This window comes from Bradyrhizobium sp. USDA 4473, assembly GCF_054063335.1.
The window spans coordinates 57,111-114,084 of sequence record NZ_JBSSGE010000001.1 but is presented as its reverse complement, the minus strand read 5'-3'; the positions used below and the strand labels follow the sequence as shown (position 1 = coordinate 114,084).

General features: G+C 65.9%; 49 protein-coding genes (1 of these 49 running past the window's edge). 23 read left to right on the top strand and 26 right to left on the bottom strand.

The window, feature by feature from the left end; translation table 11 throughout:
• Positions 1-44 precede the first annotated feature (44 nt).
• Complete coding sequence (locus tag ACVW17_RS00500; RefSeq protein ID WP_456749971.1) at positions 45-494, top strand: cupin domain-containing protein; 450 nt, start codon at positions 45-47, stop codon at positions 492-494.
• A 198-nt stretch (positions 495-692) separates the two neighbouring features.
• The gene (locus tag ACVW17_RS00495) at positions 693-2,186 is read left to right on the top strand and encodes a flavin-containing monooxygenase (RefSeq protein ID WP_456796670.1); all 1,494 of its coding nucleotides are present in this window, start codon (positions 693-695) and stop codon (positions 2,184-2,186) included.
• A 13-nt stretch (positions 2,187-2,199) separates the two neighbouring features.
• On the opposite strand, the gene ACVW17_RS00490 is transcribed toward ACVW17_RS00495, so the two are convergent.
• Positions 2,200-2,925: an alpha/beta hydrolase gene (locus ACVW17_RS00490; protein WP_456749970.1), complete on the bottom strand. Its 726-nt coding sequence runs from the start codon at positions 2,923-2,925 to the stop codon at positions 2,200-2,202.
• Between the two features lie 159 nt (positions 2,926-3,084).
• Here ACVW17_RS00490 and ACVW17_RS00485 point away from each other — a divergent pair, with 159 nt between their 5' ends.
• On the top strand, positions 3,085-4,062 hold the full coding sequence (locus tag ACVW17_RS00485) for a helix-turn-helix domain-containing protein (protein ID WP_456749969.1): 978 nt from the start codon (positions 3,085-3,087) through the stop codon (positions 4,060-4,062).
• A 22-nt stretch (positions 4,063-4,084) separates the two neighbouring features.
• A complete protein-coding gene (locus ACVW17_RS00480) occupies positions 4,085-5,152 on the top strand; it encodes a maleylacetate reductase (protein WP_456749968.1) in 1,068 nt (355 codons plus the stop codon).
• On the opposite strand, the gene ACVW17_RS00475 is transcribed toward ACVW17_RS00480, so the two are convergent.
• Complete coding sequence (locus ACVW17_RS00475; protein WP_456749967.1) at positions 5,153-6,607, bottom strand: GH1 family beta-glucosidase; 1,455 nt, start codon at positions 6,605-6,607, stop codon at positions 5,153-5,155.
• 243 nt (positions 6,608-6,850) lie between these two features.
• Here ACVW17_RS00475 and ACVW17_RS00470 point away from each other — a divergent pair, with 243 nt between their 5' ends.
• The 6 genes from ACVW17_RS00470 to ACVW17_RS00445 all read left to right on the top strand — a co-directional run bounded on the left by ACVW17_RS00470 (position 6,851) and on the right by ACVW17_RS00445 (position 17,419).
• Complete coding sequence (locus ACVW17_RS00470; protein WP_456796669.1) at positions 6,851-9,517, top strand: M1 family metallopeptidase; 2,667 nt, start codon at positions 6,851-6,853, stop codon at positions 9,515-9,517.
• 78 nt (positions 9,518-9,595) lie between these two features.
• Complete coding sequence (locus tag ACVW17_RS00465; RefSeq protein ID WP_456749965.1) at positions 9,596-11,248, top strand: acetolactate synthase large subunit; 1,653 nt, start codon at positions 9,596-9,598, stop codon at positions 11,246-11,248.
• A 124-nt stretch (positions 11,249-11,372) separates the two neighbouring features.
• Entirely contained in the window at positions 11,373-13,013 is a 1,641-nt protein-coding gene (gene pgm, locus ACVW17_RS00460; protein ID WP_456749964.1) for a phosphoglucomutase (alpha-D-glucose-1,6-bisphosphate-dependent), read from the top strand.
• Positions 13,014-13,036: 23 nt separating this feature from the next.
• A complete protein-coding gene (locus tag ACVW17_RS00455) occupies positions 13,037-13,993 on the top strand; it encodes an NAD-dependent epimerase/dehydratase family protein (protein ID WP_456749963.1) in 957 nt (318 codons plus the stop codon).
• Positions 13,986-14,861 (top strand): dihydrodipicolinate synthase family protein, encoded by an 876-nt coding sequence (locus tag ACVW17_RS00450; RefSeq protein ID WP_456749962.1) that lies wholly within the window; start codon positions 13,986-13,988, stop codon positions 14,859-14,861. The genes ACVW17_RS00455 and ACVW17_RS00450 overlap by 8 nt, the downstream gene beginning before the upstream one ends.
• A 230-nt stretch (positions 14,862-15,091) precedes the next feature.
• Entirely contained in the window at positions 15,092-17,419 is a 2,328-nt protein-coding gene (locus ACVW17_RS00445; RefSeq protein WP_456796668.1) for a xanthine dehydrogenase family protein molybdopterin-binding subunit, read from the top strand.
• Between the two features lie 133 nt (positions 17,420-17,552).
• Here the strand turns inward: ACVW17_RS00445 and ACVW17_RS00440 are convergent, their stop codons facing one another.
• The 3 genes from ACVW17_RS00440 to ACVW17_RS00430 are packed head-to-tail and all read right to left on the bottom strand — an operon-like array spanning position 17,553 to position 20,770.
• Positions 17,553-18,749 carry an acyl-CoA dehydrogenase family protein gene (locus ACVW17_RS00440; protein WP_456749960.1) on the bottom strand — a complete coding sequence of 399 codons (1,197 nt, stop codon included), beginning with the start codon at positions 18,747-18,749 and terminating at the stop codon, positions 17,553-17,555.
• Between the two features lie 12 nt (positions 18,750-18,761).
• Entirely contained in the window at positions 18,762-19,907 is a 1,146-nt protein-coding gene (locus ACVW17_RS00435) for an acyl-CoA dehydrogenase family protein (protein ID WP_456749959.1), read from the bottom strand.
• 8 nt (positions 19,908-19,915) lie between these two features.
• Positions 19,916-20,770 carry an enoyl-CoA hydratase gene (locus tag ACVW17_RS00430; protein WP_456749958.1) on the bottom strand — a complete coding sequence of 285 codons (855 nt, stop codon included), beginning with the start codon at positions 20,768-20,770 and terminating at the stop codon, positions 19,916-19,918.
• Between the two features lie 159 nt (positions 20,771-20,929).
• On the opposite strand from ACVW17_RS00430, the gene ACVW17_RS00425 reads away from it, so the two are divergent.
• From ACVW17_RS00425 to ACVW17_RS00415, 3 genes are read left to right on the top strand one after another with little or no spacing between them, the layout of a single operon-like run.
• The gene (locus ACVW17_RS00425) at positions 20,930-21,550 is read left to right on the top strand and encodes a LemA family protein (protein WP_456749957.1); all 621 of its coding nucleotides are present in this window, start codon (positions 20,930-20,932) and stop codon (positions 21,548-21,550) included.
• A gap of 20 nt (positions 21,551-21,570) precedes the next feature.
• Positions 21,571-22,467 carry a TPM domain-containing protein gene (locus tag ACVW17_RS00420; protein WP_456749956.1) on the top strand — a complete coding sequence of 299 codons (897 nt, stop codon included), beginning with the start codon at positions 21,571-21,573 and terminating at the stop codon, positions 22,465-22,467.
• Positions 22,468-22,471: 4 nt separating this feature from the next.
• Entirely contained in the window at positions 22,472-22,969 is a 498-nt protein-coding gene (locus ACVW17_RS00415; protein WP_456749955.1) for a TPM domain-containing protein, read from the top strand.
• A 224-nt stretch (positions 22,970-23,193) separates the two neighbouring features.
• Here the strand turns inward: ACVW17_RS00415 and ACVW17_RS00410 are convergent, their stop codons facing one another.
• The 3 genes from ACVW17_RS00410 to ACVW17_RS00400 form a co-directional block, all read right to left on the bottom strand.
• Positions 23,194-23,808, bottom strand: coding sequence for a glutathione S-transferase family protein (locus ACVW17_RS00410; RefSeq protein ID WP_456749954.1), 615 nt, complete (start codon positions 23,806-23,808; stop codon positions 23,194-23,196).
• Positions 23,809-23,896: 88 nt separating this feature from the next.
• Complete coding sequence (locus ACVW17_RS00405) at positions 23,897-24,706, bottom strand: MBL fold metallo-hydrolase (protein ID WP_456796667.1); 810 nt, start codon at positions 24,704-24,706, stop codon at positions 23,897-23,899.
• A complete protein-coding gene (locus ACVW17_RS00400) occupies positions 24,703-25,077 on the bottom strand; it encodes a Crp/Fnr family transcriptional regulator (RefSeq protein ID WP_456749952.1) in 375 nt (124 codons plus the stop codon). Before ACVW17_RS00400 ends, ACVW17_RS00405 begins: the two co-directional genes overlap by 4 nt.
• Positions 25,078-25,281: 204 nt before the next feature.
• Here ACVW17_RS00400 and ACVW17_RS00395 point away from each other — a divergent pair, with 204 nt between their 5' ends.
• From ACVW17_RS00395 to ACVW17_RS00385, 3 genes are all read left to right on the top strand, one after another.
• A complete protein-coding gene (locus ACVW17_RS00395) occupies positions 25,282-26,337 on the top strand; it encodes a hypothetical protein (RefSeq protein ID WP_456749951.1) in 1,056 nt (351 codons plus the stop codon).
• Positions 26,338-26,428: 91 nt separating this feature from the next.
• The gene (locus ACVW17_RS00390) at positions 26,429-27,976 is read left to right on the top strand and encodes a hypothetical protein (protein ID WP_456749950.1); all 1,548 of its coding nucleotides are present in this window, start codon (positions 26,429-26,431) and stop codon (positions 27,974-27,976) included.
• Between the two features lie 90 nt (positions 27,977-28,066).
• Complete coding sequence (locus ACVW17_RS00385) at positions 28,067-28,231, top strand: hypothetical protein (protein WP_456749949.1); 165 nt, start codon at positions 28,067-28,069, stop codon at positions 28,229-28,231.
• 144 nt (positions 28,232-28,375) lie between these two features.
• Here the strand turns inward: ACVW17_RS00385 and ACVW17_RS00380 are convergent, their stop codons facing one another.
• The gene (locus ACVW17_RS00380; RefSeq protein WP_456749948.1) at positions 28,376-29,581 is read right to left on the bottom strand and encodes a CaiB/BaiF CoA transferase family protein; all 1,206 of its coding nucleotides are present in this window, start codon (positions 29,579-29,581) and stop codon (positions 28,376-28,378) included.
• 213 nt (positions 29,582-29,794) lie between these two features.
• Positions 29,795-32,806, bottom strand: a complete 3,012-nt coding sequence (gene putA / locus ACVW17_RS00375; RefSeq protein ID WP_456749947.1) for a bifunctional proline dehydrogenase/L-glutamate gamma-semialdehyde dehydrogenase PutA — start codon at positions 32,804-32,806, stop codon at positions 29,795-29,797.
• A gap of 117 nt (positions 32,807-32,923) precedes the next feature.
• On the opposite strand from putA, the gene ACVW17_RS00370 reads away from it, so the two are divergent.
• From ACVW17_RS00370 to ACVW17_RS00360, 3 genes are all read left to right on the top strand, one after another.
• The gene (locus ACVW17_RS00370; RefSeq protein ID WP_024583796.1) at positions 32,924-33,388 is read left to right on the top strand and encodes an Lrp/AsnC ligand binding domain-containing protein; all 465 of its coding nucleotides are present in this window, start codon (positions 32,924-32,926) and stop codon (positions 33,386-33,388) included.
• 94 nt (positions 33,389-33,482) lie between these two features.
• Complete coding sequence (locus ACVW17_RS00365) at positions 33,483-34,133, top strand: hypothetical protein (protein WP_456749946.1); 651 nt, start codon at positions 33,483-33,485, stop codon at positions 34,131-34,133.
• Positions 34,134-34,203: 70 nt separating this feature from the next.
• On the top strand, positions 34,204-36,378 hold the full coding sequence (locus ACVW17_RS00360; RefSeq protein ID WP_456796666.1) for a tetratricopeptide repeat protein: 2,175 nt from the start codon (positions 34,204-34,206) through the stop codon (positions 36,376-36,378).
• A 193-nt stretch (positions 36,379-36,571) separates the two neighbouring features.
• On the opposite strand, the gene ACVW17_RS00355 is transcribed toward ACVW17_RS00360, so the two are convergent.
• The 5 genes from ACVW17_RS00355 to ACVW17_RS00335 all read right to left on the bottom strand — a co-directional run bounded on the left by ACVW17_RS00355 (position 36,572) and on the right by ACVW17_RS00335 (position 40,937).
• Positions 36,572-36,772, bottom strand: a complete 201-nt coding sequence (locus ACVW17_RS00355; RefSeq protein WP_163149424.1) for a cold-shock protein — start codon at positions 36,770-36,772, stop codon at positions 36,572-36,574.
• A gap of 286 nt (positions 36,773-37,058) precedes the next feature.
• On the bottom strand, positions 37,059-37,370 hold the full coding sequence (gene sorB / locus ACVW17_RS00350; RefSeq protein ID WP_456749944.1) for a SorB family sulfite dehydrogenase c-type cytochrome subunit: 312 nt from the start codon (positions 37,368-37,370) through the stop codon (positions 37,059-37,061).
• Between the two features lie 11 nt (positions 37,371-37,381).
• Positions 37,382-38,581, bottom strand: a complete 1,200-nt coding sequence (gene sorA, locus ACVW17_RS00345) for a SorA family sulfite dehydrogenase catalytic subunit (RefSeq protein WP_456749943.1) — start codon at positions 38,579-38,581, stop codon at positions 37,382-37,384.
• Between the two features lie 221 nt (positions 38,582-38,802).
• Positions 38,803-39,030: a hypothetical protein gene (locus ACVW17_RS00340; protein ID WP_194459279.1), complete on the bottom strand. Its 228-nt coding sequence runs from the start codon at positions 39,028-39,030 to the stop codon at positions 38,803-38,805.
• A gap of 161 nt (positions 39,031-39,191) precedes the next feature.
• Positions 39,192-40,937: an adenylate/guanylate cyclase domain-containing protein gene (locus ACVW17_RS00335; RefSeq protein ID WP_456749942.1), complete on the bottom strand. Its 1,746-nt coding sequence runs from the start codon at positions 40,935-40,937 to the stop codon at positions 39,192-39,194.
• 216 nt (positions 40,938-41,153) lie between these two features.
• Here ACVW17_RS00335 and ACVW17_RS00330 point away from each other — a divergent pair, with 216 nt between their 5' ends.
• The gene (locus ACVW17_RS00330) at positions 41,154-42,704 is read left to right on the top strand and encodes a glycosyltransferase family 39 protein (protein ID WP_456756282.1); all 1,551 of its coding nucleotides are present in this window, start codon (positions 41,154-41,156) and stop codon (positions 42,702-42,704) included.
• Positions 42,705-42,923: 219 nt separating this feature from the next.
• Here ACVW17_RS00330 and ACVW17_RS00325 read toward each other — a convergent pair whose 3' ends face one another.
• Positions 42,924-43,955, bottom strand: a complete 1,032-nt coding sequence (locus tag ACVW17_RS00325; RefSeq protein WP_456749941.1) for a YcjF family protein — start codon at positions 43,953-43,955, stop codon at positions 42,924-42,926.
• Positions 43,952-45,415 (bottom strand): YcjX family protein, encoded by a 1,464-nt coding sequence (locus ACVW17_RS00320; protein WP_456749940.1) that lies wholly within the window; start codon positions 45,413-45,415, stop codon positions 43,952-43,954. The genes ACVW17_RS00325 and ACVW17_RS00320 overlap by 4 nt, the downstream gene beginning before the upstream one ends.
• A gap of 183 nt (positions 45,416-45,598) precedes the next feature.
• On the opposite strand from ACVW17_RS00320, the gene trhA reads away from it, so the two are divergent.
• Entirely contained in the window at positions 45,599-46,294 is a 696-nt protein-coding gene (gene trhA, locus ACVW17_RS00315) for a PAQR family membrane homeostasis protein TrhA (protein ID WP_456749939.1), read from the top strand.
• 221 nt (positions 46,295-46,515) lie between these two features.
• A complete protein-coding gene (locus ACVW17_RS00310) occupies positions 46,516-47,310 on the top strand; it encodes an SDR family oxidoreductase (protein WP_456749938.1) in 795 nt (264 codons plus the stop codon).
• 282 nt (positions 47,311-47,592) lie between these two features.
• Here the strand turns inward: ACVW17_RS00310 and ACVW17_RS00305 are convergent, their stop codons facing one another.
• Both ACVW17_RS00305 and ACVW17_RS00300 read right to left on the bottom strand, forming a co-directional pair.
• Positions 47,593-47,928: a hypothetical protein gene (locus tag ACVW17_RS00305; protein WP_456796665.1), complete on the bottom strand. Its 336-nt coding sequence runs from the start codon at positions 47,926-47,928 to the stop codon at positions 47,593-47,595.
• A complete protein-coding gene (locus tag ACVW17_RS00300) occupies positions 47,903-48,208 on the bottom strand; it encodes a TetR family transcriptional regulator (RefSeq protein ID WP_456798919.1) in 306 nt (101 codons plus the stop codon). The genes ACVW17_RS00305 and ACVW17_RS00300 overlap by 26 nt, the downstream gene beginning before the upstream one ends.
• 91 nt (positions 48,209-48,299) lie before the next feature.
• Between ACVW17_RS00300 and ACVW17_RS00295 the strand changes: the two genes are divergently transcribed.
• On the top strand, positions 48,300-49,841 hold the full coding sequence (locus ACVW17_RS00295) for a 4-hydroxyphenylacetate 3-hydroxylase family protein (protein ID WP_456749936.1): 1,542 nt from the start codon (positions 48,300-48,302) through the stop codon (positions 49,839-49,841).
• Between the two features lie 302 nt (positions 49,842-50,143).
• Here ACVW17_RS00295 and mdlC read toward each other — a convergent pair whose 3' ends face one another.
• From mdlC to ACVW17_RS00260, 7 genes are all read right to left on the bottom strand, one after another.
• Complete coding sequence (gene mdlC, locus ACVW17_RS00290) at positions 50,144-51,769, bottom strand: benzoylformate decarboxylase (RefSeq protein ID WP_456749935.1); 1,626 nt, start codon at positions 51,767-51,769, stop codon at positions 50,144-50,146.
• Between the two features lie 286 nt (positions 51,770-52,055).
• A complete protein-coding gene (blaBJP, locus tag ACVW17_RS00285) occupies positions 52,056-52,943 on the bottom strand; it encodes a BJP family subclass B3 metallo-beta-lactamase (protein WP_456749934.1) in 888 nt (295 codons plus the stop codon).
• A gap of 376 nt (positions 52,944-53,319) precedes the next feature.
• The gene (locus ACVW17_RS00280; protein ID WP_456749933.1) at positions 53,320-53,511 is read right to left on the bottom strand and encodes a hypothetical protein; all 192 of its coding nucleotides are present in this window, start codon (positions 53,509-53,511) and stop codon (positions 53,320-53,322) included.
• A 68-nt stretch (positions 53,512-53,579) separates the two neighbouring features.
• Positions 53,580-54,632, bottom strand: coding sequence for a histidinol-phosphate transaminase (gene hisC, locus ACVW17_RS00275; protein WP_456749932.1), 1,053 nt, complete (start codon positions 54,630-54,632; stop codon positions 53,580-53,582).
• A 90-nt stretch (positions 54,633-54,722) separates the two neighbouring features.
• Complete coding sequence (locus ACVW17_RS00270; protein WP_456749931.1) at positions 54,723-55,574, bottom strand: FAS1-like dehydratase domain-containing protein; 852 nt, start codon at positions 55,572-55,574, stop codon at positions 54,723-54,725.
• A 27-nt stretch (positions 55,575-55,601) separates the two neighbouring features.
• Complete coding sequence (locus ACVW17_RS00265; protein ID WP_456749930.1) at positions 55,602-56,702, bottom strand: CaiB/BaiF CoA transferase family protein; 1,101 nt, start codon at positions 56,700-56,702, stop codon at positions 55,602-55,604.
• Between the two features lie 11 nt (positions 56,703-56,713).
• Positions 56,714-56,974: the 3' end of an acyl-CoA dehydrogenase family protein gene (locus ACVW17_RS00260; protein WP_456749929.1), read on the bottom strand. The gene runs 909 nt beyond the window's last position; only the last 261 of its 1,170 coding nucleotides appear in the window; its start codon lies beyond the right edge, outside the window — the gene reads right to left on this strand; its stop codon occupies positions 56,714-56,716.

The following is a 56,974-nucleotide window of genomic DNA, read 5'->3' as shown; positions in this document are numbered from 1 at the left end:
CAGGCTCCGTGTCCGCAAGACGCATCAACACTGGAGAGGCTGACATGGGCACGCTCGAAAAAGGCATTACCCGCACCGGCACCGGCTACGGCGGCAAGACCTGGAATATCCTGGGCCAGGTCTATTACCCGAAGGCGGTCACCGACTCGACCTTCGCGTTCGAGACCAACAGCGATCCCGGCCAGTTCGTGCCGGTGCACATCCACCCGACCCAGGACGAGTTCATCCTGGTGCAGGAAGGCGTGCTCGATCTCAAGCTCGACGGCGTCTGGGTGCAGGCCAAGGCCGGCGACCTCGTGCGCATGCCGCGCGGCATTCCGCACGGCTATTTCAACAAGTCCGACAAGCCGGCGCGAGCGCTGTTCTGGGTGTCGCCGATGCAGAAGCTCGAGGCGCTGTTCGAGAAGCTCGACAATCTGACGGACCCTGCCGAAGTGGTTCGGATCTCCGCCGAGCACGAGGTGGATTTCCTGCCGCCGGACGCCAACGACTAGAGCATGATCCGGACCCGGAGGGCAGCGTTAGTGCAAAGTGCGAAGTGGCTTTCCGAAAAGATCATGCTCAAACAAGAGAGCTAAAGCGAGCTGACACTACGCATGCGAGGCGGCAATCGCCGGAGGAGGCTCCGGCGATGACGGGGAGGCGTGCGCCTTAGCGAAATTGGATCTGTTCATTCATCGCGGAGACGTTTCATGGTCAAGCAGAAGCATGTGTGCGTCATCGGCGCCGGCATTTCAGGGCTCGCCGCCGGCAAGGCCTTTGCCGGTCGTGGCCACCGGGTGACGATCATCGAGCGCAGCGGCGATCTCGGCGGGGTCTGGGAGCCGGCGCGTTCCTATCCCGATGTGCAGACCCAGAGCCCGAAGGAGCTCTATCGCTACACCGATAAGGCGATGCCGGAATCCTATCCGGAATGGCCGAAGGGCCCGCAGGTCCATGCTTACTTGCGCGACTATGCGCGCAGCCATGGGCTCGAGGGCGCGATGCGGTTCAATACAAAGGTCGAGGGCATGACGCGCCGGGCCGACGGCAAGCCGGGCTGGACACTGGCGCTACGCTCGACCGATGGTGCCACCGGCCACGAGGATTTCGACTTCGTCGCGGTCTGCACCGGGCAATTCAACGAGCCGCAGTCGCTGCCGCTTCCCGGCGAGGATAGTTTCAAGGCGCAGGGCGGCCAGATTCTGCACTCGTCGCAATATGGTGACCCCGATCTTGCCAAGGGCCGCAAGGTCGTGGTGCTCGGCGGCTCCAAATCGGCGACCGATATCGCGGTGAACGCGGTCAATTCCGGCGCCAGCGAAGTCACCATCGTGTTTCGCGAGCCGGTGTGGCGGATTCCCTATTTCATCGGCGGCCTCGTCAACTTCAAACGCATCCTCTACATCCGCGCCCAGGAGCAGATGTTCGCGAGCTGGGGCATCGGGCCGATGGCGCGCCTCGCGCATGCCGTCGCTAAGCCGTTCGTCTGGGCGAACTGGCGCGGGCTCGAGAGCATGCTGAAGGTGCAGCTCAAGCTGAAGCAGTGCGGCATGGTGCCGAAGGAGCGGATCGAGGACGGCGTCAATTGCTCGGTGCCGATCGCAACCCCCGGCTTCTATCCGATGGTGGCCGATGGCCGGATCAAGGCGGTGCTCGGCACCTTCGATCATTATGACGGCAACACCATCGTGATGCGCGGCGGTCAGCGTGTCGCGGCCGACATCGCGGTGCTCGCGATCGGCTACAAGCTCGGTGTGCCGTTCCTGCCCGCGGAGTATCAGAACAAGCTGGTCGAGCCCGACGGGCAGTACCGGCTCTACCGGCTGATCGCCAATCCCGATCTGCCCGACATGGGCTTTGTCGGCTTCAATTCGAGCTTCTGCACCGTGCTGTGCGCGGATCTCGCCGCGAACTGGCTGGTGCGCTATGCCGACGGCCAGCTCGCGCGGCAGCCGAGCGCGGCCGAGATGCAGGACAACATCGCGCTGATGCTCAACTTCAGGCGGGTCGAACGTCCGGCGGCGGGCGTCTATGGCGGGCTGTGCGTCGCGCCCTACCACTTCAAGCATTTCGACGAGCTGCTGGCCGACATCGGCACCACGGCGTCGCGCCGCAACCCGCTCGTCGAGAAGTTCACGCCGCCCGACGCGGACGCCTATGCACGCTTTCTCGCGACCGCGCCCGCGTACAAGGCGGTCGCATAGAGCATGATGTCGTTCAGTCCCGGCCGGCGTCGAGGAAGGCCTGCGCCAGGCGCTCCGGGTTGGAGAAGCACAGCTCGTGGCTGCCCGGCACCTGGATCAGGCGGAACAGGCCGAGCTTCTCCGACAACCGCGGATGCCAGGGCAGGCCGTGCGGCAGCGCGGTGTCCTCGGTGCAGTTGACGTAGGATTTTGCGATCGGCATCTCGGCCGGATTGGTCCGCAGCACGATCTTGTCCTGAAACGTCTTCAGCGGGTGCGGATTGAGCACGTCATAGGCGCGCTGCGCGGTATCGAGATCGGCGTCGTTGATGAAGGCCTCCCGCCAGATCGGGAACGGCAGCACCACCGAGCCGTCGCCGCGCTCGGCATGGATGGCGTCGAACAGGCCGACATAGTGCGGCGGCACCATGTCGTTCAGGGACTCGCCATTGTTCGGCACGAACGCGTTCCAGTAGACGAGGCGGCGGATGCGATTTGCGGCGGCATCGGCAACGCCGGTGATGACCATGCCGCCATAGCTGTGACCGACCAGCACGACGTCCTTCAGATCGTGCTCGCTCAGATAATCCACGATCGACTGGATCGCCTCGGCAAGGCCTGAGTCCTTGCGATCGCCGGGCCGGTTGCCCTTGATCGTCGGGGTGTGGACGACATGGCCAGCCTTGCGGATCGCAGCCGCAACCGGTTCGAACTCGGCGCCGGTATGCCAGGCGCCATGGACGAGAACATAGGTCGACATGCTGTGCTTCTCCAATTGTGCTTCGTCAAGCGGTTTGGTTAGATCGACGCTCGCTTCCTGTGATGGCGCGACGTTCGTGCGGCGGTTTGTCGGATATTGCGGTAGCCGGACCGGGCGCGCTTGGCTGAGACTGCACTGGACTAGGCTCGGAGTGCACTGATGCAACAAATTGCTCGCCCTGACCGCGCGCCGAGTCTCGCCTGGAATACCGAGGATGTGCGGCCTGCCGAGCAGTTCGCCTACTACCGGGAGGCGATCTGCCAGGTGTTCATGAAGCTGACGCCCGAGCCGACGGACAGGTCCAGCTTTCCGGCACGGATCGAACGCATCGGACTGGGCGCGGGCGCCATCAATCGCGTCACGTTTCCCGGTCACCTGGTGCGCCGTTCGGCGAGCGATATCGCGGCCTCGAGCAGCAGCTGCTTCTACCTCAATCTGAAGCTTGCCGGACGCTGCCGGATCGACCAGGACGGACGCGCCGTCGAACTGTCGCCGGGACAGGTCGGCATCTTCGACAGCGCGCGGCTGTTCGCGCTGCATCACAGCCAGGGCCCTGCGCTGCAGGTCGCATCGTTCTGGGTCCCGACGCAATTGCTGCGCGATCGTCTGCCGCCATCGTTCGAATTCGGGCCGGCGCGGGTGTCCGACGATCCCCTGGTCGGTCATCTCATCGTGGAGACCGCGCAGGCGCTCAACTCGGCGGCGTCCGGCATGCCGGAAGCGGAAAGCGCACGGCTGTTCGGCGTGCTGCTCGACCTCGTGGCGCTGAGCCTGTCGCGCGACGGCCGGCGCGGCGCGGACCCGATGAGCCTGGTGGAGGCAACCTGGATCGCGCTGCGCCGAGCGGTGGATAGCCGGCTGCGCGAGCCCGGGCTCGGCGTTGCCGCCATCGCGGCCGCGATCGGCATCAGTGAGCGCTATGTCCACAAGCTGTTCGAGCGCGCCGGCACCACATTCGCCAGCTACGTGATGGACCGTCGGCTCGACGGCGCGGCGCGCGATTTGAAGGATCCGGCGATCGCCGGGCGCGCGATCGGCGAGATCGCATTCGACTGGGGCTTCTCCGATCTGTCGCATTTCACCCGGCGCTTCCGGCATCGTTTCGGCTGCACGCCGCGTGACTGGCGCCGCGGGTAAAACAACGGTTTCGGACATCGCCATGCCGCAGTCGTTCACCTATCAGGTCAGCCCGATGCGCGTCGTGTTCGGCGTCGGCACGGTCGCGCAGCTGGCGGACGAGCTCGACCGGCTCGGCATCGGCCGCGCGCTGGTGCTGGCGAGCCGGCGGCAGCAGGCCGAGCTCGGCGATCTCGCAGCCTTGACCGGTGGCCGCATGGCCGGCGTGTTCGATGGCGCGGTGGTGCATACGCCGGTCGCGGTGACCGAGCGTGCGATGGCGGTGGTCGGTGAGCTGAAGCCCGACGGCGTGGTCGCGATCGGCGCCGGCGCTGCGACCGGCCTGAGCAAGGCGATCGCGCTGCGCACCGACCTGCCGCAGCTGATCGTGCCGACCAGCTATGCCGGCTCCGAGATGACGCCGGTGCTCGGCGAGACCGTGGACGCGGTCAAGACCACGCAGTCGTCGCCGAAGATATTGCCCGAGGCCGTGATCTACGATGTCAACCTGACGCTCTCGATGCCGGTGAAATTCTCCGCGATATCGGGCCTCAACGCGATCGCGCATGCGGCCGAGGCGCTGTATGCCCGCGACGGCAACCCGATCACCTCGTTGATGGCGGAGGAGGCGATCGCAAAGCTCGCGTTGTCGCTGCAGGAGGTGATCGCGCGGCCGCGCGACCTCGACGCGCGGTCCGATGCGCTCTATGGCGCCTGGCTATGCGCGGTCTGCCTCGGCACCGTCGGCATGGCGCTGCATCACAAGCTCTGCCACACCGTCGGCGCGCTGTTCGATCTGCCGCACGCCGAGACCCACGCGGTGCTGCTGCCGCACACCATCGCCTACAACATGCCGGCGGCGCGCGATGCCATCGGCCGCGCCGCGCGGGCGCTCGGCACATCCGACGCAGCCGACGGCCTGTTCGATCTATCGGCCAAGCTCGGCGCGCCGCGCTCGCTCGCCGAGATCGGCATGCCCGAGGACGGCATCGCAAAGGCGGCGGCGCTCGCGACCAGGAATCCTTACTGGAATCCACGGCCGATCGAGGAGAGCGGCATCAGCGACCTGCTCCGGCGCGCCTGGTCCGGCGCGCGGCCGCAGCCCGGATAACTACACCCCGATCGCGTTGCGCGCGATTACGTCGCGATAGAACGCCGCGCTCAGTTTCGGCACGCGGGCCTGGGTCTCGAAGTCGACGCGGTACAGACCAAAACGCTTCTCATAGCCGAAGATCCATTCGAAATTGTCCATCAGGCTCCAGAGGAAATAGCCGTGGACCGGGACACCGTCGGCAGTCGCGCGCTGCAGTTGCGCGAGGTAGTTGCGCAGGAACATGATGCGGTCGAGGTCGTAGATCTGGCCGTCCGGCTGCAGCTTGTCCTCGCCGGACGTGCCGTTCTCGCTGATATAGATGCTCTTGATGTTCCAGAGCTTGGCGGCGATCCGTGGCGCCCAGTAGATCGTCTCCGGCGCGATCCGCAGCCAATCCGAATTCATGTGCGGGAACGAGGCCGGCATCGGCAGCGGCTTCCAGCCGGGCGCGCTGTCGGTGGCGACGACATAGCAGTGCGGCGCGTAGATGTTCAGCCCGACGAAATCGTTGGGCTGGGCGATGATCTTCAGCTCCTCGGCGGTGAATTTGGGCGCGTCGGCGCCGGCATATTGCAGGAAGCCCTCGGTGTACCGGCCTTCGAGCAGAACGCCGAGAAAGCCCGCGTTGAGCTCGCGCGTCGCGATCTCGGTGGCGCGGATGTGCTCCGGCGTGTTGATCGCTGGCACGCAGGCGGTGATGTTTTCGGCCGGGCCGACCCGCGTGCCGGGGCGGGCCTTGGCGCGGATCGCCTGCACCGCAAGGCCGTGCGCCAGAGCGACATGGTGGCGCGCCTGGTTGACCTCGCCCGGCGGCAGTTTCAGCCCCGGCGCGTCGACGCCGAGCGCATAGCCGAACGGCAGGAAACGGCCGACTTCGTTGAGGGTGAAGATATTCTTGACCCGGTCGGTCAACCGCTGCGCCACATAGCCGGCATAGTCGCCGAACGCCTTTGACGTGTCGCGCGAGCGCCAGCCGCCGACCCGGTCCTGCAGCGCCTGCGGCAGGTCCCAGTGATAGAGCGTGGCGTAGGGCTCGATGCCATTCGCCAGCAACTCGTCGACCAGGCGGTTGTAGAAGTCGAGGCCCTTCGGGTTCGGCGTGCCGGTGCCGTCGGGAAACACCCGCGGCCATGCGATCGAGAAACGATAGGCCCTGGCGCCGAGATCCTTGATGAGGCGGACATCCTCCTTGTAGCGGTGATAATGCTCGTTGGCGCGGTCGCCGGTCGAGCCGTCCTCGATCTTGCCCGAGGTGTGGGTGAAGGTGTCCCAGATCGACGGGCCACGGCCGTCTTCATTGACGGCGCCCTCGACCTGGTAGGACGAGGTCGCGGTGCCCCAGACGAAGCCGGCGGGGAAGTTCGCGCCATCCGGCCGCGGGGCTCGGTTCGCGGCCTCGGCGGGAGCCGAGAGGCCAAGCGCCGAGAGGCCCGCAAGGCCCGCAAATTGCCGGCGCGAGAATTTTCCGTACATTGCTATCTCCCGTCGCCGGTCGTTGCGGCTGGAATGCCGGCCGCAGGTTAGCCTTGCACCGCGCCGTTGAGCAACAAGGGGGCCGGCGGACCGCGTGGCGCGTGCGTGTCAATCGCCGCAAGCCGCTGCGACGTCAATGTCGCGGAGTTGTCAGTTTTGTGGCGACATTTTCTCTACTAGATTGCCTGCCAGGTGTTTCCTGAATGCCCTCCGAAAATCTCATCGATCCCCGTGAGCCGCGCGATGAACAAGCCTGCAACTCATGTCCGACCCGCGCTGCTGCATCGTCTTGCCACGGCGATCGGGATGCTGTTGGTGACGGCCGCTGCCGCGCAGGCCGAGCAGACATTCTCATTTAACAGCACGCCGGGAAAGCTGCCGAAGACGGTCATCCCGCTGCGCTACGCGATCGAGCTGACGCCCGATTTCACCAGCCTTGCGTTGCCTGGTGTGGAGACCATCGACATCGAGGTGCGCGAGGCCACCGCGCAGCTAACGCTGAACGCGATCAACACCACCTTCACTGAAACCACGATCGATGACGGCGCACAGCGCGCGGAGGTCGTGACCGACGCTGCTGCGCAGACCGCGACGCTGACCTTCGCCAAGCCGCTTGCGGTCGGGCTGCACAGGCTGCGAGTTGGCTTTACGGCACAGATCAACAAATTCGGTACCGGCCTGTTCTCGGTGGACTATCCGACCCCGACTGGAATCAAGCGGCTGATCTCCAGCAAGCTGGAGCCGGCCGACGCGAGGCGGATCTTTCCGTGCTGGGACGAGCCGTCGTTCAAGGCGAGCTTCGCGCTGACGGTGGTAATCCCGCGCAATCTGCTCGCGGTCGGCAACATGCCGGTCACGAGCGAGCAGCCGATCGGTGGCGATCTCAAGAAGGTCGTGTTCGCCCCGACGCCGAAGATGTCGAGCTATCTGTTCGTGCTCACGGTCGGCGAGCTTGAGCGGATCACGGCGGATGCCGGCGGCGTCACGGTCGGCGTGGTGACGACTGAGGGCAAGAGCGGGCAGGGCCGCTTTGCGCTCGACAGCGCAGTGAAGCTGCTCGGCTATTACAACGACTATTTCGGCGTGACATATCCGCTGCCGAAGCTCGACCTGATCGCGGTTCCCGGCGGGTTCGGCGGGGCGATGGAGAACTGGGGCGGTATCACTTTCTTCGAGAGCCGGCTGCTGTTCGATCCCGCGACCAATGCGGAGACCGCGCGGCGCGGCATCTTCGCCATCATCGCGCACGAGATGGCGCATATGTGGTTCGGCGATCTCGTCACCATGGCGTGGTGGGACAATCTCTGGCTCAACGAGGGCTTTGCCAGCTGGATGGCGACCAAGGCCTCGGAGCAGTTCTACCCGCAATGGCAGAACTGGCTGAACGGCTACGGTGCCAAGCAGTTCGCCATGGCGCTCGATGCGCGCCGCACCTCGCATCCGGTGCAGCAGCCGATCGCCGATCACAGCGAGGCGGTGACGGCGTTCGACGCCATCACCTACAACAAGGGACAGGCGCTGATCCGGATGCTCGAGACCTATCTCGGCGAACGGCCGTTCCGCGACGGAATCCGCAAATACATGGCCGCGCATGCCTACAGCAATTCCACCACGGCCGATCTCTGGCAGGCGCTGGAAAGCGCCGGCGGCAAGCCGATCACCGGCATCGCCGCCTCCTTCACCGAGCAGAATGGCGTGCCGCTGATCCTGGCCGAGACGGCCTGCGATGGCGCGGCACAGCGCCTGATCTTGCAGCAGGATCGTTTCGTGATCGCCCCGGCCAACGATCCGCCGCTGCCGGCACACAGCTGGCAGATTCCGGTTGCGGTGGGCCCGGCCCACGGCAAGCCGTTCGACGAGATATTGCTGAAGGGCAGCGCCGAGATTCCGGCCGGTGCCTGTGGCGATGCGATCAAGGTCAACCTCGGCGACGTCGGCTATTTCAGGGTTGAATACGGCCCGAAGAACCGTGCGGCGTTGCTCAACGCCTTTCCGCAGATGCAGGTCGCCGACCGGCTCAATGTCGTCACCGACAGCTGGGCGCTGGTGCAGGCCGGCCGCGCCGAGGCGCCGTCCTATCTCGCGCTGCTCGACGCGCTTGATGTCGGTGACCATCGCGCGGTGTGGGACCAGGTGATCTCGACATTCGCCACGCTCAACCGCCTGTCGCGCGACCGCGCCGAGCGGCCGGTGATCGAGGCCTATGCCCGCGCCAAGCTGCGCCCGGTGTTCGATCGGATCGGATGGGACGGGCGCGGTCCCGCTGACGACGACACCGCACTGTTGCGTGCAAGCCTGATTTCGACGCTTGGCGATCTCGGTGACGCGGATATTGTGGCCGAGGCGAAGCGGCGCTTTGCGGCGTTCCTCGACGATCCCGAATCGCTGCCGACCACGCTGCGCGATGCCGTCACCCACGTCGTCGGCATCACCGCCGATCGGAAAACCTATGATCGGCTGCTGGCGCTCGCGCGCAAGAGCGCGGCGACCAATGAGCGGCTGCGCTACTATTTCGCCGCGGCGAGCGCCCGTGATGCCGAGCTGGCCCGCGCGACGCTGGCCCTGACGCTGACCGGCGAACTGCCCGACACGATCGTCGCCGGGATGATCAACGCGGTGGCGGGCGCCGGCGAGCAGCCGCAGCTCGCCTGGGACTTCGTACGGACCAATTTCGATGCGTTGCTGGCAAGGCAGGGACCGAACTTCCGCGACCAGTTCGTTCCCAGTTTCATGACCAATTTTACCGATCAGGCCCACGCCGCGGAGCTCGCCGCGTTCGCTCCGTCGCAGTCCACCAGCGGCGGGCGGGTGATGGTGGCGCGCGCCTTGCAGGCCATCGCGATCTCGGCCGACCTCTCCGCGCGCGTGCTGCCCGCCGCCGACGCCTGGATCAGGGCGCACAAGCCGTGAGCTCGCGAAGGAGTTTCCGGCGGCGCGCGATGCGGCTATGCTCGGCGCGCGGCATGCAATCAACGAGGCGAGGCTGATATGGTCAAAGGTTCCGATTTGCTGGTCGCGGCCCTCGAGAATGAGGGCGTGGAACGGGTGTTCGGCGTTCCCGGCGAGGAGAATCTCGACGTCGTCGAGAGCCTGCGCAAATCCTCGATCAAGCTGATCGTGACCCGCCACGAGCAGGCCGCGGCCTTCATGGCGGCGACCTATGGCCGCCTGACCGGCAAGCCTGGCGTCTGCATCACGACGCTCGGCCCGGGCGCGCTCAATCTGACCACCGGTGCCGCTTATGCGCTGCTCGGCGCGATGCCGATGGTGATGCTGACGGGCCAGAAGGGCATCCTGAGCAGCCGGCAGGCCAAGTTCCAGATCGTCGACATCGTCAACACGTTCCGGCCGCTGACCAAGCTGTCGTTGCAGATCGTCAGCGGCGCGACCATCCCGACGCTGGTCCGCGACGCGTTCCGGATCGCAACCCAGGAACGGCCGGGCCCGGTGCTGCTCGAACTGCCGGAAGACATCGCGGGCGAGGAGACCGCACCGGTCGAGCTGGTGCATCCGCATCCGATCGAGATTCCGATCGCGCATGCCGCGGCCCTCGACCGCGCCGCCGACATGATCCTGAAGGCGCAGCGTCCGCTGATCATGCTGGGTGCTGCGGCGTCGCGCCCGCGTTCGACCGCCGGGATCGGCGACTTCGTGCGGCGCACGAAAATTCCGTTCTTCACCACGCAGATGGGCAAGGGCACGGTCTCCGGCGGCACCAACCAGTACATGGGGACCGCCGCGCTCAGCGAGCGCGACTATGTGCACGAGGCGATCGACCGCGCCGATCTGATCATCGCGATCGGCCACGACACGATCGAGAAGCCGCCCTTCATCATGGGCCCGAAGGGGCCGCAGGTGATCCATGTCAGCTACACGCCGGCCAATGTCGAGCAGGTCTACTTCCCGCAAGTCGAGGTGATCGGCGATGTCGGGCCGAGCCTCGAACTGCTCGCTGACCGGGTCGAGGGCAAGCTGCCGCATGCCAGCGCGCTGCTCAGCCTGCGCGCGGGCATTTTGGCCAGGATCACCGATCGCGCCACCGAAGGCCGCTGGCCGCCGACGCCGCAGCGCATCGTGCACGATGTGCGGCAGGTCATTCCCGAGGACGGCATCGTCGCGCTCGACAACGGCATGTACAAGATCTGGTTCGCGCGCAACTACCGCACGTTGCTGGCGAACTCGCTGCTGCTCGACAATGCGCTCGCCACCATGGGCGCCGGCCTGCCGTCGGCGATGATGGCGGCGATGCTGTATCCGAAGAGCCGCGTGCTCGCGGTGTGCGGCGACGGCGGCTTCATGATGAACTCGCAGGAGATGGAGACCGCGGTCCGGCTCAAGCTCAATCTGGTGATCCTGATTTTGGAAGACTCCGCCTACGGCATGATCCGCTGGAAGCAGGCAGTCGACAATTTCCCGGATTTCGGCCTGACCTTCGGCAATCCGGATTTCGTCAAATATGCCGAAAGCTATGGCGCCAAGGGCTCGCGGATCGAGAGCACGGAGGCGATCGTCCCAACGCTGGAGCGGGCGTTCTCCGGTGGCGGCGTGCATCTCGTCGTGGTGCCGATCGACTATACCGAGAACAAGCGCGTGCTGGTCGACGAACTGCGCGAGAGGGTGCAGCAGATCGACGTCGAATAGCGGATTGCCACCGGCCGCACGGAACGAAAAGCCCCCGGCTTGATTGAACGTAAGCCGCCATGGTAGCACGCCGCATCATCACCCGTTGTGCTGATGGTCGGCGATACCAGATCTGAGAGGTCACGTGACTGCACCAAATCCCGCCGCCGGCAAACCCGTCGATCCGTCCCAGCTCGCCAATGTGCCGCGGCTGGTCACGGCCTATTTCGCCGGCAAGCCCGACCCCGGCGATCCCGGCCAGCGAGTTGCGTTCGGCACCTCGGGCCATCGCGGCTCGTCGCTGAAGAATTCCTTCAACGAGGACCACATCCTCGCCACCACGCAGGCGATCTGCGATTACCGGCGCGAGAAGGACCTCACCGGTCCGCTGTTCATCGGCATCGATACCCATGCGCTGGCCGAGCCGGCGCTGGCCAGCGCGGTCGAGGTGTTCGCGGCCAACGGCGTCGAGATCATGATCGACGCGCAGGGCGGTTACACCCCGACGCCTGTGATCTCGCACGCGATCCTGAGCTACAACAAGGGCCGCAGCACCGGCCTTGCCGACGGCGTCGTCATCACGCCGTCACACAATCCGCCGGAGGACGGCGGCTACAAATACAATCCGCCGCATGGCGGCCCGGCCGACACCGACGTCACCGCCGTGGTCGAGAAGAACGCCAATCGCACTATCGAGGCCGGCCTCAAGGGCGTCGCGCGGATGCCGTATGACCGCGCGCGCAAGGCCGCGACCACGCATCTGCACGACTACGTCACGCCCTACGTCGCCGATCTCGGCAACACCGTCGATCTCGCGCTGATCAAATCGGCCGGCGTCAGGATTGGCATCGATCCGCTCGGCGGCGCGGCGGTGCATTACTGGCAGCCGATCATCGCGCGCTACGGCATCAACGCGTCAATCGTCAACACTGCGGTCGATCCGACCTTCCGCTTCATGACCGCGGATTGGGACGGCAAGATCCGGATGGACTGCTCGTCGCCCTACGCGATGGCAAGCCTGATCGGGATGCGCGACCGCTTCGACGTCGCCTTTGCCAACGATACCGACGCCGACCGCCACGGCATCGTGACGCGTTCGAAGGGCTTGATGAACCCGAACCATTTCCTCGCCACCGCGATCGCCTACCTGTTCACGCACCGGCCGCAATGGAGCGGGGATGCCGCGATCGGCAAGACCATCGTGTCGAGCTCGATCATCGATCGCGTGGCCAAGAAGCTTAACCGCAGACTGGTCGAGACGCCGGTCGGCTTCAAATGGTTCGTCGACGGGCTCGGCAGCGGCGGCTTCGGCTTTGCCGGCGAGGAAAGCGCCGGCGCGTCGTTCCTCAAGCGCGACGGCTCGGCCTGGACCACGGACAAGGACGGCATCATCCTCGGCCTGCTGGCGGCGGAGATCATCGCCAGGACCGGCCGCGATCCGAGTGAACTGTTCAACGAGTTGACTGCCGAGCTCGGCGTGCCCTCTTACGAGCGCATCGACGTCGCGGCGACGCCGAAGCAGAAGAGCGCTTTGAAAGCACTCGGGCCCGAGCAGCTCAACATGACCCAGCTCGCCGGCGACCCGGTGCGTGCGGTCCGGACCAAGGCACCGGGCAACGATCAGCCGTTCGGCGGCATCAAGGTCGAGAGCGAGGCGGGCTGGTTTGCCGCGCGTCCCTCCGGCACGGAAGACGTCTACAAGATCTACGCCGAAAGCTTCCGCGGACCGGATCATCTGAAAAGAATCCAGGGCGACGCGCAGGCCGCGATCGCCAAGGTGTTCTGAAGGCGCGGGGCGGGGCGGAATTCATGCGTGTCTTGTTGACCGGCTCCTCCGGCTGGCTCGGCCGGTTCCTCGCGCCACGGCTGCGCCAGGCCGGCCATGACGTGACGGGCCTCGACATCGTCCCGGGCGAGGCGACCGATGTGGTCGGCTCGGTGGCCGACCGGTCGGCGATCGATCGTGTGTTCGGCGATCACGGCATCGAGGCCGTGATCCATGGCGGCGCGCTGCACAAGCCCGATATCGCGCGGTTCGCGCCGCAGGCTTTTGTCGACGTCAATATCACGGGCACGCACAATCTGCTGCAGGCGGCTGTTGCCGCCGGGCACAAGCAGTTCGTCTTCACCTCGACCACGTCATTGATGATCTCGCAGGCGATCCGCGACGAGGAAGGCCATGCGGCGGTCTGGCTCGACGAGACGACGGGGCCGCTGGAGCCGCGCAACATCTACGGCGTGACAAAACTCGCCGCCGAAGGCCTGTGCCGGCTCTACAGCCGCGAGCATGGCCTGAATTGCGCGGTCCTGCGCACCAGCCGTTTCTTCCCCGAGGACGACGACACGATCGTCGACATCCACGGCGAGAACCTGAAGGCGACCGAGCTCCTGTATCGCCGGCTCACGGTCGAGGACGCCGCTGAGGCCCACGTCGTGGCGCTGGAGAGGATCCGAGGCTTCGAAGTCTTTGTGATCAGCGCGCCGACACCGTTTGCGCGCAGCGACGTCGCTGAGCTGAAGGCGGATGCGGCAGGCCTCATCGCACGAACTTTCCCCGATGCGCCGGCGCTGTTCGCCCGGCGCGGCTGGCACCTGCCGACATCGATCGGCCGAATCTACGATGCCGGTAAGGCCGAACGGCTGCTCGGTTTCCGCGCGGTAACCGACTTTGCCGCGGTGCTCGGGGCGCTCCGCCGCGGCGAACCGCTTCCCTTTGCGCACGATCCCGATTATGTCTCGCCGTCGACGAGGCTCGCAAATGGCTGATTTCCACGGCGTCTTCCCGTATCTGGTGTCCCCGGTCGATCCGGCCGGCCATGTCCGCACCGAGGTGCTGGGCCGGCTCTGTGACGATCTGGTCAAGGCCGGTGTGCATGGGCTGACGCCGCTCGGCTCGACCGGCGAGTTCGCCTATCTCAACAATGCGCAGCGCATGCAGGTGGTGGCGACCACGATCGAGGCCGCGCAGGGCCGTGTGCCCGTGGTGGCCGGCGTCGCCTCGACCTCGACGGCCGACGCGGTGGCCCAGGCCAAGGCCTGTCAGAAGCGCGGTGCCGCCGGCATTCTCGCGATCCTGGAGGCGTATTTTCCGCTCAGTGACGCCCAGGTGGAATCCTATTTCCGCGCGATCGCCGACGCCGTCGATATTCCGGTCGTGATCTACACCAACCCGAATTTCCAGCGCTCCGACCTGACGCTCGACGTCATCGCGCGGCTCGCCGAGCATCCGCGCATCGGCTACATCAAGGACGCCTCGACCAACACCGGGCGGCTGCTGTCGATCATGAACCGCTGCGGCGACAGCCTCAAAGTGTTTTCGGCATCAGCCCATATTCCAGCCGCGGTGATGCTGATCGGCGGCCATGGCTGGATGGCGGGGCCCGCCTGCATCATTCCACGGCAGAGCGTCGAGCTCTACGATCTCTGCCGCCGTGCCCGCTGGGACGAGGCGATGGTGCTGCAGCGCAAGCTCTGGCGCATCAACGAGGCGTTCGCCCGCTTCAATCTCGCCGCCTGCATCAAGGCCGGGCTTGCGAGCCAGGGCTATGATGTCGGCGACCCCGTGCCGCCGCAGGCGCCGCTGACGGCCGAGCAGCGCAAGGTGGTCGAGGCCGCGTTGCGCGATCTGGCCTGAACCTGGCTTGTGGGTTGCAGGCGTTTTCACCACCTCGTCATTCCGGGGCGAGGCGAAGCCTCGAGCCCGGAATCCATCTATGCGCATACTCCGTGGCGAAATGGATTCCGGGCTCGCGACTACGTCGCGCCCTCAGATGCGCAATTGCGCATCGGGGAATGACGGTCAGTTGTCTAAAATCCAAAATCCGCTAAAACCCGCCGAAATTTCTGAACTCAAGGACTCTTCTGATGAACATTCTTCCCGGCAATATGCGTTTTGGTGCGGGCCAGCCGGTCAAGCGTCTGGAAGACCAGCGGCTGGTCACCGGGAAGGGGCATTTCATCGACGACAAGCCGCAGGACGGTGCGCTCTGGCTGCACGTGCTGCGCTCGCCGCATGCCCACGCCAACATCAGGTCGATCGACGCCAAAGCGGCGCTGGCGATGGCGGGCGTCAAGGCGGTCTATACCGGCGCCGACCTCGTCAAGGACGATATCGGCACGCTGCCGACGCTTGCGATCTTCAAGCGGCCTGACGGCTCGCCGATGACGGTGCCGCCGCGGCGCCTGCTGGCGCATGAGGTGGTGCGCTACGCCGGCGAGGGTGTCGCGGCCGTGGTCGCGACCTCGCGCGAGCTGGCACAGACTGCTGCCGAAGCGATCGAGATCGATTACGAGGTGCTGCCCTCGGTGGTCGATCCGGTCGAGGCGGTCAAGCCCGATGCACCCGCGGTCTGGCCGGAGGCGCCCGACAACATCGTCGCCGCGATGAGCTATGGCGATGCCGCCAAGGTCGAAGAAGCTTTCGCCAATGCTGCGCATAAAGTGTCGCTCGACCTCGTCAGCCAGCGCCTGGTGCCGTCGGCGATGGAGCCGCGCTCGACCATTGCCGAGATCGAGAAGAAGACCGGGCGGCTGATCCTCCACGTGCAGTCGCAAACCCCGGGCTCGACCCGCGACCTCTTGGCAGAATCGATCCTGAAGCGGCCGAAGGACAGCGTGCGCGTGCTGGTCGGCGACATCGGCGGCGGCTTCGGGCAGAAGACCAGCCTCTATCCGGAAGACGGCATCGTCGCCTATGCCGCGACCAAGCTGAACGAGAAAATCCGCTGGCGCGGCGACCGCACCGACGAGTTCGTCGGCGGCACCCACGGCCGCGACCTGACCTCGACCGGCGAGTTCGCGCTCGACGCCAAGGGCCGCGTGCTGGCCTATCGGGTGCGCTCGATCGGCGGCACCGGCGCCTATTCGTCGGGCACCGCCAACATCATCCCGCTGGTGCTCGGCCCGTTCGTGCAGACCGGCGTCTACGATCTGCCGCTGGTGCATTTCGAGGTGAAGTCGGTGATGACCCACACCGCGCCGGTCGGCGCCTATCGCGGCGCCGGCAGGCCCGAGGCGGTGTTCATCGTCGAGCGGCTGTTCGATGCCGCCGCGCGCCAGATCGGCATGGACCCGCGCAGCATTCGCAAGGTCAACTACATCAAGCCGGCGCAGCTGCCTTACACCAACGCGGTCGGGCAGGTGTACGATTCCGGCGCCTTCGCCCACATGCTGGAGCGCGCCTCCGATCTCGCCGACTGGAACGGCTTTGCCGCGCGCAAGAAGGCGGCGAAGAAGAAGGGCCTGCTCTACGGCCGCGGCCTCACCAGCTACATCGAATGGACCGGCGGCCGCGCCCACACCGAGAACGTCTCGCTGCATGCGACCGCTGAAGGCCGCGTCATCCTGCATTCCGGCACCATGGCGATGGGCCAGGGTCTCGCCACCACCTACACCCAGATGATATCGGATACGCTCGGCATTGCGATGGACAAGATCGACGTGATCCAGGGCGACACCGATCTCGCCACCGGCTTCGGCAGCGTCGGCTCGCGCTCGCTGTTCGTCGGCGGCACCGCGGTTGCGGTCTCCAGCAACGACATGATCAACAAGGCGCGCAACAAGGCCTCCAATCTGCTGGAAGCCTCGGTCGAAGACATCGAGTATCGCGACGGCTTCCTCACCGTGGTCGGCACCGACAAGCGCATCAGCCTGTTCGAGATCGCGGCCAAGGAAAAAGGCGCAAAGCTCTCGGTCGAAAGCGAGGGCAATGTCGACGGGCCGAGCTGGCCGAACGGCACCCATATCTGCGAGGTCGAGATCGATCCCGAGACCGGCGTCACCCGCGTGGTGCGCTACACCACGGTCGACGACGTCGGCGTCGCGGTCAATCCGATGCTGGTGACCGGGCAGGTGCATGGCGGCGTCGTCCAGGGTATCGGCCAGGCGCTGTACGAAGGCGTGGCCTACAGCGAGGAAGGCCAGCTCTTGACCGCGAGCTATCAGGATTATTGCATCCCGCGCGCCTCGGATATTCCGCCGATCACGGTGACGCTCGATCCCTCCGCGCCCTGCAAGACCAATCCGCTCGGCGCCAAGGGCTGCGGCGAGTCCGGTGCGATCGGCGGTCCACCCTGCATCACCAACGGCGTGATGGATGCGCTGAGCGAGATCGGCATCACCCAGCTCAACACGCCGCTGACGCCGGTGAAGATCTGGCAGGCGATCCGCGACGCGAAGGCTGGGGCTGCGTGAGGCCGCGCTCTCTCCACCGTCATTCCGGGGCATCGCGAAGCGATGGGCCCGGAATCCATTGGGCCTCAGAACATGCGGCCTGATGGATTCCGGGCTCGGGCTGCGCGCGCCCCGGAATGACGGGGAGAGAGCGTTACAACCCCAGCACCATCTTCGCGATGATATCCCGCTGGATCTCCGACGATCCGCCGAAGATCGTATACGCCCGCCCGTTGAGATATTCCGGCACCACCGGCAATAGCTGCTCCGGGATCGCCGGCTCGTGATTGAGCCGGTAGAACGGCCGCGCCGGCTCCACGGCCAGGCCGTCCTGGCCGATCACGTCGACGCCAAGCCGCGTCACCGCCTGGCGAATCTCGCTGACCCTGAGCTTGATCAGCGACGACACCGCGCCGGGATTTTGGCCGGTCTGCAACGCCGACAGCACGCGCAGTTCGGTCATCTCGAGCGCGTCGATATCGACCTCGGCTTCCGACATCCGGATCGCGATGTCGGGATCGTCGATGGCGCGGCCGGTGACATCGGACGCCGCGAGATCGGAGATCGTCTTCAGCGCCTCGCGCAGTTTTGCCGATGCGATGCCGGAGCCGCGCTCGAATTCAAGCAGATACTTGCCGTAGGTCCAGCCCTTGCCCTCCTCGCCGACGCGGTTGGCGACGGGCACGCGAACGTCGTCGAAGAACACCTGGTTGACCTCATGGTCGCCGCCGATGGTCAGGATTGGCCTCGTGGTGATGCCTGGCGTCTTCATGTCGATGAGAATAAAGCTGATGCCGTCCTGCTGCCGCTCGCCGTCGCTGGTGCGCACCAGCGCGAACATCCGGTTGGCGTGGTGCGCATGCGTGGTCCAGATCTTGGTGCCGTTGATGACGTAGTCGTCGCCGTCGCGCACCGCGCGGGTCTTCAGTGACGACAGATCGGAGCCCGAACCCGGCTCGGAATAACCCTGGCACCAATAGTCTTCACCCGAGAGGATTCGCGGCAGGTAAAAGTTCTGCTGCTCGGGCGAGCCGAAGCCGATGATGACCGGGCCGACCATCTTCACGCCCATCACATTGACATTGGGCACGCCGGCGCGGGCGCATTCGGCCTCGAAGATCCAGCGCTGCGCCGGTGTCCAGTCCGGCCCGCCATGCTCGACCGGCCAGCCCGGCGCACCCCAACCCTTCCGGTGCAGCGCGCGCTGCCAGGCCATGCCGATATCGGGGTCGGAGAACACCGACGGCGTCAGCGCGGTGGCGCGCTTCATCTCCGGCGTCAAATTCTCGGCGATGAAGTCGCGGACTTCCTGTTCGAAGGCGCGTTCCTCGGCATTGAAGGTGAGATCCATCTGCGCTCTCCGTCAGGCGTGGACGCGGCCGCTCAACGCGGCGTGGCGGCGATAATGATGGGCGCTGCCGCCGAACAGCGTGTCGAAGGCGAGCAGCCGCTTGAAATAGGCACCGATGTCGAGCTCCTCGGTGACGCCCATGGCGCCATGCAGCTGCACCGCCTGCTCGGCGACAAAGCGCGCGCATTTGCCGATTTTTGCCTTGGCGCCGGACGCCGCGCGGCCGCGGGCCACTGGCTCGGCATTCGCCATCAGCGCGGCGCGCAGCGCCATCGAGCGCGCCTCGTCGACCTGCATCGCGACATCGGCGAGGCGATGGCGGATCACCTGATTGGCCGACAGCGGCCGTCCGAACTGTTTTCGAATCTTGGTGTATGCGAGCGTGGTGTCGAGCAGCGTCTGCATGATGCCGACCGCCTCGGCGCCGAGCGCAGCCATCGCGCGGTCGACCACGGTCTCGATCGCCGGCAGGGCATCGCGGCCGTCGCCGAGCAAAGCGTCGGCGGGCACTTGTACATCCCTGAGATCGAGATTGCAGCCGCGCCCGCCGCCGAGCCGCGCGTAGTCGCGAAGCGTGAGGCCCGCCGTTGCAGCCGGCACCAGGAACAGCGCCACCCTGCCGGATGCACCATTGGCGTTGGCGATGCGGGCGGAGACGATGATCTGGTTGGCGGCGGCGCCGTCGAGCACCGCGATCTTGCTGCCGTTCAGCCGCCAGCCATCGGCAGTTTTGGTGGCGGTCGTGTCGACATGCGCGACGTCGAAGCGCGCGGCGCGCTCCGAATGCGCGAAGGCGAGCGTCAGCGCTCCCTCCGCCACCTTGGGCAGGATTGCCTGCCGCTGTGCCTCGGTGCCGCATTCGGCGACCAGCGCGGCGCCGATCACGACGGTGGAGAGGAATGGTTCCGACACGAGGCCACGGCCGAATGCCTCCATCAACAGCCCGATCTCGATCGCGCCGCCGCCGAGCCCGCCATGGGCTTCGGCGATCGGCAGCGCCAGCCAGCCGAGCTCGGCGAATTGTTTCCAGATCGCCGGCGAATAGCCCAGCGGATCGTTCGCCGCCTTCTTGCGATGCTCCGATGTGAAGGTCTCCGCCACGAAGCGGTCGGCACTTTCGCGCAGCAGGCGCTGCTCGTCGCTGAGGGTGAGGTCCATCTGGCTTTCTACACGTTGGCGGTTTTCTTGACGGAGGGATGCAGGCCCGCGGGGTCCACCACCATGCCGAATTCCTGCAGATTGTGGGCGTGGCAGAGCTGGTGCAGCGCGAAAGCCTGATCGATCGCAGCCGGCTGCCCCATGATGTCGATCGAGCGGTTCACCGCCTCCTTGCTGAGCTTCAGCGCAAAGGCGGGCTTGGCCGCGATCCGCCGCGCCAGCGCCAGCGCGAAGGAGGTGAGATCGCCGCGCGGCACCACGTGGTTGACCATGCCGAGGCGATGCGCCTCGTCGGCGCTCCAGACGTCGGCAGTGAACAGCATCTCCTTGGCCTTGCGCGCGCCGAGCTCCCAGGGATGCACGAACCACTCGACGCCGCAGACCCCCATCGTCACCACGGGATCGCAGAACTCGGCATCACTGCTCGCGACGATCAGGTCGCAGGCCCAGGCCAGCATCAACCCGCCGGCGATGCACTTGCCGTGCACCTCGGCGATCGTCGGCTTTGCCAGATTGCGCCAGCGCCGTGTGATCTGCAGGTAGATCTCTTGCTCGCGCGCGAAGCGGCCATGGGCATTGGGTTCGGCAAAGCCGCCCCAATTTCCGAGTGGCGGGAAATCGACGCCGGCCTGATTCTTGGCCCCTGGCCTGAGATCGTGACCGGCCGAGAAATGCGGGCCGTTGCCGGCGAGGATGATGACCTTGACCGCGTCGTCCTGCACCGCCTGGTCGAAGGCGCCGTTGAGGTCGTAGGTCATTTGCAGGTTCTGGGCGTTGCGAGCCTCCGGGCGGTTCATCACGATCCGCGCGATCGCGGGCTCGGGCCGCTCGACAACAATCGTCTCGAATTGTTCAGACGCCATGGATCCCTCCCAGGATCGATTTTTTCGCCATGATGAACGGCGCGGGGAGGGAGTGGCAAGGGCTATCGCCTGCAAAAGCGAGCGCGAAATCCGCCGTGCGGGATTATCGCGCCGAAATCTGTTAACCTGACGAGAGAATCCACCGGGAGGACCATCTTTATGCGCAAGCTTTGGACCGTGCTGGCAGCGCTGGCGACCTTGAGCCTGACCAACTGCGGCTACAACGCGATCCAGACCAATGACGAGCAGGTCAAGTCGAACTGGTCGGAGGTGGTGAACCAGTACCAGCGGCGCGCCGATCTGGTGCCGAACCTGGTCAACTCGGTGAAGGGTTTTGCGCAGCAGGAGAAGGACGTGCTGCTCGGCGTCACCAACGCGCGCGCCAAGGTCGGCAGCATCCAGGCAACGCCCGAGGTGCTCAACGATCCCGCCGCGTTCCAGAAGTTCACGCAGGCGCAGGGCGAATTGACCAGCGCGCTGTCGCGGCTCCTGGTCGTCACCGAAAATTATCCGCAGCTGAAATCCGATGCGCTGTTCCGTGATCTGATGGCCCAGCTCGAGGGCACCGAGAACCGCATCACGGTGGCGCGCAACCGCTACATCAAGTCGGTGCAGGACTATAACGTCGGCATCCGCACCTTCCCGAACAGTCTGACGGCGATGGTGTTCGGCTACAAGGAGAAGCCCAACTTCACGGTCGACAATGAGAAGGAGATCTCGACCGCGCCGAAGGTCGATTTCAATCCGGCGCCGTCGCCATCACCCGCGCCGTCGAAGTAACGCCGGCTGCGCCTGTCGCGATGACCGCCGCACGCGTCATCCTGCTCGCCTTCCTGCTGGGCTTCATGTGCCCGGCGTGGGCCGAGGTCGCAGTGCCTCCGCTCACCGGCCGCGTCGTCGACCAGACCGGGACGCTGTCGGCTGGCGACGTCGCATCGCTCTCCGACCGGCTGCAGGATCTTCAGACCCGCAAGGGCAGCCAGATCGCCGTCCTGATCGTGCCGACCACGGGCGAGGAGACCATCGAGCAATTCTCGATCCGCGTCGCCGAGGCCTGGAAGATCGGGCGTAAGAAAGTCGACGACGGCGCGCTGCTGGTGGTCGCCAAGAACGACCGGCATCTGCGCATCGAGGTCGGCTACGGCCTCGAAGGCGTGCTGAGCGATGTCGTCACCCACCGCATCATCGACGAGGACATCACGCCAAAATTCAAGGCCGGCGATTTCGCCGGCGGCATTTCGGCCGGCGTCGACCGGATGATCCGGCTGATCAATGGCGAGCAATTGCCGGCGCCGGAGCCCGAGCATTGGCAGGCGCCCAATCTCGTCGACTTCGCCAATCCGGTGGTGATCTTCGGCGTCATCATCGTGGCGGGATTCCTGCGCGGCCTGCTCGGACGGCTGTTGGGCTCTGCCGCGACCGGCGGCATCGTCGGCGTCTTCACCTGGATGCTGGCCGGCTCGCTCGCCACCGCGCTGGTGGTCGGGTTGTTCGCCGGTGTTGCGGCGTTGATCTTCGGCGGTTTGAATTTTGGCGGTCCGGCGGCTGGCTCCGGACCGTACCGGCGCGGCGGCGGTTATTCCGGGGGCTGGTCCGGCGGCGGGGGCTGGAGCAGCGGCTCGAGCTCGGGCGACAGCGGCGGCTTCAGCGGCGGAGGCGGCAGCTTCGGCGGCGGCGGCGCCTCGGGGAGCTGGTAGGCACATGAGCATCAAGCGCATCGGCAAGCATCTGCTCGAACACCGCTGGCGGGTGCGGCGTGAATTTCCGCCGCGCGTGCTCGACGCCATCGAGCAGGCGATCAAGGCCGGCGAGGCGACGCATTCGGGCCAGATCCGCTTCGTCGTCGAGGGCGCGCTCGACGGCGTGCCGCTGTTCCGCAACCAGCCGGCGCGGGAGCGGGCGCTCGACGTGTTCTCGCATCTGCGGATTTGGGACACCCATCACAACAATGGTGTTCTGATCTATCTGTTGCTCGCCGACCGCGACGTCGAGATCGTCGCCGACCGCGGCATCGACGCCAAAGTCGGCCACGAGGGCTGGGAGGCGATCTGCCGTGCGATGGAAACGGATTTCCGGGCAGGCCGGTTCGAGCAGGGCGTGATCAACGGCATCGCGGCGGTGTCGCGCGAGCTGGCGAAATATTTCCCGCGTGCCGACGGTGGCCCGAACGAGCTGCCGGACAAGCCGGTGGTGATGTAGCTTGAGGCTCTTCACCCCGTCCCGGAGCGACAGCGCAATTTCCGAATAATAGAATTATCCTGCTGATTTGCCCGACGTGTCAAGCTGCCGCGTCGAATGTGTCGCCCCGGTCGAAGGTCCCTAGCTACCGCCGGCTCCTTTGCATGGGGTTGTTTTCCATGTTTTGGCAGGGCGCCCCTGCGGAGGCAGGCGATAGCCCTGCCCCCAGGACGGTGAAACTTGACCTACGCCTTCACCGATGGCCGCTCGGCGACACGGTTGAACCAGGCGACGATGTTGGCGTTCGAGGGGTCCAGCGGCTGGCCGACCTGGTTGCCGAAATCGATCCAGCAATACAGCAGCATGTCGGCGAGGGTGAAGCGCTGGCCGCAGATGTAGTCGCGGCCGTCGGCCATCTGGTCGTTGAGCCATTTGATGCGATTGGCGGCGATCATCTTCAAGCCTGGCGAGGCCTCCGGCGCGACCGGAATGCGCTTCTCGAAGAACTTCAGCGCCTCGCCGAAGCGGTAGCCATTGGCGAGCGGCTCGGCGATGTTGAGGTCGACGCGGCGGGTCCACATCCGGCATTCCGCGCGTTCTTCCGGCGTGCTGCCGATCATCGCGGGCGAGGGGTGCTTCTCCTCGAGATATTCGCAGATCGCGGTGATTTCCGAGAGGTAGTTGCCGCAGTCGAGTTCGAGCGCCGGCATCTGGCCGTGCGGATTGCGCTTCAGATGGTCCGCCTCGCGGTTTTCGCCCTTGCGCAGGTCGACGGTCTGTTTGGGGATCTCGATGCCCTTCTCGGCCATGAACATCCGCACAATGCGCGGATTGGGGCCGATCGAGTCGTAAAGCTTCATGGTCCTCGCTCCCTGTTGTTTTAAGCGTTGTTTTGCCGCTGTTGAACAGGCCGCGTACGGATTTGTCAAATGCGACGGCGAGCGAAGCTCAATCGTCGAGCTTGTTGAGGTCGCGCACCGACTGCATGATCGGCTCGAAATTCGAGCGCGCGTCGAGCGCATCGAACAGCTGCGCGGTGTCCTCGAGCAGGCCATGCGAGCGTTGCAGCGCGATCCGCACATCGTCCTGCGGCGTGTCGGAAAGCCGGCCATGGCCGGACAGCAGGATCTTCGAATTGCGCCCCTTGATCCGCTCCAGCGACTGGATGTAGTCGGCAATCGAGCCGGAGCCGAACACGCCGCCCATCACGCCGCCGGGCATCAGCGTGTCGGCGGCGAACAACAGGCCCTTGTCCTGGTCGAACAGCGAGATGCAGGCCGAGGTATGGCCCGGCGTGTACATCACGTTGAGACGGAAATTGCCGAGGTCGATCAGGTTGCCCTCCTCGAGCCAGATGTCGATGTCGATCGGCACGTTCGGCTCGTTGAACATCTTGCGCAGCATCGAGAAGTCGTCGCGCAGCATGATCTTGTTGGCGGCGAGCCGGTGCGCGGCGATATAGGCCGAGCCGTGGAAATGATAGGCCGCGCCGATGTGATCGAGATGCTCGTGGCTCAACACCACCATGTCGATCATCTCGGGCGTTACGCCAAGATGATCGAGGCAGGCGACCAGCGACGGATAGTTGCTCGACAGCCCGACGTCGATCATGATCGTGCGCTTGCTGCCGCGCACCAGATAGGCGTTGGCGGCGCGGTTCTTGAAGCGGATCTGGTAGACGTCGTCGGCGGCCTGGATCAGCGTCGCGACGTCGGCGTCGAACAGCGTCTTGAACGGGCTCGGCTTGCGGTCGCTCATGGTGCGCCTGCGGTTCGGTAAGTGACGGCGTTGGAGGCGCGCAGGCGTTTCGAGAGCGCATCCATCACCATCAGCGCGAAGGCCGGCTGCTGGCTGACCAGATAGACGAAGCGGGCGTGGTTGATCCGCATCACCCGCGTCGCCGGCGCCGAGGCGATCGCAGTTGCCGAGCGCGCCGAGCCGTCGATCACGGCCATCTCGCCGAAGAACTCGCCCTTGCCGAGGCGGACGATGACGGTCTTGTTTCGGCCATCGATCTTGGCGATGTCGACCTTGCCGTCGAGCACGACGAACAGCTCACGGCCGGTCGAGCCTTCCTCAAAAATGACGTCATCGACACCAAATTCATTGATGCATTTCTCGATCGTCATAGCACTCCCCTGCCTTCTGGCTGGAAGATGGCGGTATGTTAATCGGGAAAGCGCCGCGCGCAAACGGAGCTGACGCAGATTGCCGCAGCGCCGCATCGCCCAAATCCGGCCCGGAAAACTCCCTAAAATTTAGGTAATGGCGGAGCGGGGTAACCATTTCGCAAGCAATAAAAGTTACCGAATTCTCAACCCAGTCTGGAGACTTTGAACGTGAGTGAGCAGCAGAGCGAGCCGGTCAGCGGTCAAACCGGCGCCGAAATGGCGGCGAAAGGCGAGCCCGCGATGGCCGCGGCCGGTGTCGAGGCTCCGCGGCTCGCGCCCGAGCAGGAAGAGACCTCGCCAAAGGCCGATGCGCCCAGGATCGACGCGCCGAAGGTTGATGCCCCGAAGGTCGAGCCGTCCCGCCTTGATCCCGCGATCGAGGCCAGGATTGATGCCAAGATCGACGGCAAGATCGACCCGACCAAGATGGACGTGCCTGAGGTCGAGACCGGCAAGCGCGAAGAGCCGCGTTTCCCGGGCAAGCTGATGATCATGGCGCCCGGTGAGCGGACCTGGGACCACGAGGCGACCGCATCCAAGCCCGGTGCCGAGCAGACCGCCAAACCGGCCGGCACGCGCCGGCTCGGGGCGATGGCCGCGGTGATCGCGCTGGCGACCGTGGCTGGCGCCATCGGCGGTGCGCTTGCGACCGCAGGCCTTGGCCATCTCGCCGCCCCCGCGGCTGCTTCCGTCAGGGACGTGGCTGCCAACGACGCTGCCGCCAAGGAAGCGGCCGATGCCGCGATCGCCCGGATCGACTCCGAGATCGCCGCCCTGAAGGCCAGTGTCGAGCAGACCGCAAAGGCCGGCCAGGCCCAGTTCAGCAAGGCGACCGACCGGATCGAGAAGGTCGAGAAGGCCCAGGCCGAGCCGATCGCCAAGCTCAACAAGCTCAGCGAGACCGTCGAGAAGCTGCGCGCCCCGCAGACGACCGTCGCCGCTGTGACGCCCGCCCGCGAGGTCACGGGTTCGGTCCCGCCGGCAACCACGGCGGCTGCACCGGTTGCCCCCAAGCCCGAAATCGGCCGCCTGCCGGTGATCGACGGCTGGGCGCTGCGCGACGTCGGCAATGGCGGCGCGCTGATCGAGGGCCGCGGCGGCATCTACGAGGTCTATGCCGGCGATCCCGTCCCCGGCCTCGGCCGCGTCGACGCCATCCGCAAGCAGGACGGCCGCTGGGTCGTCGTCACCAGCAAGGGCCTGATCGTCTCGCGCTGATCCACGAAACCTGACAACAGCAAGGCGCTTCACCGCGATGTGAAGCGCCATTTTTCTTGAATAGCGTTTGCCGCGCGGTGTTAGTGGGGGCATGGGCCGCGTACTGAAATGCCTCCTGCTGATGTCCGTCCTGCTTGGCGGTGCCGTGCCGGCACATGCCGCCGAGGATCGCGCGCTCGAGCGCGGCACGGCGGTGATCGATCCCGCGATCCTGCGCGAACTCGATCACAGCAGGTTCAGTCTCGGCCGGATGCTCGCGCCGGAACGCTCCGCCCATACGCCGCTGTCCAACCGCGACCTGTTCGCCTTGTCTGCATTGGTGCCGGTGCGCGAGGCGCTCGACCGTGAATTCGATCGCTATGTCGCAAGGCACAGAGCAAGCCTGCCGAACGAGAGCATCGGCGTCGGCGACGGCTTTGCGTTTCAGCTGTTCGATCGCGCGCTGTTCGAATCCCCTGACGTTCGCTTCGTACTGGCCGGCATCGTCAATCGCATGGACCGCGCCTATGTGGCGCCGAACGACTGCGGCGAGATCCGGCTGATCTATCGATTGACCCGCACCGACGTGGCGCTGATCGGCGAGAACGCGGTGTCGCAGCGGCTGCCGATGACGCTGAACCTGGTGTTGAAGGCGAAGGGCGACGGCAACGACGCATCACTGTCCTGTCGCGAGATCGCGCGGCGCTGGCTGGCGACCGGCGGCACTCAGCTTGCGCTGGAGAAATTGTTCGGCCAGGACGGCCCGCTCGAACTGATCGATGCCCGCAATATCGACCGGATCGAGACCAATCTGCAGATCGCCCACGCGCCGAAATCCGCGGCGCGCGATTTCCGTACCGACTATCTGCTGAAGGTGTTCGACTATGATGGCGCGGCGAAACGCTTTGCCGAAGCACCGCTGGAGAACCAGATCGATCGCGATCGCATCCTCGCCGACGAGGCGCTGAAGCGCGACTTCAAGGCGTGGCTGCTCGATCCCGAGCATTTCGCCGCGCTCGATCGCGGCACCTTGCTGATCCCCGATCGCTTCCTCGCGACCTCAGCGGTCGCGCCGACGCCGGCCGGCTTTGATGTCAGCGAGCTGGAGCCCGAATTCGGCATGGTGCAGGGCGAGGGGACGGCCGGCACTGCGGTGTTCTCGGATGACGATATCGTCGGAGCCTTGAAGAAGGCCGCCGCTGACGGGACCAAGCTGCAGAACATCCAGTCGCTGGCCGGCTTCGAGCGGCGGCTCAACGACGTCACCTGCGTCGGCTGCCACCAGACCCGCGGCATCGGCGGCTTCCATTTCCCCGGTGTCGACTGGATGGCGGCAAGGCCGTCGAACTCCACTGTCGTGCCGGCCTCGCCGCATTTCTTCGGCGACCAGCCGCGCCGCCGCGACATCCTGACAAGCTTCCGCGACGGCAAGGCGCCGGATTTCTCGCGCGGCTTCTCCAACCGGCCGCAGGCGCGCGGCAGCATCGAGCTTGCCGGCACCGAATACAGCGACGGCTGGGGCGCGCATTGCTATCTGCCCGGCACGAGGCCGGCCGCGACCGACCGCAGTTTCCGCGGCTGGACCTGCGCCGAGGGGCTCGCCTGCCAGGTTGCCGGGAAGACCTCCCGCATGGGCATGTGCTTCGTGAAGGGGCGGTGATCGGCCGGAACCGAAGCGTCTCCGCGTCATTAATTGATGCTACAGTCGAGCTTGCCCAGGATCTGACAGCTCTTGACCGGAGACGGCCCGATGAGTGCTTCCGAGGACAACAAGCAGCGTGACCGCGAGATCGCGGCCAACGAGGCCGAACGTCAGGCGGTGAGTGCCGTCCGCGTCTCTAGCTGGGCGATCGGGCTCGCGGTCATCATCGGCATCATCGTGGTGGCCATCGTCTGGGCCTGGATGAAACGTTGAGCTTCCTTTGTAGCCCGGATGGAGCGAAGCGAAATCCGGGAACGGAGGCATTCGCGGACGCAGCCGCCCCGGATTGCGCGGAGCCTGTCATCGGGCGCGCATTCGCGCGACCCGTTGGCTCCATCGGGGCTACGTGTAGCGTGACTACGCCACCGCGCCGGATGCGCGCAGCTTCCGGATCGTGGCCTCGTCATAGCCGGCCTGGCGCAGGATCTCGTCGGAGTGCTCGCCGACCTCGGGCGGCTTACGCGGCTGCACCTTCTTGGTGCCGTCGATGAAGATCGGGCTGTTGACCGTCAGCATGGTGTCGTTCTCGAAACGCACTAGCACCTCGTTCTCGATCATCTGCTTGTCGTTCGGAATGTCGTCGAGGATGCCGACGACGCCGAACACCAGGCCGTTGCCGTCGAGGATCTTGCGCCATTCGGCGAGATCCTTGCTGGCGAACACCTCGTCAAAAATCTTGATCAGCTCGACCGAGCGCGCATGGCGGTCCGCCTTGGTGGCGAAGCGGGCGTCGGCGACGAGGTCCTCACGGTCCATGCAGCGCGCCAAGGTCGGCCATTGCCGGTCTTCATTGAGCAGCGACAGGATCAGCCAGCGGCCGTCTCTGCACTTGTAGTGGTTGGTGACGGCGTTGAGCGCCTCTTCGCGCGGCTTGCGCTTCTTGAACTTGGCGCCGGCAAGCTTGGCCTGCGCCAGCACGCCATTGGCCCAGACGCCGTTGGCCATCAGATTGGTCGAGACGTGCGAGCCCTTGCCGGTCTTCTCGCGCTGGAACAGCGCGGTGACGATCGCGCCGTAGAATGCCATCGCGCAGGGATGGTCACCCATGCCGGCGACCGAACGGGCCGGCGTGGTGTCCTCGTCGGCACGCACCAGGTCCATCAGGCCGGAGCGGGCCCAATAGGCGTTGGAATCGAAGCCGGGCTTGTTGGCCTCCTCGCCCTTCTCGCCATAGCCGGTGAACGACGCGTAGATCAGCCGGTCGTTGAGATGGGCGAGATGATCATGGGTGATGCCGAGCTTTTCGCGCACCTGCGGCGGCATGTTGGTGATGAACACGTCGGCCTCGGCGACCAGCTTGTAGAGCACCTCGCGGGCCTCGGGCTTGGTGAGATCGAGCGCCAGGCTCTTCTTGTTGCGCGCCTCCAGCATCCACGCGAAATTGTGCTCGCTCGCGGGATAGCCGGGCAGATTGGGCAGGTTGCGGTAGGGGTCGCCGGCGCCGGGCGGCTCGATCTTGATGACGTCGGCGCCGAAGTCGGACAGCACGGTGGCGGCCGCGGGCGCTGCGATGAAGCTCGCGCAGTCCAGGACCTTGAGCCCGTCAAAAATGCCTTTTTCCATCGTGCCGTCGCTCCCGTGGCGCTTGTTGGTGTTTTTCCGGTAGCTGGAATTATCGCGTGCGATGATCCCGATCGGAGTGCCATTTGAACCATCTCGGGGGCACGATGCAACGGGTTGTTGGCCGTCATTGCGAGGAGCGTAGCGACGAAGCAATCCATGCCTCAACAAGTGGAGGTGTGGATTGCTTCGCTTCGCTCGCAATGACGGTGCCTGTTACTCCACCCCCGCCATCAGTGCCGCGTTGCCGCCCGCAGCCGCCGTGTTGATCGTGATCGTCTGCTCGGTGGCGAAGCGTGTGAGGTAATGCGGGCCGCCCGCCTTGGGGCCGGTGCCGGAGAGGCCGCTGCCGCCGAACGGCTGCACGCCGACCACGGCGCCGATCATGTTGCGGTTGACATAGATGTTGCCAACCTGGAGGCGGTCGATCACATGCTCGATGGTGTCGTCGATGCGGGAATGGATGCCGAGCGTCAGGCCGAAGCCGGTGGCCTCGATCGCGGCCAGCACGTCGCCGAGCCGCTCCGCACGGTAGCGCACGACATGCAGGATCGGGCCGAACACCTCCTCGGTGAGCTGGCTCGCCGCCGACAGTTCGAAGATATGCGGCGCGACGAAATTGCCTGATGGCGCCTCGCCGGCGAGATGCACCCGCCCTTGCTGTTTCATCCGCGCGATATGGGCATCCAGCCGCTGCTTCGCCTCGGCATCGATCACCGGACCGATATGCGTCGACGGCTCGGAGGGATCGCCGATCTTCAATTGGCGCGCGGCGCCGGCGATCATCTCGATCATGCGATCGGCGACATCATCCTGCACGAACAACAGCCGCAGCGCCGAGCAGCGCTGGCCGGCGGAGCGGAACGCCGAGGTCACGACATCGTCGGCGACCTGCTCGGGCAGCGCGGTGGCATCGACGATCATCGCATTGATGCCGCCGGTCTCGGCGATCAGCGGCACGATCGGGCCATCCTTGGCGGCAAGCGTGCGGTTGATCGACCGCGCCACTTCCGTCGAGCCGGTGAAGACGACACCGGCGATCGCAGGATGCGCCACCAACGCGGCGCCGACCGCTCCGTCGCCCTGGACCAGATGCAGCGCCGAGGTCGGCACGCCGGCCTGATGCAGCAGGGTGATCGCCTCGGCCGCGATGCGCGGGGTCTGCTCGGCCGGCTTTGCGATCACCGCATTGCCGGCCATCAGCGCCGCCGTCACCTGGCCGAGGAAGATCGCGAGCGGGAAATTCCATGGCGAGATCGCGACGAACGCGCCGCGACCGTGCAGCTCCAGCACGTTGCTCTCGCCGGTCGGCCCCGGCATCGTCTCGCCACTGCCGAACAGTTTTTGGCCGAGCGCGGCATAGTAGCGGCAGAAGTCGATCGCCTCGCGCACTTCGGAGAGCGCATCGTCGAGGGTCTTGCCGCCTTCGCTTTGCAGCAGGGCGAGGAAATGTGCGCGACGCTGCTCGAGCAGGTCGGCGGCCTTGTCGAGGATCGCTGCACGTTGTGTGGCCGGCGTGGCATTCCAGGCCTTGAAGCCACGGCGTGCCGTGGCGACCGCTGCATTCGCCTGCTCGGTCGTCGACGTCGCGACTGGGTTGGGCGCAGCCTTGCGCTCGGCTGCGATCGCCGAGGTCAGCGCGTCCAGCGCCTTTCGTTCCCCGAACTCGATGCCGTGCGAATTCGAACGCTGCGGCCGATAGAGATCGGCCGGCAACGGAATTCCGGAATGCGTGGCCTTGTTGTCAGCGCCGATGATGTCGGCAGGGCGGCGCAGCAGGTCGACGATCGACACGCGATTGTCCGCGGCCAGCGCCACAAAAGACGAGTTGGCGCCGTTCTCGAGCAAGCGCCGCACCAGATAGGCAAGCAGGTCGCGGTGGCTGCCGACCGGCGCATAGGTGCGGTGGGCGATCTCGGGTCTGTCTTCGCCGAGCTGCGCGTAGAGCGCCTCGCCCATGCCGTGCAGCCGCTGGAATTCGAAGCTGTTGGGATCGTCCGATAGTTCGAGGATAGTCGCGACCGTCAGCGCGTTGTGGGTGGCGAATTGCGGAAACAGCCGCGGCCGCAATGCCAGCAGCTTGCGCGCGCAGGCGACGTAGTTCAGGTCGGTCATCGCCTTGCGGGTGAACACCGGATAGCCGTCGAGCCCGCGCTCCTGCGCGCGCTTGATCTCAGTGTCCCAATAGGCGCCCTTGACCAGCCGCACCATCATCCGGCGGTCGAGCGCGCGTGTCAGTGCATCGATATAGTCGATCACGTCTGCGGCGCGCTTCTGATAGGCCTGGATGGCGAGGCCAAAGCCGCTCCATCCGGCGAGCGACGGGTCGGCGAAGGCCGCTGCGATGACGTCAAGCGACAGCTCCAGCCGATCGGCTTCCTCCGCATCGACGGTGAAGTTGAGGTCGAACGCTTTGGCGCGACGCGCCAGATCGATCAGCTGAGGCACCAGCTCGCTCATCACCCGCATATGGCTGACCGCCTCGAAGCGCGGATGCAGCGCGGAGAGTTTCACCGAGATGCCGGGCCGGTCGGGCAGGGGCTGATCGCCGGCCGCCTTGCCGATCGCGTCGATCGCGCGGGCGTAGGATTCGAAATAGCGGTGGGCGTCGTCGGCGGTGCGCGCGCCTTCGCCGAGCATGTCGAAGGAATAGCGCGAGCCGCGGGCGGTGTGCGATTGTGCCCGCGCCAGCGCCGCCTCGATGGTCTCGCCGAGCACGAAATGGCTGCCCATCAGCCGCATCGCCTGCCGCGTCGCGGCGCGCACCGCCGGTGCGCCGAGCCGCTTGGTCAGCCGGCCGATCGTTCCCTGCGGTGTCTCGCCGGGCTGGATCACGCGCGCCGACATGCCGAGGGCCCAGGCTGAGGCGTTGACCAGGAACGCGCTGGATTTGGTCTCGTGGTTGACGAAGTCGCCCTGGCCGAGCTTGTCCTCGATGAACTGGTCGGCGGTGCGCGCGTCAGGCACCCGCAGCAGCGCCTCCGCCAGCACCATCAGTGCCAGCCCCTCTTTGGTCGACAGCGCGAACTCCCGCAGCATGTCCTCGACCCCGCCGAGCGGATCGTCGTTCGCCCTGATCGCCTCGATCAGGCGGGTCGCGGTGCGGTCGATGCGGGCCTCTGCCTCCGCACCGAGCCTGGAGTCCCGGCGCAGGCGGCCGGCGATGGCGCCGTCGTCGGGGGCATAGGGCGGGCTGAACGGCGGCGGGAGCGGGGACGGGTCTGGCATGGTGGTGGTTCCCTGGGGTTGCACGGGAACACCTACGCGCCCGTGGACCGTAGTTCGATAGACAAATTAGCAGATTTACCTTAGAAAATCAGGACAGACTATCTTGTTGCCGTAGATATGACAGAGATTGACAAGACAGACCGCAAAATCCTCTCGATCCTGCAAGGGGATGGGAGGATTGCCAATGTGGAGCTGGCCGAACGGATCGGCCTGTCGCCGACCTCGGTCGGCGAACGGCTGAAGCGGTTGCAGCGCGACGGCTTTGTCGAGGGCTATGGCGCAAGGCTCAACCCGCACCGGCTCGGGCTCGGCCTGCTGGTGTTTGTCGAGGTGCTGCTCGACAAGACCACGCCGGATGTATTCGAGAAGTTTGCGAAGGCGGTCCAGACCGCGCCGGAGGTGCTGGAGTGTCACATGGTGGCCGGCGGCTTCGATTATCTGGTCAAGGCCCGCGTCGCCAACATGACCGCCTATCGCCGTTTCCTCGGCGAGACCCTGCTGGCGCTGCCGGGCGTGCGCGAGACGCGAACCTACGCGGTGATGGAGGAAGTCAAGCGCGATGCGCCGCTGCCGGTCGGTTGACGGCCGTTCGATGTGATCCACAGCCATGCGCCGGATGTATTGGCATCGTGACGCGCCCGCGATAATCCTGTCGTGCAGGGTAGGGCAGTGGTTCATGGAAGACGCCGATCAGCCGATACGGATCAAGCGAGCCGGGTTTGCCGGTGCGCTTGCCGCGCTCATGCTTGCGCTGCCCTCAGCGGCGCCGGTCCGCGCGGCCGAGCTCAGCTCCGGCATTATGCAACTCTATACCTCGGTCTCGATCTATCCGCCGTCGGCCTCGACGATGACCGTGTGCTACGGCTTCGTCTGCCGGCGCCGCGAGATGCTCGACTTCAACGCAGCCGACAGGGCGGCGCTGAGCAGAATCATGGCCACCGGCCGCGCCAACGCGGCCGCCGAACGCGCGGCCGTGCAAAAGGCGGTGATCTGGTTCGACCGCCGCATGGGGCCGATCCTCGGCACCGACAAGCGCGTGGCGAAGGCGGACTTCCGCGCCAACGACGACAAGCACAATTACGATTGCTGGGACACGACGCGCAACACGACCAGCCTGATGCTGGTGATGCAGTCATGGAATCTGTTCAAGTTCCACGACGTCGGCGATCCCCACTACCGCGGGTTCTCGCTGGGGCAGACGCCGCACAATACCGCCGTTCTGCTCGAACGCGCCACCAAGGTGGAATGGGCCGTCGATCTGTGGCCCCGCGGCTATCTGCAGCCGCCAGACGTCATGACCGTCGCCGAATGGGTGACGGAAGATTGAACGGCCGAGTGTTGCCGCCGCGTGTTCCGTGGTGTTCCACTCCCGTTGATTTTAGGAGTCTGCGTCATCGGTGCTGGAACCGAACCCCAAAGTTCGACACGACGTTCTGCGCCCATCACTTTTCGAGCCAAGTGGCGCGGTAAGATTAGCAGCATTCGGTCAAACCCGAGGCTACGATATGCGTCTGCGTCCGACTAGCACCGATGCCGCGACCCGTGGTGTTCGTTTCCAATTGTTGCTGGGGCTTGTGCTGCTGTGGCCGGTGCTTGCCGGCCCGGCTCGCGCCGGCGACGTCGAGGACTGCAACGGGCCGCCGACCGACAAGGCCGAGGCGGCCTGCTCGGCCATCATCGACGATGCCGCGCGCTCCACGGAGGATCGCACCAAGGCTTTCGCGGGCCGCGCGCGGGTCTATATCGGCCGCAACAAGTTCGATCAGGCCTTGAGCGATACCGAGGCTGCGCTGCAGCTGAACCCGCAATTCGTTTCGGCGCTGATCGCGCATGGCTATGTGCAGCAGCGCAAAGGCAAGGCGGATCAGGCCCGCGCCGATTTCGATCGTGCGATCGAGCTCGAGCCGAAGAACCCGTTCGGCTTCCTCGCGCGTGGTAATCTGCGCGCCGATCAGCACGCCTGGAGCGATGCGATCTCGGACTACGACCAGGCGATCACGCTGCGACAGGATCTGCCCGCGGCCCATGTCGGACGGGCGCGGGCCTATGTCGAATCCGGGCTGCCCGATGCGGCGCTGGCCGACGCCAACACCGCGATTGCCGTCAATGCGAACACGCCGAACGCGTTCTACTGGCGCGGCCAGGCCTACCGGCGCAAGGGCGACATCGATCACGCGATCGAGGATTTCTCCCGCGCGATCGCGCAGGCACCGCAGACCGAGCGCAACGCCTATTTCGCCCGCGCCCAGCTCTACAGCGCCAAGGGCGACTACGTCCGCGCCATTGGCGACTTCGATTGGCTGTTGAAGGTTCTTCCCGACAACAAGGAGATCCAGCAGCAGCGCCAGCAGGCGCTCGCGATGCAGGCCGAGCTGGCGAAGGCCGGTGCGGCTCCGCAATCGCCGGCGGCGTCGGCTCCGGCGGCGCGGCCGTCCGCTCCAGCCGCGGCCGCGAGCAATCAGCAGATCGAGCAGGCAAAGCAGTTCATCGCGCAGGGCAATTTCGCCGGTGCCATCGGCAGTCTCAGCCAGGTGCTCAGCGGTGAACCGCGCAACGAGACGGCGCTGCGGCTGCGCGCAATGGCCTATTCACGGCTCAGCCGGCTGGCGGAGGCGCGCAACGACTTCAACGATCTGCTCAAGCTCAAGCCGAACGATCCCCAGTTGCTCGCCTTCCGCGCGCTCAATGCCGCAGGCTTGCGGCAGTTCGACGAAGCCACCGCCGACGCCAGCCGCGCCATCACGCTCGACCAGAACAACTCGCTGGCTTACCTGGCGCGGGGCCTCGTCAAGGCGAGCACCGGCAAGGTGCAGGATGCGCTCGCCGATTACGATCATTCGATCTCGCTCAATCCCAAGGAGACGCTCGCCTACACCGAACGCGGCCTCGCTTATTTCGGCCTCAACCAGCTCGACAAGGCGCTGTTGGATTTCGATCAGGCCCTGGCGCTGGTGCCGACCAATCTGGTCGCCAAATCGTGGCGCGGACTTGCGCTGATGCTCAAGGGCCGCGCCGACGAAGGACTGGTCGACATCAACGGGGTACTGGAGCGAAGTCCCAACAATCCGACGGCGCAGCTCGGCCGCGCGCTCGCGATGCTGACCTCGGCGCAATATGACCGCGCCGTCGCCGCCTTCGACCAGATCGTTGCCAGGGCGCCCAACGATCCCTTCGCGCATGTGCTGCGCGCGCGGGCCTATCTCGGGCTGAAGAAGCCGGATGATGCGATGAAGGATCTCAATCTGATCCTGAGCACGCGGCCCGATTATCTGGCCGCGCTGACGCTGCGCGGCATCACCTGGTCGGCGCTGCGCAACTACGACAAGGCGGTCGAGGATCTCGATCGGGCGATTGCGCAGAAGGAGACCGTTGAGGGCCTGTTCGCACGCGCCAAGGCGCACGAGGCGCTCAACCATGCCGACAAGGCGACCGAGGATTTCCGCAAGGCCACCCAGCTCGCGCCGTCGAGCGTGTTCGACGTGCTTGCGCAGGCCGAGTCGAAGCGGAAAATCCAGGAGCTGTCGAAGCGGGTGCCGTGCGGCAGCAGCGGCCAGGGTGGCACCTGCCTGTGACGCGGCGGCCCGGTAGCCGCGACGTCCGCAACGGGAAACAGCAAAGCGCGCGATCGATCGCGGCCGAAAAGTTCAACGTCGTGGCGCGCGGGCATCGTGCCCGCCCCGCCGAACGTCACGTTGTGTAATGTTGGATCGGCCCCCACTCCCGGATGGCGTCCGAGAGTGCGCCGCCGGATCTGGCGCTGACGCGCTAGACCTTCAGGTTTTCGGCGGACGTCTTGCCGCGATTTGCAATTTCTTCGTATTCAACCGACTGGCCTTCATTGAGGCTCTGAAGGCCGGCCTTCTGAACTGCTGAAATATGCACGAAAATGTCCTTGCCGCCCGATGCGGGCTGGATGAATCCGTAGCCTTTGGTCGGGTTGAACCACTTCACTGTACCTTTGGGCATTCCAGTCGTCTCCGCGGAATCAATCGAAAACAGACCAGCCGGTCCCCGCACAAACCGGCTTGTCCGTACCGCACAGGATAGCAGTTTGAAAAAAGCTGGGTAGATCAAACCACGGTGTGTTTTTGCCCGGAAACAACCCGCTTTGCGGGGGTTTGGTGCCGGATTGCCTGTTTCGTGGTCAATTGATGCGCTGCAAAATGGTCGGTTCCGCCGAACCCGAATTGACCAAGCGGCCCCGCGCGCGGGCCGTTCAGCTGCCGCGCGCGGGGGATCGATCGACCGCCTCTCAATAGGTCGCGGAGAGATACTCGACGATCTTGCCGACGTCCGCCTGATCGATCGGCGCACCGTAGACCTTGATCATCTTGGTCACCTCGGCCTGCCAGAAGTCCTTCTTGAACTTCTCGCCCTGCGGCTGGGTCTTGATGTAGTCGGCCGAGTGGCAGCCGGTGCAATTGCTCTGCACCACGTCGAGGTTGGGCCCTGGCTTGAGCGCCGCAGTCTCCTCGGGAAGCGTGTAGTTGACGGGCGCGGCCATCGCAGCTCCGATCGACAGCACGGCGATCGCGGCGAAGGTGAGAAGCAGCTTGCTGGTCATGATGCTTCTCCTCACGCCGCGGTGACGCGCACGGTTTCGACGACGTTGCGCAGATAGCCGGCCGGATTCCACAACGGATCCATCGGCTGGGTATCGCCGGCATTGTTGGTGGCGCGCACTTTCAGTTCCGAGGGTCCGGCCGCGAGTTTCGCCGGCAGCTTCCATTCACGGAACGCGTATTTGCCGAGGTCCTTGCCGAGCTTGGCCGGTGTCCAGCTGTTGCCGCCGTCGGTCGAGACCGTGACCTCCTTGATGCCCTTGCCGCCGTCGAAGGCGATGCCGCGCAGCATGGTGCGGCCTGCTTTGACCTTGGCGCCGTCGGCAACGCTGGTGATGAACGAGCGCACCGTGAAGCGGTTGATCGGAATTGTCGCCTTCGGCGCGGTGCCGGGCTCGACCGCGTTGTTCGGCGTGTCCGGTATCCGGTAGGCGGACTTCATCCAGAAGCCGTCGAACACGCTGTCGATCACGGTGATCTCGTTGAGGTGCTTGACCCAATAGGTGCCGTAATAGCCGGGCACCACGAGGCGGAGCGGGAAGCCGTTGAGGAACGGCAGGTCCTCGCCGTTCATGCCCCAGGCCAGCATCACCTCGCCGTCGCGCGCGTGGTCAATTTCGAGCGCCTTCACGAAGTCCGGCGTCGTCTCCATCACAGGTCCATCCATGCCGTTGAAGGTGACCTGCCTGGCGCCGGCCTGCACGCCGGCCATGTCGAGCACGGTCTTCAGCGGCACGCCGTGCCAGCGCGCGCAGCCCATCGCGCCGTTGCCGAGCTGGCCGCCGGCAACGCGCGGATTGAAGAAGCCGCGGCTGTTGCCCGAGCACTGGTTGACGGCGACGAGTTCAGTGGCCTTCAGCTTGCGGATATCCTTCAGCGACAGCTTCAGCGGCTTGTCGACCTTGCCCTTGATCTCGAGCGTGAACTTGTCCGGATCGAGGTCATAGGGGATGCCGGCGAGGTGATAGCGCACGAAGAACGCATTGTTCGGCGTCAGCGGGCCGTCATTGAAGATCGCAAACGGCGTTTCCAGCTGCGGCGGCCGGCTGGTCAGACCGATCATCGGGCGCTTCTGCGGGTAGCGCACCAGCGGCCGTTCGCCATTGCCGAACGGCAGCGTCACGGTGTCGAGGGCGAAGGCGCCCCTTGATCCCAGCCCCGCCGCCAGCGCGCCCAATCCGGCGCGCTTCATCAAGTCTCGTCGATCGAGCATTCCGCTTCCTCCGAAGCTGTTCTGTCCCGGGCTGGTCATCACCAGGCCCGGATTGCCTTGCGCGCCGTCGCATCATCGACTGCGCGCGGTCACAAATGTCGCACCTGACAACTGCAAGTCAATTGAGCTTTCGCAGCGCTTACCGGCGTTGCATTGCAGTAACGAAAAGCCCCGATCGCATCAGGCGACCGGGGCATTTCGATTCCAGGTAATTGGTTCGATCAGTAGCAGACGTTCACGGTGCGATAGCGATAACCGTAGGGCGTCAGCACCAGGCGGGTGACGTAGCAGCCGGAATCGACGAAGCCGACGGAGATGCCCGGGCCACCCCAGAAGTGATGATGGTACGGATGCCAGAAGAACGGCTTGGCGGAGGCTGCGGTCGGCGCCAACGCGGCGGCAGCAAGCGTTGCGGCAGTCGCGAGGGCAAGCGTGACTTTGCGAAGCATGGTCGTCTCCTTCAGATGCGCGTTGAACGCTGTCGCGGCGCGGTTGCAGTGTTACCCATCGTCCGTCAGTCGCATCCGGGATGGGACGCGTTCGAGCATCGCTGCCGAACCCGCGTTCGGATGTGCGGAAGATCACACTCGAGGTGGGGTGGGGATTCCGGTCAGGCGGCGACGGCGCGGCGGTCGTCGACCAGCGTCGACAGCAGGCGCGTGGTCTCGACCGTGCGCACGGCCATCGGCTCGTTGCGGCCGCGGATCGCAACCTCCTGCGCCGGCAGGGCATCGTCGGCGAGGCCCGCGGTGGCGCGCACCTCGTCGGAGATGACAGCCTCGCAGGCCAGCGCTTTCGTCATGTCCTGCAGCCTTGCCGCGACGTTGACGGCATCGCCGAGCGCGGTGAACACCATGTGGTCGCGATAGCCGATATCGCCGACGATCACCTCGCCGCCATGGATGCCGATGCCGAAGCGGATCGGCTCGCGCAGATCGTGGCTGAGGAACTGGTTCAGCTCGTCGATATTGGCCGAGATCAGCGCCGCTGCGCGCAGCGCCTGGCGGCAGGCATCATGCCGCTCGGTGGTGAGTCCGAACAGCGCCAGCATGCCGTCGCCGATGAACTGGTTCGGCCGCCCGCCGGCTTCCAGCACCGCCTGCGACACCGCGCCGAGGAAACGGTTGACGATGAACACGGTGTCGAACGGCAGCCGCTTCTCGGCAAGCTGGGTCGAGCCGCGCATGTCGACGAACATGCTGACCAGATAACGCTCCTGGCCGACCCGCGCCGGATTGGCGGCGTGCGCGTTCGCCGACATCGTGCTCGGCAGGAACAGCTGGAAGAAGGTCAGGTCGCCGGTCGGGCGCAGCTGGCAGGCGAGCCGGATCGACGGATCGTCGGTGCCGACCCGGTGCAGCACGAAGGCCTCGCGCGGCGACGGCTCGGGCAAGGCGGCGTGATCGCCGATGATGCGGATGCGGCAGGTCGAGCAGCGCGCCCGGCCGCCGCAGACGCTGGCATGCGGAACGTTGTAGCGCAGGCTCGCTTCCAGCACGCTCAGCCCTTTCGGCACCCGCAGCGTGCGGCCGTTGCCATAGGACAGCGCGATCATGCCGCCGCGGCGCTCCAGCAGCGCACGCGCGCCGCGTGCGAGCAGCACGAGGCCGAGCAGGCCGAGATAGCCGATCGACAGCCCGTCGGTGATCTTCTCGAGCATGGCGCCCTGTGCTGCCGTGCCGAGCTTCTGCACCGACAGCTCCTCGCGCCGCCAGTCGGGATCCTGATAGTCCGCCACCGTGGCGCGGCCGGCCTGATAGACGCCGAGCATGGCCAGGGTCGGGATCAGCACGGCCGTCGCGAGCAGGAACGGCGCGGCCCGCTGGAAGAACGCGCGCAGCCGCAGCCAGAAATACAGGCCGATGCAGCCATGCACCCAGGCGATCACCAGCACCGCCAGCATCACCCACAGCCGGTCGGGCGAGGCGATGAAGAAGGTGTACAGCTCCTGCGGGTAGAGCTTCTCGTGCCCGTACAGGGTCTGACCGAGCCGCACGCCGACGACGTGCGCGACGATCAGCATCGGGACGCTGAGGCCGAGCGTGAGCTGCAGCGGCTCGATCGCCTTCCAGTGGAACTCGCGGCGCGAAAAAAGCGCCCAGATGCCGAGCCCGGTGTGCACCAGGCAGGCGGTGTAGAACACGATCGCGACCGGCAGGAACTGCCAGAACTCGGTGTGGTAGTGCACCCCGATCGCCATCGCCTCGGTCGAGATATTGCCGAGCGCGTGGTTGAGGAAATGGCTGATCAGGTAGGCGAACATGATCGCCCCCGTGACGAGGCGCACCTGCCGCAGGCCGACGCCGCGGGCCAAACCTTGGAGATCCTGCAGGTGCTCGCGCGAGGGGGAGGCCATGTGATTCATGATCGGCAAGTCTAGTGCTTAATTCCCGCGCTGAACACCATCGCGGGTCCGGACGGCCGCATTGGCGGGCCGTGCCGAACGTTGACACTCCGTTAAGAGTCGAACAAAAAGCGCGCCGTGACGATAGCCCCTCCCGATAACATCCGCGTTAAGCCGGCCCGTGCGCGCGCGGCGGACTGGCGCGGCGTCATCGCCGTGATCGTTGCGATGACCGCGATGCGGCTGGTCTATGCCCACGCGCTCGATCTGCGCACCGACGAGGCCTATTACTGGACCTGGTCGAAGGAGAACGTGCTGTCCTTCCTCGACCATCCGCCGATGGTCGCCTGGTTCATCCGCTTCGGCACGGCGATCCTCGGCGACACCAATCTCGGCGTCCGGCTCGGCGGCATCGTGGCGATGCTGGCGACCCAGCTGCTGCTTGCCGACATCGTCCGCCGCGCCACATCGGACAATGTCCGCGCCGTGATGCTGGCACTGCTGCTGCCGGAGGCGGCGCTGTATTACGGGCTGCTGATGGCCAAGGTCGCGCCCGACACCGCGCTGATCCCGTTTTCGGTGGCGATGCTGTGGTCGCTGGTGCGGCTCGCGCAGAGCAATGACGGGCGCTGGTGGCTCGCCGCAGGGCTGTTCGCCGGACTGGCGCTGCTGTCGAAATTCACCGCGATCATGTTCGCGCCGGCGGTGCTCGCCTTCGCGCTGGTGCCTGACTGGCGCTGGCGCTGGCTGCGCAGTCCATACCCCTATCTCGCCGCGCTGGTCGCGATCATCGTGTTCTCGCCGGTCTTGATCTGGAACGCGGAGCACGACTGGGCCTCGTTCCGCTTCCAGGCGGTGCGCGCCACCGCCGAGCGCGACCTGACCTTCCGCACACTGGGCGAGTTCATCGGCATGCAGTTCGGCCTGGTCGGCTTCGTGCTGCTGCCGGTGACGCTGTTCGCAACAGTGCTGATGGCATGGCGCGGCTATCTCAGGCGCGAGCCGGTCGCGATCCTGCTGGCGACCGCGGTGCTGGTGCCGTTGATCTACTTCCTCTGGAAGTCCCTGACTTTGCGGGTTGGCGACACCTGGCCGATGTTCCTGTGGCCGGCGGGCTTTGCCGCGGTTGCCATCAATGTCACGCGAATGCCGTTCGAGGGCTGGTCGATCGAGCTCATCAAGTCGACGGTGTATTGGGCAAGGACTGCGATTTCGACCGGCATCCTGTTCGTCGTCTGCGTCTTCCTCTATTACATGTTCGCGCCGTGGAATCTGATCGGCCGCACCGACCCGATCGGCACCGAGGCCGGCTACGACGCCGTGGCCGCGCGCGTGCTGGCGCAGGTGCAGTCGACCGGCGCGACCTGGGTCGCGACCACGGACTATCGCACCTATGCGATGCTGCGCTGGATGCTGCGCGGGAAGCTGCCGGTGATCGAGGTCAACGAGCGCGGACGCTTCCAGGGCTTTGCCGATCCCGGCATGGACAAGATCCGCGATCACACAGGCATCTATGTCGGACGCGAGCCCGAGAACAATCTGCCGCTATGGAGCGAGACATCAGCGGTCCGCCAGCCGCTGGAGCGCGTGACGCGGAGCTGGCGCGGCATGGCGATGGACACCTATGCGCTGGAGATGATCACTGGCTGGACCCCAAATCTGTCGCCGCCGCCCGACACCACCTTCTTCCGCTGGCGCGTGCTGGCGATGCATCTGGAGCCTTGCGAGATCACCTTCTCCCCTTGTGGGCGAAGGTGGCAGCCGAAGGCTGCCGGATGAGGGGTATGTCTCCGCGGGCACAGTGCATGTGGATGGATACCCCTCACCCAAGCGAGTTCGTGATGAGCACTTGAGCCGCCCTCTCCCACAAGGGGAGAGGGCGCAGCAACTGACATCGCGTGATCGTCGCATTCGTAGGGGCGGGCAAAGCGCAGCGTGCCCACCACATCTTGCGTTACTGTTGATGGTGCGCACGCTGCGCTTTGCCCACCCTACACGCTACTCCGCTTCCTCGCGCTTGCGGATCAGGTCCTTCGCCAGATCGGTCAGCGCCGGGCGCGGCAAAGCATTGAAGGGCAGCGGGCGGGTGACGTCGATCGCGGCGAGGCCGAGGCGGGCGGTCAAGAGGCCGTTGAGCATGCCTTCACCGAGCCGCTGCGAGAGTTTTGCCGCGATACCGTGGCCGAGCATCTGCTGGATCAGGCTATCGCTCGCGGCCATGCCGCCGGTGATCGCCAGATGCGCGATGACGTGGCGCAGCAGCCGGATCATGCCGAGCGCGCCGGGCCGGCCGCCATAGAGCCGCGCCAGCTGGCGGATCATCCGCAAGCTCGCCACGAACACGAACAGCACGTCGAACAGCGCGCGCGGGCTGACCGCAGTGACGACCGAGACGCGCTGCGCGGCAGATGACACCAGCCGCCGCGCCTCCTCGTCGAGCGGCGTCATCAGCTCGCGCTCGGCGAGGCGGATCATGTCGGCGCCGTCGATGATGTCATCGGTGTGGCTCTGCAGCGCGCTGCGGGCGCGGGCGAGCTGCGGGGTCTGGTGCGCGAGCTTGAGCAGATCGACAACGATCGCGCGGCTCGCGGCGCGGTCGTCGCTGATCAGCACCTCTCTAGCGCGCCGATGCAGCTTCTCGATGGTCGCAAGCCGCGCCAGGCCGACCAGTTCGCGGGTGGTGACGACGGCCAGCGCCACTGCGGCGATGACGGCGAGCGCCAGCCCGAGCACGCCGAGACCTTCGTTGCGCGCGAACAGATCCTCGACCAGATTGAGCACGCCAAGCCCGGTCCCGAGCACCACGAGGCCGGCGACCGCGCTCCAGAACAGCGTGCCCCAGCGGAAGCCGCGCCGTGCCGGCAGCAGCGGCGTATCTGTTGGCACCGGCAGCTGTGCCGGCTCGGCCTCGCGCACGATCTGGATCGTGCCGCGGGTGAGGCGGCCGGCCTCGTCCGGATCCATCACGACCACGCCGGGATCGTCGAGCTTGAACGTCGCCGGCCGCCGCGGGGGCGTCTTCTCGTTCATTGCAGTCTGTCTCCGATCAGGAACTGGAGGGCGCGGTCAAGGCGGATGTGGGGCAGCGCCGGCTCCGCGTCGCCGTTTCGTTCCAGCTTCGGTGGGCGGAAGCGCAGGAAACGATAATCGGCCGCCTCGGCGTCCGAACTGGAGAGGCCGCGGAAGCCGCCGTTGAACAGCTCCTCCGGATTGTCGGGCAGGTCGCCGGGAAAGGTCGCGACTTCGGTCTCGCCGTCGAGCCGCTCGCCGTTGGCGACCTCGCCGGGGGCTGGGGTGCCGAGGATCGACGGCAGCCGATCGCGGCCGCGTGCGACCTGCGCTTCGCGGGTGGCGCGCACCGCAGCGAGCGCCACCACGTCGATGCCGGCGCCGGCATATTCGGCACGCTCGGCGGCTTTCGCCACGATCCGCCGCAGCACGGCTTCGAGGCGGTCGTGGCTCTGATGGTGCAGATGGTCGGCCTTGGTCGCCGCGAACAGGACGCGGTCGATGCGCGGCCGGAACAGCGCGCTCAGGATCGTGCTGCGGCCGATCCGGAAGCAGTCGAGGATGCCGGCGAGCGCGGCCTCGAGGTCGTGCAGCGCCTCGGGGCCGGCGTTGAATGCGGCGGGCGCATCGGCTAGCACGATCTGGCGATCGAGCCGCGCGAAGTGATCGCGGAAGAACGGCCGCACCACGACGTCCTTGTAGGCCTCGTAGCGCCGTCGCATCATGGCCCACAGGGAGCCGTCCGGCGCGCTGCCGTCGATGGGCATGTCGAGCGGTGCAAAGGTCAGCGCCGGCGTGTTGGCGAGGTTGCCCGGCATCAGGAAGCGGCCGGGCGGCAGCAGGCTCATCGCAAAGCGTTCGTCGCGGCAGGCGCGCAGATAGTCGGTGAACAGCTTTGCTTCGGCGAGCGCGGCCTGCTCGTCCTCCTTGCCCTCGGGCTTCAGCGTCGCGAGATGCGCGTGCCATGGCGCGGCGAGCTTGGCGCGCAGCGGCTCGCGCGACAGCGCAAGGCTCTCCGCCGACCATTGCTCATAGCTCTTGTTGAGCAGCGGCAGGTCGAGCAGCCATTCCCCGGGATAGTCGACGATATCGAGGGTGAGTTTGCGGTCCGCGCCATTTTGCCGCTGATACTCGATCACCAGGCGGAGCTCGGAGATGTCGCTGGTCGAGCTCGGCCATGTCCGCTCCTCGATCAGGGTGCGGACATGGTTCTCATAGGCAAAGCGCGGCACCGCATCGTCCGGCTGCGGGGCGAGATAGGCGCGCGCGATCCGCCCAGAGGCGTAGGCCTCGAACACCGGGAAGCGGCCGCCGCGGGTCAGCCCGTGCACCAGCGCGGTGATGAACACGGTCTTGCCGGCGCGCGACAGGCCGGTGACGCCGAGCCGCAGCGTCGGGTTGAACAAACCCCCGCCATAGTCGCGCAGCGCCCGCGCCGAGAGACGGGCTTCCTCGACGATATCTCGAAACCTGGGGGGCATGGAGGGTTGACGAAGACCCGGCAAGAGGAGCCAAAGGGCGGAGATCACCCGCAAGGTGGCGATTATCGGGCCGAAATCAAGCTTCACATTTCCGGCGCCTTTGCAGGCCAGGGGATTGCAACAGGATTGAACGCGCCGCGGCGCTCGCGCTACCCATATCTATCGGCACACAGGAAAGCCTGCATGACGGTCTTCCGCCTGAAGCAACTCGCCTCGAGCTCGATCCACGCGGCCGGCGCCGCATTGTGGAACTACGACCGCGCCGAGCTGATCGCCGACGGCGTCGTTCACCTCGTCGGCATCGCTTTCGGGCTGGTGGCCGCCACTGCGCTGATCGTGCTGACCGCGGTCTATGCCGGCCCGTTCGATGTTGCCGTGGTGTCGGTCTATGTCGCCGGCCTGCTCGCGATGCTGACGCTGTCGGCGACCTATAATCTCTGGCCGGTGTCGCGCGCCAAATGGGTGCTGCGGCGCTTCGATCACTCCGCGATCTATCTCTTGATCGCCGCGACCTATACGCCGTTCATCGTGGAACTAAAGGAAAGCTATTTTGCGATTGCGCTCTTGGTCGGTGTGTGGTGCGTCGCGATCGTCGGGATCTGGCTCAAGCTCCGTTATCCCGGCCGTTTCGACCGGCTCTCGGTCGGGCTTTACCTTGCGATGGGCTGGAGCGGCATCATGCTCTACGACCGCGTCGTCAAGGCGCTGCCGACGATGGCGCTCGGCTTCGTGCTGGCCGGCGGCATTCTCTACAGCCTCGGCGTGATCTTCCACTCCTGGCGGCGGCTGCGCTTCCAGAACGCGATCTGGCACTGCTTCGTGCTGTGTGGCGCCGCCTGCCACTACACGGCGGTATTCGACGTCATGCTGGCGAGCTGAAGGTCTCGCCATCCGCCGCGGATGGGCTATCATGTTTCGTGATAGGCCCGTTCAGCCCCTCACCGTCACCCTGAGGAGCCGCGTAGCGGCGTCTCGAAGGGTCGACGGCCACCAGCCGGGCCGTCCTTCGAGACGCGCTCCGCGCTCATCAGGATGACGGGAGGCGCAGGGTTGGGTGAGCAAATCGACAGCGAGCAAGCAAAGATATCGGGAGGACGGCCATGCAGGTGGCAGGTAAAGTGGTGGTGGTCACCGGCGGTGGCAATGGCATCGGCAAGGCGCTGTGCGAGGCGTTCCATGCCGCGGGCGCAGCCAAGGTCGTGGTGGTCGACCTCGATCATGCCGCGGCCGAAAAGGTCGCAGGCTCGGTCGGCGGCGCCGCTTTCAAATGCGATGTCGGGCAGGAGAAGAACGTCCTGCATGTGATCGAGGAGACCGAGCGCATGTTCGGCCCGATCGCGCTGTTCTGCTCCAATGCCGGCATCGGCGGCGGCTTCGATCCGCTGTCGAAAAACGCCGGCGGCACCTCGGACGAGCCGTGGTCGCGAAGCTGGGCGATCCATGTGATGGCGCATGTCTATGCCGCGCGGCATCTGGTGCCGCGGATGAAGGCGCGCGGCGAGGGTTATTTCCTCAACACGATCTCCGCCGCGGGCCTGCTGTCGCAGGTCGGCAGTCCCGCTTACTCGACCACCAAGCACGCCGCAGTCGGCTTTGCCGAAAACCTCGCGATCTCGCACCGCGCCGACAACATCAAGGTTTCGATCCTCTGCCCGCAAGGCGTCGACACCAACATGCTGCGCTCGATCCCGAAGGGGCCGCAATCCGGCGACGGCGATCTCACCGCCGAGCAGGTCGCGCAGGACGCGCTGAAGGGCATCGAGCAGGAGAGCTTCCTGATCCTGCCGCACCCGCAGGTGCTCGGCTACATGCGCAAGAAGACCGAGAACTACGACCGCTGGATCGGCGGCATGGCCAAGATCCAGGCCAAGATGCGCGAGGCTTACGGGAAGTGAGACCCGTAGCCCGGATGGAGCGCAGCGCAATCCGGGGCGGGCGTCGTCGCGTGAATCCCGGATTTCGCTGCGCTCCATCCGGGCTACAATACTGATTGCGCAACTCGCTGCGACGTGGGGTGAGCACATTGGTCAGGCTCCCTCCCCCGCATCCGCCAAGAGGCTTCGGCGGACAAGAGGGGGGAGGGAACCCTTCCGCCGGTGCCATTCTCATTTGTGCGGGTGTCCATCGCGTGATCAGCGCAATTGGCTCGCGAAATCGGATTGATCGTCAGCCTAGCCTCACTCCTTGCCGAGCTGCGCAATCTTTTCGCGCAGATAAGCGTCCATCAGATCGGGCGCGGAGGCGCCGAACATCCTGATGCGGCCGGTGTGCAGCAACAGCAGCAGGCCGGTGGCGTGGGCGAAGCAATCGACCATCACGGTGTTCGCCTTCTGCTTCGACGCACCGAGTGCTTCGGCCGCCTCGGCGATCGGATGCAGCGCGGCCTCCAGCGCGGCGTTGAGCACGTAGTCGCGGTCGTGGCCGAGCCCGGCCGGCTTCATGCCGCCGCGGAACAGATAGAAGCCGAGATCGAGGTCGCGCGGGTTCTCAGCATAATAGCGGAAGAAGCCCATTCCCGCGGCGTGCAGCCTCTGCTTGGCGCCGCGCGTGGTCGCGACCGCCGTGCTGACGGCTTGCCCGAGCGAGGCCAGCGATTGCCGCAGCACCTCGGCATAGATTGCTTCCTTGGAATCGAAATGGAAATACAGCGCCGCCGGCGTGTAGCCGGGCGCGCGTCGCGATCGCCCGCAGGCTCGCGCCCTCGAGGCCTTCTTCGGCGAACACGCTGCGCGCCGCATCCAGGATCAGCTCCCGCTTGTGGCGGCTGACCGCCTCCTTCCTGCTCTCGCGCATCTGCATGTCCGGTTCGATTCCGTTCTTGACTCAATTCTAACAGTGTTCAATAATTTAACAACATTCAAATAAATGAGCAAGGGAGAGCGCCATGCTGATGACGGCTGCGGACTACCGGGACTCCCTGCGCCGCTACAAGCCACGGGTTTTCGTCAATGGCCAGGCCGTGGCGAGCGTCGCGGACGAGCCGTTGCTGGCGCCGGGCGTCGCCGGCGTCGGCGTGACCTACGATTTCGCGCACCGGCCTGAACACGTGCCGATCATGACGGCGCGGCAGGGCACGTCGGGCAAGACCGTCAACCGCATGCTCCACATCAATGAGCGCTCGCAGGACCTGCTCGACAAGCTCGAGGCGGTGCGGCTGGTGTGCCGGACATCGGGCTGCGCCCAGCGCTATCTCACCCATGATGCGCTGAACGGTCTCTATCAGGCGACCAGGCTGACCGACGATCGCCATGGCACCGACTACAGCCAGCGCTTCCTCAACTATCTGCACCAGGTGCAGGACCAGGACCTCACGCTCGGCGTCGCCATGACCGATGCCAAGGGCGATCGCTCCAAGCGGCCAGGCCTGCAGGCCAATCCGGACGTCTATGTCCACATCAAGGAGCGCCGCCGCGACGGCATCGTGATCCGCGGCACCAAGGCGATCGTCACCGGCGCGCCGTACATGCACGAATTCCTGGTCATGCCGTGCCGCACCCACGCGCCCGACGACAAGGATTTTGCGGTGTGCTGCGCCGTGCCGGTCGATGCACCCGGCGTCACCATCGTCGCGCGTCCCGCCGGCCGGCCCGGCGACGCCTCGGCAAAGTTCTCGGCGAAGTATGGCCAGTCGGTCGGCGTCGTGATGTTCGACGATGTGTTCGTGCCGCACGACCGCGTGTTCCTCGCCGGCGAGACCGAGGAGGGCGGTTTCCTCACTACCTCCTATGCTACGCATCACCGCCACTCCTGCATCGGTGCGCGCGCCGGCTTCGGCGATCTCCTGATCGGCGCCGGTGCTCTGATGATCGAGGCCAACGGGCTCGATGCCGAGAAGCACGCCCATATCCGCGAGGCGATGGTCGAGCTCATCACCATCACCGAGAGCTTTTACGCCTGCGGCGTCGCGTCATCGGTCTACTGCACCAAGGACCCGGCCGGCTCGGTGATGCCGGATGCGGTGTTCTCCAACATCGGCAAACTCTTGTTGGCGACCAAGATCTACGACATGCACCGCGTGGCGCATTACGTTTCGGGCGGCCTGATCGTGGCGCTCCCGGGTCCCGACGAGGACCACAATCCCGAGACGCGCGCCTCGCTCGCCGCCGTGATGGGCGGGCGTCCGGATATTCCCGCCGAGCAGCGCGCCGAGGTGGCGCGGCTGATCGAGGACCTCACCGTCTCGCACGAAGCCGGCTGGTATTCGGTGATCTCGCTGCACGGCGGCGGCTCGCCGGAGGCGATGAAGCGCGAGATCTGGCGCAACTATCCCGTGATGGAGAAGGCCGAGCTGGTCGAGAATCTGCTCGGCCGCGGCCTGGTCGACGACGGACAGCAGGTGTCGAAACAACCCGGCCGCTGCTGCGCCACCGGCTGCGAAGTGCCGGCGCCGCCGGCGGTGGAGCACGAACCCGCCCTCGTAAGGTGAGCAACTGGACGGGCTCCCTCCCCCCTTGCGGGACCGCAAGGGGGAGAGAGGGGTAAGCCCCGGGCGAGACGATTGCCGCAAGTTTTCCGTTCGCAATCTCAATCGCGCGCGTAGAGACTCATATCGAGAGTGTGCCGTGTGGCACCCCTCTCCCTAACCCTCCCCCCGCATCCGCCTTCGCCAAGAGGCTTCGGCGGACAAGAGGGGGGACCCAGCCGCAAGTGCCTCCCTAACGAGTGGGTGAAGCCAGAGTGCTTGCGCAGCTGACTGCTTCGCAAGCGATGACGGAGCCGCGTTCGCCTTCAGCTTTTCTGCGTATAAAGCAGCGGCACTGCGGAATCGACCATCACCTCGATCAGGCTGGCGCCTTGATGTGACAGTGCACGCTTATAGGCGCCCGGCAGCTCCGCCGATTTCGTCACCCGCATTGCGTCGCAGCCCATGCCTTCGGCGAGCTTGACGAAATCGATGCCGGGTAGATCGAGGCCCGGCACGTTGCGCACCTGCATCACCTGGCTGAACGAGCGCATCGCGCCGTAGCCGGAATTGTTCATCACGACGACGGTCAGCGGCAGCTTGCGCTGCGCTGCGGTCCACAGCGCCTGGATCGAATACATCGCCGAGCCGTCGCCGATCAGGCAGACCGTGCGCCCCGTGCTGCGGCCGAGCGCCATGCCGACCGCGGCCGGCAGGCTGTAGCCGAGGCCGCCGCTCGCCATGGTGTAGAAGCTGTCCTGGCCGCGCATCGGCATCGCCTTCTGCATCAGCGGGCGATGCGACGGCACCTCCTCGACCAGCGCATCATGCGGACCCATCGCGGCCGAGAGCGCGTGCAGCGCGTATTCGGCGGGGATCGGATCGCCGGCCGCGGGCCCCGGCGGCAGGATGCGGCCCGCCGGTGCGGTGCGCCTGGTCTCGGGCAGCAGCGCGAGCAGCGCCGACAGTGCCGGCTTCATCGTCGCGACGATGCTGTGGCCGGTCGGCGTCATTGCGGCGGCATCGGGATCGTCGGTGATCTGGAAGATCGAGGTCGCACCGTCGAAGATCGCGGCGTGGCCCTCGACATGGAAGGTGAACACGGGTGCGCCGACCACGACGACAAGATCGTGCTCGCGCAACGCATCGGAGAGCTGGCCAGGGGCGGCATGCAGGAAGCCGGCAAACTGCGGATGGCGTTCCGGAAACGAGCAGCGCGCCGAGAACGGGCTGGCCCAGACCGCAGCCTTGGTCTTCTCGGCGACGTCAACCATGAGATCGACGGCTTGCGCGCGATCGACGGCGGGGCCGACGACGAGGGCAGGGCGCTTCGCCTCGCCGAGCGCTGCCACGAGCGCCTGCATCGCCGCTGCATCCGGGCCGATTTCGCGGCTGACCTGGCGCGCGTCGAGCGCCTGCGTCGCGTGCGCCCAGTCGTCGATCGGCACCGAGACAAAGGTCGGCCCGCAGGGCGGCTGCATCGCGACGTAATAGGCGCGCGCGATCGCGGCCGGCACGTCCTCGGCGCGCGCCGGCTCGACCGCGAACTTGACGTAGGGCCTGGGAAATTCCGAGGCGCGCTCGGCATAGAGGAAGGCCTGCAGCGGCATGATCGAGCGCGCCTGCTGACCGGCGGTGATCACCAGCGGGGTCTGGTTGCGATAGGCGTTGTAGATATTGCCGAGCGCATTGCCGACGCCGGCCGCCGAATGCAGATTGACGAAGCCGGCATTGCGGGTCGCCAGCGCATAGCCGTCGGCCATGCCGACGACGGACGCCTCCTGCAGGCCGAGCACGTAATCGATGTCCTCGGGCCAGTCGCTCAGGAACGGCAGCTCGGTCGAGCCGGGATTGCCGAACACCTTCCTGATGCCCCACGCGCGCAGCAGGCCGAAGGTGGCGTCCTTGACGGTGACGGTCTTGCCTTTGGCGGCGGGTTTGCGCGACGACATCGGGCGGCTCCCATTTCTGTCTTGTTCGGTTCCGTCATTGCGGACAGCAAGAGCGGACAGGCAATCCACCTGTCGATGGATTGCCTGGCGATGTCAAGCCGCCGCACCCATGGTTGCCGCGGCAACGGCCTGAAATGTTCAGTTCACGTCGTTCCGCGCAAAGCCTGCGCCTTTGGTGCGAGCGGAGCGAGCCTCGAAGGATGCGTGGCCCGAGTGGGGCCGTGCATCCTTCGAGACGCCGCTTCGCGGTTCCTCAGGATGACGGGATGACGTTTCGCGATGGCCCCTAATTGGCCTTCTGCAACGCCGCGGTCTGCTTGGCGAGCTGCTTGTCGAAATCCTGCTCCAGCCCCGCGACATAGCTGGCGTTTTCGCCCGGCTTAACGAACGGGTTCGGCGCGCCGTCCTTCATCTGCGCGCGCTTGGCCTGCATGTCGTAGACTTCGGGATGCGGCCCGAGCAGCACGTCGACCTTCATCGCCTTGACCTTGGCGAAGGTCGCGCGATAGTCGTCGACGATGCCGGGATAGGTCGGGCGGCCGATCAGCCGGTTCAGCGCCACCGTTCCGCTGCAGAAGAACAGCACATTGCGGGTTTGGTTGCCGTCCTTGACCGTCATCTCCCAGCTCGTGCAGCCGGGCGAATGGCCGGGCGTCGCATGCGCGGTCAGCGTTACGTCGCCGAGCGTCACCTTGTCGCCTTCCTTGACGGTGCGGTCGACCTTGACCGGCGTAAAGGCAAGATCGGCGTTGCTCTCGTCACCCGGATAATAGCCGCCCTCGAGCAGCGGCTTGTCACGCTCGCCGGCGATCATTTGCGCGCCGGTCTCCTGCTTGATCTCGGCAAAGCCGCCGGTGTGGTCGAGATGGGCGTGGCTGTTGAGGATGATCTTGATGTCGCCTTCCTTGAAGCCGAGCTTGGCGATGTTGTCCTTGATCATGCCGGTCGACTGCTGCATCGCCGTATCCATCAGGATCAGTCCTTGCGACGTCCTGATGATGTAGACGGCGATGCCGTCGGTACCGACGTAATAGATATTGTCGATCAGCTGGAATGGCTCGAACGGCGCCGTCCATTTCTTCATGACCGTGGCCATGAAATCCTTCAACGTCTGTGCTTGCGCACCGGTTGCGATCAGCGCGAGCGCGCACAGCGCGGCTGCGATCGTCCTCATGGTTGCCTCCCTGCCTGTTGTTGTTCGTGCACGGGCCGCACTATGCGTGCGGGCAACGCGGATCGCAAGCGCCGGAGGCACCCGGCCGGACAGGCGGATCGCCGTCCTGTGCGACGCGCGGTGCGGCTCCGCTTGCGTCGGGCAGCCACAATCCATGGGGGGCATGAGATTCGGATCGGCGGACACGATGCCAATGGGCCGGACTGGGACGCCGACTATATCGTTCGCGAGCAGCCGGCAAGCCAGTGCCGGAGTGACGGGAATGCGCGACGCGCGATCGGTCGCACAGCTTGGTGAAGAAACATGGCTCTCGGCATCAAATTCAGCGCGGCACGGTGCGCGCCGGGCGCGTAGGTGGTGCCGGAAGCGGCGTCATTTATGCCCGGTTGAAGCTGGCGCCGCGCTCGGACAACACCTTCTCGGCTTTCGGCGTCAACTCGTAGAGGTCGCCGTCCTTGGCGACGTAGCCTTCCTTGATGAGCCGGTCGACCTCGCCCTGCACGTCGTCGGCAAAGGCAATGGATTGCGCGATGTCGCGGAGAACCGCGACCTGTTCGTCTCTAAGCATGGCGTCCTCCGTCAGGGCGGGGAAACGCGCAGGCCGGCTTTCGGTTCCAGCGGACAGCCGAAACGGGGTCAGACCATCTGGCGCAGCAGGGCGAGCAGGCGGCCGCACTCGTCGTCAGTGCCGACGGTGATGCGCAGGAAATCCTCGATCCGCGGCTTCTGGAAGTGCCGAACCAAAACTCCGCGCTCGCGCAGCTTGGCGGCGAGATCGGCGCCGCGATGGCCGCCATGGCGGGCGAACACGAAATTCGCATGCGATGGCAAAACCTCGAAGCCCAGCTCAGCGAGGCCGCGGGTGAGCGCCTCGCGGCTTCGGATGATGCGTTGCCGCGTCTCGTCGAACCATGCCTCGTCATCGATGGAGGCGACTGCGCCTGCGATCGCAAAGCAATCCAGCGGATAGGAGTTGAAGCTGTCCTTGACCCGCTCCAGCGCCTCGATCAGCGGGCGCTGGCCGATGGCGAAGCCGACGCGCAGGCCCGCCAGCGCGCGCGACTTCGACAGCGTCTGGATCACCAAGAGATTGTCGTGGCGCGCGACCAGCGGCACGGCGCTCTCGGCGCCGAAGTCGACATAAGCCTCGTCGACCACCACCAGCCGGTCCGGCTGCTCGGTGACCAGCGCCTCGATCGCCGCGCGCGGCAGCGCGATGCCGGTCGGCGCGTTGGGATTGCACAGCAGGATGGCGCTGCCCGGGCGCCGGTAGTCGGCAAGGTTGATCCGCATCGCGGCATCGAGCGGCACCACCTCGTAGTTGATGCCATAGAGGCGGCAATAGACCGGGTAGAAGCTGTAGGTGATGTCGGGGAACAGCAGCGGCTTGTCGTGCTTCAGCAGCGCCGGAAAGGCGTGCGCCAGCACCTCGTCCGAGCCGTTGCCGACGAACACCTCGTCCGCCGTCACGCCGTAGCGCGCCGCGATCGCCTCGCGCAGCGCGGTTGCGCGCGGGTCCGGATAGAGCCGCAGGCGATCGGTGGTCGCGGTGATCGCTGCCACCGCGCGCGGTGACGGCGGGTAGGGGTTCTCGTTGGTGTTGAGCTTGACGAGGCCGTCGATCTTCGGCTGCTCGCCGGGCACGTAGGGCGACAGATTGTGGACGACCGAACTCCAGAAGCGACTCATGATTCCGTGATCCGTGGCTGAATGCGATCACAGTAAAGGATAGGAGACGCCGGCGAAAGCCGGCGCTTCATCTCGTGCCGCAATCAGGCGTTACCAGGTCGCCGTGCCCTTCATGGTCGGCTGGCCCTCGGCATTGGCGGTCCATAGCTCCATGCCGCTGTCCTTCTCGTTGGCATTGATCGAGAACTCGCTGCCCTCGAACAGCGGCTGCACGCCGCGATAGGTGAGCTTCTTCGGTGGCTTGCCGCCGCGGAGTTTCGCGGCGAGCTCGACGATGAAGGAGGCCTGTAGCGGACCGTGGAAGATCAGGCCCGGATAGCCCTCGACCTTGGTGACGTAGTCGCGATCATAATGGATGCGGTGGCCGTTGAAGGTCAGCGCCGAATAACGGAACAGCAGCACCGGGTCGGAGACATGGCTCTCGCGATGCTGGGCGACTGGCGGTGGCGGCGCCTTGGCGGGCGCAGCCGTCGATGTGCTCGTCATCTCGCGATAGACGATGTCCTGCCGCTCGCGCACCGCAAGTCCGCGTGGCGTCGTCACCTCGTGATTGACCGAGACGAAGCACAGCGTGCCTGTCGAGCCCGACTTCACGGTGACGTCGGCAATCCTGGAAGTCCGCTTGGCGTCGTCGCCGATCCGCAAGCTGTCGAAGAATTCGAGCTCGCCGCCGGCCCACATCCGGCGCGGCAGCGGGACCGGCGGCAGGAAGCCGCCGCGGGTCGGATGGCCGTCGGGGCCGAGTTGCGACATCGGGAACACCGGCTGCGCCAGGCACCAATGCGTGGTCCACGGCGCGGCATCGCCGGCCTTCGGCTCGCCGATCTCCTGGAACAGCGTCGCGCGCAACCCCATCACGAGATATTTGGTGACGACGTCGGAGGCCTCCGTGGTCTTGCCGATCCACTGGCGGAGATGATCGAGGTCGAGTTTATCGGTCATGACTGTCTTGCCCGGGCAGGAGGGATTTCAAGGACGTTTGGTGCGCTCGCCGATCGCGGGCACCTTGCCGTAATGCCTGTCCTCGCCGACCACGATCGCGGCCGGCGCCGGATAGCTGACCTTGCCGTTCGGGGTGTCGACCTCGATGCGGCGCAGATGCGGATGCCTGGCCAGATCGTCCATGCTGTTGACCTCGGCGAAGGCGATGTCGGCCTCGGCGAGCTTGGCCAGCAACTCCTCGCGCGTCAGCCTGCCGAAGCTGTCGCTGACGATTCCGTCGGTCAGCGTGCGGTTGCGCACGCGCTCGACCATGTTGGCGAAGCGCGGGTCGTCGGGCAGGCCCGGCTGTCCCAGCACCTTGGCGCACAGCGTCTTCCACTCGCGCTCGCTCTGGATCGAGATCAGGATCTCCTTGCCGTCCTTGGAGCGGAATACGCCATAGGGCGCGATCGAGGGATGGGCGAGGCCGATGCGTTTCGGCGACTTGCCGTCCTCGGCATTGAGCAGCGGCACGGTGAGCCAGTCGGCCATCACGTCGAACATCGAGATCCGGATATCGGCGCCCTGACCGGTGCGGCCGCGGCCGATCAGCGCCTCGAGGATCGCGGCATGCGCGGTGGCGCCGGTCGCGACGTCGACGATCGACATGCCGACCCGCGAGGCGCCCTCGGGGCCGCCGGTGATCGAGGCAAGGCCGCTCTCGGCCTGGATCAGGAGATCATAGGCCTTGCGGTCGGCGTACGGGCCGGTGTCGCCATAGCCCGTGATCGTGCACATGATCAGCTTTGGATAATCCTTGCGCAGCCGCTCGCGCGAGAAGCCGAGCTTGTCCATCGAGCCCGGCTTCAGGTTCTGCAGCAGCACGTCGGCGCCTGCGATCAGCTGTTCCAGCTGCGCGCGGCCTTCCTTGGTGGCGAGATCGACCACGGCGGAATCCTTGCCGCGGTTGAGCCAGACGAAATAGCTGCTCTGGCCCTTCGCCGCGGCGTCGTAGCCGCGGGCGAAGTCGCCCTCGGGCCGCTCGATCTTGATGACATGGGCGCCGGCATCGGCCAGGCGTGACGAGCAGAACGGCGCGGCAACCGCCTGTTCGACGGCGATGACGGTCAATCCCTCAAGCGGCAGCATGATCGGAGAACTCAATAGGAGCGGGGCATGCCGAGCACATGCTCGGCGACGAAGGACAGGATCAGATTGGTCGAGATCGGCGCCACCTGGTAGAGCCGGGTCTCACGGAATTTGCGCTCGACGTCGTATTCCTCGGCGAAGCCGAAGCCGCCGTGGGTCTGCACGCAGGCATTGGCCGCTTCCCAGGAGGCATCCGCCGCCAGCATCTTGGCCATGTTGGCCTCGGCGCCGCAGTCGAGCCCTGCTTCGTATTTGCGGGTCGCTTCCTTCAC

Bases quoted from the DNA above. Each gene is read 5' to 3' on its own strand.
- ACVW17_RS00435 (WP_456749959.1), bottom strand. From the start codon at position 19,907: ATGGACCTCACCCTCAGCGACGAGCAGCGCCTGCTGCGCGAAAGTGCC.
- ACVW17_RS00500 (WP_456749971.1), top strand. From the start codon at position 45: ATGGGCACGCTCGAAAAAGGCATTACCCGCACCGGCACCGGCTACGGC.
- ACVW17_RS00335 (WP_456749942.1), bottom strand. From the start codon at position 40,937: ATGGCCTCCCCCTCGCGCGAGCACCTGCAGGATCTCCAAGGTTTGGCC.
- ACVW17_RS00490 (WP_456749970.1), bottom strand. From the start codon at position 2,925: ATGTCGACCTATGTTCTCGTCCATGGCGCCTGGCATACCGGCGCCGAG.
- ACVW17_RS00470 (WP_456796669.1), top strand. From the start codon at position 6,851: ATGAACAAGCCTGCAACTCATGTCCGACCCGCGCTGCTGCATCGTCTT.
- trhA (WP_456749939.1), top strand. From the start codon at position 45,599: ATGACGGTCTTCCGCCTGAAGCAACTCGCCTCGAGCTCGATCCACGCG.
- ACVW17_RS00270 (WP_456749931.1), bottom strand. From the start codon at position 55,574: ATGACCGATAAACTCGACCTCGATCATCTCCGCCAGTGGATCGGCAAG.
- ACVW17_RS00280 (WP_456749933.1), bottom strand. From the start codon at position 53,511: ATGCTTAGAGACGAACAGGTCGCGGTTCTCCGCGACATCGCGCAATCC.
- mdlC (WP_456749935.1), bottom strand. From the start codon at position 51,769: ATGTCGTCGCGCAAACCCGCCGCCAAAGGCAAGACCGTCACCGTCAAG.
- sorA (WP_456749943.1), bottom strand. From the start codon at position 38,581: ATGCTCGATCGACGAGACTTGATGAAGCGCGCCGGATTGGGCGCGCTG.
- ACVW17_RS00430 (WP_456749958.1), bottom strand. From the start codon at position 20,770: ATGGCGTCTGAACAATTCGAGACGATTGTTGTCGAGCGGCCCGAGCCC.
- ACVW17_RS00320 (WP_456749940.1), bottom strand. From the start codon at position 45,415: ATGCCCCCCAGGTTTCGAGATATCGTCGAGGAAGCCCGTCTCTCGGCG.
- ACVW17_RS00420 (WP_456749956.1), top strand. From the start codon at position 21,571: ATGACCGCCGCACGCGTCATCCTGCTCGCCTTCCTGCTGGGCTTCATG.
- sorB (WP_456749944.1), bottom strand. From the start codon at position 37,370: ATGACCAGCAAGCTGCTTCTCACCTTCGCCGCGATCGCCGTGCTGTCG.
- ACVW17_RS00480 (WP_456749968.1), top strand. From the start codon at position 4,085: ATGCCGCAGTCGTTCACCTATCAGGTCAGCCCGATGCGCGTCGTGTTC.
- ACVW17_RS00365 (WP_456749946.1), top strand. From the start codon at position 33,483: ATGGAAGACGCCGATCAGCCGATACGGATCAAGCGAGCCGGGTTTGCC.
- ACVW17_RS00295 (WP_456749936.1), top strand. From the start codon at position 48,300: ATGCTGATGACGGCTGCGGACTACCGGGACTCCCTGCGCCGCTACAAG.
- ACVW17_RS00485 (WP_456749969.1), top strand. From the start codon at position 3,085: ATGCAACAAATTGCTCGCCCTGACCGCGCGCCGAGTCTCGCCTGGAAT.
- ACVW17_RS00300 (WP_456798919.1), bottom strand. From the start codon at position 48,208: ATGCGCGAGAGCAGGAAGGAGGCGGTCAGCCGCCACAAGCGGGAGCTG.
- putA (WP_456749947.1), bottom strand. From the start codon at position 32,806: ATGCCAGACCCGTCCCCGCTCCCGCCGCCGTTCAGCCCGCCCTATGCC.
- blaBJP (WP_456749934.1), bottom strand. From the start codon at position 52,943: ATGAGGACGATCGCAGCCGCGCTGTGCGCGCTCGCGCTGATCGCAACC.
- ACVW17_RS00380 (WP_456749948.1), bottom strand. From the start codon at position 29,581: ATGGAAAAAGGCATTTTTGACGGGCTCAAGGTCCTGGACTGCGCGAGC.
- ACVW17_RS00325 (WP_456749941.1), bottom strand. From the start codon at position 43,955: ATGAACGAGAAGACGCCCCCGCGGCGGCCGGCGACGTTCAAGCTCGAC.
- ACVW17_RS00370 (WP_024583796.1), top strand. From the start codon at position 32,924: ATGACAGAGATTGACAAGACAGACCGCAAAATCCTCTCGATCCTGCAA.
- ACVW17_RS00385 (WP_456749949.1), top strand. From the start codon at position 28,067: ATGAGTGCTTCCGAGGACAACAAGCAGCGTGACCGCGAGATCGCGGCC.
- ACVW17_RS00405 (WP_456796667.1), bottom strand. From the start codon at position 24,706: ATGAGCGACCGCAAGCCGAGCCCGTTCAAGACGCTGTTCGACGCCGAC.
- ACVW17_RS00410 (WP_456749954.1), bottom strand. From the start codon at position 23,808: ATGAAGCTTTACGACTCGATCGGCCCCAATCCGCGCATTGTGCGGATG.
- ACVW17_RS00390 (WP_456749950.1), top strand. From the start codon at position 26,429: ATGGGCCGCGTACTGAAATGCCTCCTGCTGATGTCCGTCCTGCTTGGC.
- ACVW17_RS00475 (WP_456749967.1), bottom strand. From the start codon at position 6,607: ATGTACGGAAAATTCTCGCGCCGGCAATTTGCGGGCCTTGCGGGCCTC.
- ACVW17_RS00400 (WP_456749952.1), bottom strand. From the start codon at position 25,077: ATGACGATCGAGAAATGCATCAATGAATTTGGTGTCGATGACGTCATT.
- ACVW17_RS00340 (WP_194459279.1), bottom strand. From the start codon at position 39,030: ATGCTTCGCAAAGTCACGCTTGCCCTCGCGACTGCCGCAACGCTTGCT.
- ACVW17_RS00330 (WP_456756282.1), top strand. From the start codon at position 41,154: ATGACCGCGATGCGGCTGGTCTATGCCCACGCGCTCGATCTGCGCACC.
- ACVW17_RS00355 (WP_163149424.1), bottom strand. From the start codon at position 36,772: ATGCCCAAAGGTACAGTGAAGTGGTTCAACCCGACCAAAGGCTACGGA.
- ACVW17_RS00445 (WP_456796668.1), top strand. From the start codon at position 15,092: ATGAACATTCTTCCCGGCAATATGCGTTTTGGTGCGGGCCAGCCGGTC.
- ACVW17_RS00265 (WP_456749930.1), bottom strand. From the start codon at position 56,702: ATGCTGCCGCTTGAGGGATTGACCGTCATCGCCGTCGAACAGGCGGTT.
- ACVW17_RS00440 (WP_456749960.1), bottom strand. From the start codon at position 18,749: ATGGATCTCACCTTCAATGCCGAGGAACGCGCCTTCGAACAGGAAGTC.
- hisC (WP_456749932.1), bottom strand. From the start codon at position 54,632: ATGAGTCGCTTCTGGAGTTCGGTCGTCCACAATCTGTCGCCCTACGTG.
- ACVW17_RS00415 (WP_456749955.1), top strand. From the start codon at position 22,472: ATGAGCATCAAGCGCATCGGCAAGCATCTGCTCGAACACCGCTGGCGG.
- ACVW17_RS00465 (WP_456749965.1), top strand. From the start codon at position 9,596: ATGGTCAAAGGTTCCGATTTGCTGGTCGCGGCCCTCGAGAATGAGGGC.
- ACVW17_RS00425 (WP_456749957.1), top strand. From the start codon at position 20,930: ATGCGCAAGCTTTGGACCGTGCTGGCAGCGCTGGCGACCTTGAGCCTG.
- ACVW17_RS00495 (WP_456796670.1), top strand. From the start codon at position 693: ATGGTCAAGCAGAAGCATGTGTGCGTCATCGGCGCCGGCATTTCAGGG.
- ACVW17_RS00450 (WP_456749962.1), top strand. From the start codon at position 13,986: ATGGCTGATTTCCACGGCGTCTTCCCGTATCTGGTGTCCCCGGTCGAT.
- ACVW17_RS00305 (WP_456796665.1), bottom strand. From the start codon at position 47,928: ATGGGCTTCTTCCGCTATTATGCTGAGAACCCGCGCGACCTCGATCTC.
- ACVW17_RS00455 (WP_456749963.1), top strand. From the start codon at position 13,037: ATGCGTGTCTTGTTGACCGGCTCCTCCGGCTGGCTCGGCCGGTTCCTC.
- ACVW17_RS00310 (WP_456749938.1), top strand. From the start codon at position 46,516: ATGCAGGTGGCAGGTAAAGTGGTGGTGGTCACCGGCGGTGGCAATGGC.